At 38.2% G+C, this 57671-nt stretch carries 54 protein-coding genes (1 of these 54 running past the window's edge); 25 read left to right on the forward strand and 29 right to left on the reverse strand.

Annotated elements, in window-relative coordinates; translation table 11 throughout:
• The 3 genes from ACO1O5_RS19330 to ACO1O5_RS19340 form a co-directional block, all read right to left on the reverse strand.
• Positions 1-781 (reverse strand): hypothetical protein (locus tag ACO1O5_RS19330; RefSeq protein WP_486273180.1); only part of this gene is annotated, 781 nt, incomplete at its 3' end.
• A gap of 331 nt (positions 782-1112) precedes the next feature.
• Positions 1113-1520: a nuclear transport factor 2 family protein gene (locus ACO1O5_RS19335; RefSeq protein ID WP_486273182.1), complete on the reverse strand. Its 408-nt coding sequence runs from the start codon at positions 1518-1520 to the stop codon at positions 1113-1115.
• Between the two features lie 84 nt (positions 1521-1604).
• Entirely contained in the window at positions 1605-2189 is a 585-nt protein-coding gene (locus ACO1O5_RS19340; protein ID WP_486273184.1) for a Crp/Fnr family transcriptional regulator, read from the reverse strand.
• 276 nt (positions 2190-2465) lie between these two features.
• On the opposite strand from ACO1O5_RS19340, the gene ACO1O5_RS19345 reads away from it, so the two are divergent.
• Positions 2466-2912: a DinB family protein gene (locus ACO1O5_RS19345; protein ID WP_486273186.1), complete on the forward strand. Its 447-nt coding sequence runs from the start codon at positions 2466-2468 to the stop codon at positions 2910-2912.
• A gap of 83 nt (positions 2913-2995) precedes the next feature.
• A complete protein-coding gene (locus ACO1O5_RS19350; protein ID WP_486273188.1) occupies positions 2996-4150 on the forward strand; it encodes a Gfo/Idh/MocA family protein in 1155 nt (384 codons plus the stop codon).
• Between the two features lie 50 nt (positions 4151-4200).
• Here the strand turns inward: ACO1O5_RS19350 and ACO1O5_RS19355 are convergent, their stop codons facing one another.
• The 4 genes from ACO1O5_RS19355 to ACO1O5_RS19370 form a co-directional block, all read right to left on the reverse strand.
• Positions 4201-6363 (reverse strand): hypothetical protein, encoded by a 2163-nt coding sequence (locus ACO1O5_RS19355; RefSeq protein WP_486273189.1) that lies wholly within the window; start codon positions 6361-6363, stop codon positions 4201-4203.
• 292 nt (positions 6364-6655) lie between these two features.
• A complete protein-coding gene (locus ACO1O5_RS19360; protein WP_486273191.1) occupies positions 6656-7153 on the reverse strand; it encodes a glycosylhydrolase-like jelly roll fold domain-containing protein in 498 nt (165 codons plus the stop codon).
• 67 nt (positions 7154-7220) lie between these two features.
• Positions 7221-7970 carry a glycosyl hydrolase gene (locus tag ACO1O5_RS19365; protein WP_486273193.1) on the reverse strand — a complete coding sequence of 250 codons (750 nt, stop codon included), beginning with the start codon at positions 7968-7970 and terminating at the stop codon, positions 7221-7223.
• Positions 7931-8326, reverse strand: coding sequence for a glycosyl hydrolase (locus ACO1O5_RS19370; RefSeq protein WP_486273195.1), 396 nt, complete (start codon positions 8324-8326; stop codon positions 7931-7933). The genes ACO1O5_RS19365 and ACO1O5_RS19370 overlap by 40 nt, the downstream gene beginning before the upstream one ends.
• 47 nt (positions 8327-8373) lie before the next feature.
• Between ACO1O5_RS19370 and ACO1O5_RS19375 the strand changes: the two genes are divergently transcribed.
• A complete protein-coding gene (locus ACO1O5_RS19375; RefSeq protein WP_486273196.1) occupies positions 8374-9096 on the forward strand; it encodes an SDR family oxidoreductase in 723 nt (240 codons plus the stop codon).
• 158 nt (positions 9097-9254) lie between these two features.
• Here ACO1O5_RS19375 and ACO1O5_RS19380 read toward each other — a convergent pair whose 3' ends face one another.
• Positions 9255-9998: a hypothetical protein gene (locus ACO1O5_RS19380; RefSeq protein ID WP_486273198.1), complete on the reverse strand. Its 744-nt coding sequence runs from the start codon at positions 9996-9998 to the stop codon at positions 9255-9257.
• A gap of 381 nt (positions 9999-10379) precedes the next feature.
• Between ACO1O5_RS19380 and ACO1O5_RS19385 the strand changes: the two genes are divergently transcribed.
• From ACO1O5_RS19385 to ACO1O5_RS19395, 3 genes are read left to right on the forward strand one after another with little or no spacing between them, the layout of a single operon-like run.
• Positions 10380-11354: an ABC transporter substrate-binding protein gene (locus tag ACO1O5_RS19385; protein WP_486273199.1), complete on the forward strand. Its 975-nt coding sequence runs from the start codon at positions 10380-10382 to the stop codon at positions 11352-11354.
• Positions 11351-12226 (forward strand): ABC transporter permease, encoded by an 876-nt coding sequence (locus tag ACO1O5_RS19390; protein WP_486273201.1) that lies wholly within the window; start codon positions 11351-11353, stop codon positions 12224-12226. The genes ACO1O5_RS19385 and ACO1O5_RS19390 overlap by 4 nt, the downstream gene beginning before the upstream one ends.
• 60 nt (positions 12227-12286) lie before the next feature.
• Entirely contained in the window at positions 12287-13036 is a 750-nt protein-coding gene (locus ACO1O5_RS19395) for an ABC transporter ATP-binding protein (protein WP_486273203.1), read from the forward strand.
• Positions 13037-13109: 73 nt separating this feature from the next.
• Here ACO1O5_RS19395 and ACO1O5_RS19400 read toward each other — a convergent pair whose 3' ends face one another.
• From ACO1O5_RS19400 to ACO1O5_RS19410, 3 genes are all read right to left on the reverse strand, one after another.
• Positions 13110-13583 carry a GAF domain-containing protein gene (locus ACO1O5_RS19400; RefSeq protein WP_486273205.1) on the reverse strand — a complete coding sequence of 158 codons (474 nt, stop codon included), beginning with the start codon at positions 13581-13583 and terminating at the stop codon, positions 13110-13112.
• Between the two features lie 87 nt (positions 13584-13670).
• Positions 13671-14696, reverse strand: coding sequence for a rod shape-determining protein (locus ACO1O5_RS19405; protein ID WP_486273207.1), 1026 nt, complete (start codon positions 14694-14696; stop codon positions 13671-13673).
• A gap of 524 nt (positions 14697-15220) precedes the next feature.
• Positions 15221-15727 carry an OsmC family protein gene (locus tag ACO1O5_RS19410; RefSeq protein ID WP_486273209.1) on the reverse strand — a complete coding sequence of 169 codons (507 nt, stop codon included), beginning with the start codon at positions 15725-15727 and terminating at the stop codon, positions 15221-15223.
• A gap of 140 nt (positions 15728-15867) precedes the next feature.
• Between ACO1O5_RS19410 and ACO1O5_RS19415 the strand changes: the two genes are divergently transcribed.
• On the forward strand, positions 15868-16785 hold the full coding sequence (locus tag ACO1O5_RS19415; protein WP_486273211.1) for a sugar phosphate isomerase/epimerase family protein: 918 nt from the start codon (positions 15868-15870) through the stop codon (positions 16783-16785).
• A 26-nt stretch (positions 16786-16811) separates the two neighbouring features.
• Here ACO1O5_RS19415 and ACO1O5_RS19420 read toward each other — a convergent pair whose 3' ends face one another.
• Complete coding sequence (locus ACO1O5_RS19420) at positions 16812-17300, reverse strand: Hcp family type VI secretion system effector (protein ID WP_486273213.1); 489 nt, start codon at positions 17298-17300, stop codon at positions 16812-16814.
• Between the two features lie 180 nt (positions 17301-17480).
• Here ACO1O5_RS19420 and ACO1O5_RS19425 point away from each other — a divergent pair, with 180 nt between their 5' ends.
• Positions 17481-17765, forward strand: coding sequence for a hypothetical protein (locus ACO1O5_RS19425; protein ID WP_486273215.1), 285 nt, complete (start codon positions 17481-17483; stop codon positions 17763-17765).
• Between the two features lie 177 nt (positions 17766-17942).
• Entirely contained in the window at positions 17943-18548 is a 606-nt protein-coding gene (locus tag ACO1O5_RS19430) for a DUF1684 domain-containing protein (RefSeq protein ID WP_486273217.1), read from the forward strand.
• 73 nt (positions 18549-18621) lie between these two features.
• Here ACO1O5_RS19430 and ACO1O5_RS19435 read toward each other — a convergent pair whose 3' ends face one another.
• Positions 18622-19314 (reverse strand): sulfite oxidase-like oxidoreductase, encoded by a 693-nt coding sequence (locus ACO1O5_RS19435; protein WP_486273219.1) that lies wholly within the window; start codon positions 19312-19314, stop codon positions 18622-18624.
• An 87-nt stretch (positions 19315-19401) separates the two neighbouring features.
• Between ACO1O5_RS19435 and ACO1O5_RS19440 the strand changes: the two genes are divergently transcribed.
• Complete coding sequence (locus ACO1O5_RS19440) at positions 19402-20154, forward strand: phosphatase PAP2 family protein (protein WP_486273220.1); 753 nt, start codon at positions 19402-19404, stop codon at positions 20152-20154.
• A 48-nt stretch (positions 20155-20202) separates the two neighbouring features.
• Here the strand turns inward: ACO1O5_RS19440 and ACO1O5_RS19445 are convergent, their stop codons facing one another.
• Positions 20203-21030 (reverse strand): DUF6159 family protein, encoded by an 828-nt coding sequence (locus ACO1O5_RS19445; RefSeq protein ID WP_486273222.1) that lies wholly within the window; start codon positions 21028-21030, stop codon positions 20203-20205.
• 163 nt (positions 21031-21193) lie between these two features.
• Here ACO1O5_RS19445 and ACO1O5_RS19450 point away from each other — a divergent pair, with 163 nt between their 5' ends.
• A complete protein-coding gene (locus tag ACO1O5_RS19450; protein ID WP_486273224.1) occupies positions 21194-23032 on the forward strand; it encodes an AAA domain-containing protein in 1839 nt (612 codons plus the stop codon).
• Positions 23033-23101: 69 nt separating this feature from the next.
• On the opposite strand, the gene ACO1O5_RS19455 is transcribed toward ACO1O5_RS19450, so the two are convergent.
• The 3 genes from ACO1O5_RS19455 to ACO1O5_RS19465 all read right to left on the reverse strand — a co-directional run bounded on the left by ACO1O5_RS19455 (position 23102) and on the right by ACO1O5_RS19465 (position 28052).
• Positions 23102-24127 carry a hypothetical protein gene (locus tag ACO1O5_RS19455; protein ID WP_486273226.1) on the reverse strand — a complete coding sequence of 342 codons (1026 nt, stop codon included), beginning with the start codon at positions 24125-24127 and terminating at the stop codon, positions 23102-23104.
• A gap of 175 nt (positions 24128-24302) precedes the next feature.
• Positions 24303-25418, reverse strand: coding sequence for a Gfo/Idh/MocA family protein (locus ACO1O5_RS19460; RefSeq protein WP_486273228.1), 1116 nt, complete (start codon positions 25416-25418; stop codon positions 24303-24305).
• Positions 25419-25703: 285 nt separating this feature from the next.
• Entirely contained in the window at positions 25704-28052 is a 2349-nt protein-coding gene (locus tag ACO1O5_RS19465) for a mechanosensitive ion channel family protein (RefSeq protein WP_486273230.1), read from the reverse strand.
• A 368-nt stretch (positions 28053-28420) separates the two neighbouring features.
• On the opposite strand from ACO1O5_RS19465, the gene ACO1O5_RS19470 reads away from it, so the two are divergent.
• Complete coding sequence (locus ACO1O5_RS19470; protein ID WP_486273232.1) at positions 28421-29698, forward strand: APC family permease; 1278 nt, start codon at positions 28421-28423, stop codon at positions 29696-29698.
• Positions 29699-29739: 41 nt separating this feature from the next.
• On the opposite strand, the gene ACO1O5_RS19475 is transcribed toward ACO1O5_RS19470, so the two are convergent.
• Positions 29740-30774 carry a hypothetical protein gene (locus tag ACO1O5_RS19475; RefSeq protein WP_486273234.1) on the reverse strand — a complete coding sequence of 345 codons (1035 nt, stop codon included), beginning with the start codon at positions 30772-30774 and terminating at the stop codon, positions 29740-29742.
• 536 nt (positions 30775-31310) lie between these two features.
• Between ACO1O5_RS19475 and ACO1O5_RS19480 the strand changes: the two genes are divergently transcribed.
• Positions 31311-33932 (forward strand): MGH1-like glycoside hydrolase domain-containing protein, encoded by a 2622-nt coding sequence (locus ACO1O5_RS19480; RefSeq protein ID WP_486273236.1) that lies wholly within the window; start codon positions 31311-31313, stop codon positions 33930-33932.
• 119 nt (positions 33933-34051) lie between these two features.
• On the opposite strand, the gene ACO1O5_RS19485 is transcribed toward ACO1O5_RS19480, so the two are convergent.
• From ACO1O5_RS19485 to ACO1O5_RS19500, 4 genes are all read right to left on the reverse strand, one after another.
• Positions 34052-35323, reverse strand: coding sequence for a serine hydrolase domain-containing protein (locus ACO1O5_RS19485; protein WP_486273238.1), 1272 nt, complete (start codon positions 35321-35323; stop codon positions 34052-34054).
• A gap of 236 nt (positions 35324-35559) precedes the next feature.
• Positions 35560-36057 (reverse strand): DinB family protein, encoded by a 498-nt coding sequence (locus tag ACO1O5_RS19490; protein WP_486273240.1) that lies wholly within the window; start codon positions 36055-36057, stop codon positions 35560-35562.
• A 61-nt stretch (positions 36058-36118) separates the two neighbouring features.
• Positions 36119-38026: a T9SS type A sorting domain-containing protein gene (locus ACO1O5_RS19495; protein ID WP_486273242.1), complete on the reverse strand. Its 1908-nt coding sequence runs from the start codon at positions 38024-38026 to the stop codon at positions 36119-36121.
• Positions 38027-38365: 339 nt separating this feature from the next.
• A complete protein-coding gene (locus tag ACO1O5_RS19500; RefSeq protein WP_486273244.1) occupies positions 38366-40558 on the reverse strand; it encodes an outer membrane protein assembly factor BamB family protein in 2193 nt (730 codons plus the stop codon).
• Between the two features lie 34 nt (positions 40559-40592).
• On the opposite strand from ACO1O5_RS19500, the gene ACO1O5_RS19505 reads away from it, so the two are divergent.
• Positions 40593-40724: a hypothetical protein gene (locus tag ACO1O5_RS19505; protein WP_486273246.1), complete on the forward strand. Its 132-nt coding sequence runs from the start codon at positions 40593-40595 to the stop codon at positions 40722-40724.
• A 40-nt stretch (positions 40725-40764) separates the two neighbouring features.
• Positions 40765-41124, forward strand: a complete 360-nt coding sequence (locus ACO1O5_RS19510) for a SnoaL-like domain-containing protein (protein ID WP_486273247.1) — start codon at positions 40765-40767, stop codon at positions 41122-41124.
• Positions 41125-41243: 119 nt separating this feature from the next.
• Here the strand turns inward: ACO1O5_RS19510 and ACO1O5_RS19515 are convergent, their stop codons facing one another.
• Positions 41244-41477, reverse strand: a complete 234-nt coding sequence (locus ACO1O5_RS19515; RefSeq protein WP_486273249.1) for a YtxH domain-containing protein — start codon at positions 41475-41477, stop codon at positions 41244-41246.
• A 219-nt stretch (positions 41478-41696) separates the two neighbouring features.
• On the opposite strand from ACO1O5_RS19515, the gene ACO1O5_RS19520 reads away from it, so the two are divergent.
• Positions 41697-43313 carry an OmpA family protein gene (locus ACO1O5_RS19520; protein WP_486273251.1) on the forward strand — a complete coding sequence of 539 codons (1617 nt, stop codon included), beginning with the start codon at positions 41697-41699 and terminating at the stop codon, positions 43311-43313.
• 5 nt (positions 43314-43318) lie between these two features.
• Here the strand turns inward: ACO1O5_RS19520 and ACO1O5_RS19525 are convergent, their stop codons facing one another.
• Positions 43319-44110 (reverse strand): DUF6089 family protein, encoded by a 792-nt coding sequence (locus tag ACO1O5_RS19525; protein WP_486273253.1) that lies wholly within the window; start codon positions 44108-44110, stop codon positions 43319-43321.
• 777 nt (positions 44111-44887) lie between these two features.
• Between ACO1O5_RS19525 and ACO1O5_RS19530 the strand changes: the two genes are divergently transcribed.
• Positions 44888-45577 carry a hypothetical protein gene (locus ACO1O5_RS19530; protein WP_486273255.1) on the forward strand — a complete coding sequence of 230 codons (690 nt, stop codon included), beginning with the start codon at positions 44888-44890 and terminating at the stop codon, positions 45575-45577.
• Positions 45578-45600: 23 nt separating this feature from the next.
• Here the strand turns inward: ACO1O5_RS19530 and ACO1O5_RS19535 are convergent, their stop codons facing one another.
• A complete protein-coding gene (locus ACO1O5_RS19535) occupies positions 45601-46056 on the reverse strand; it encodes a cold-shock protein (RefSeq protein WP_486273257.1) in 456 nt (151 codons plus the stop codon).
• 207 nt (positions 46057-46263) lie between these two features.
• Here ACO1O5_RS19535 and ACO1O5_RS19540 point away from each other — a divergent pair, with 207 nt between their 5' ends.
• The 4 genes from ACO1O5_RS19540 (at position 46264) to ACO1O5_RS19555 (ending at position 49331) form a co-directional block, all read left to right on the forward strand.
• Positions 46264-46533 (forward strand): RNA recognition motif domain-containing protein, encoded by a 270-nt coding sequence (locus tag ACO1O5_RS19540; protein ID WP_486273259.1) that lies wholly within the window; start codon positions 46264-46266, stop codon positions 46531-46533.
• Positions 46534-46715: 182 nt separating this feature from the next.
• Positions 46716-47324, forward strand: a complete 609-nt coding sequence (locus ACO1O5_RS19545; protein WP_486273261.1) for an AAA family ATPase — start codon at positions 46716-46718, stop codon at positions 47322-47324.
• Positions 47325-47350: 26 nt separating this feature from the next.
• A complete protein-coding gene (locus tag ACO1O5_RS19550; RefSeq protein WP_486273263.1) occupies positions 47351-48769 on the forward strand; it encodes a phage tail sheath family protein in 1419 nt (472 codons plus the stop codon).
• Between the two features lie 46 nt (positions 48770-48815).
• Positions 48816-49331: a DinB family protein gene (locus ACO1O5_RS19555; protein ID WP_486273265.1), complete on the forward strand. Its 516-nt coding sequence runs from the start codon at positions 48816-48818 to the stop codon at positions 49329-49331.
• On the opposite strand, the gene folK is transcribed toward ACO1O5_RS19555, so the two are convergent.
• The gene (folK, locus tag ACO1O5_RS19560; protein WP_486273267.1) at positions 49328-49816 is read right to left on the reverse strand and encodes a 2-amino-4-hydroxy-6-hydroxymethyldihydropteridine diphosphokinase; all 489 of its coding nucleotides are present in this window, start codon (positions 49814-49816) and stop codon (positions 49328-49330) included. The genes ACO1O5_RS19555 and folK overlap by 4 nt on opposite strands.
• 380 nt (positions 49817-50196) lie before the next feature.
• The gene (locus ACO1O5_RS19565) at positions 50197-51171 is read right to left on the reverse strand and encodes a phytanoyl-CoA dioxygenase family protein (RefSeq protein WP_486273269.1); all 975 of its coding nucleotides are present in this window, start codon (positions 51169-51171) and stop codon (positions 50197-50199) included.
• Positions 51172-51317: 146 nt separating this feature from the next.
• On the opposite strand from ACO1O5_RS19565, the gene ACO1O5_RS19570 reads away from it, so the two are divergent.
• Positions 51318-52172: an AraC family transcriptional regulator gene (locus ACO1O5_RS19570; protein WP_486273271.1), complete on the forward strand. Its 855-nt coding sequence runs from the start codon at positions 51318-51320 to the stop codon at positions 52170-52172.
• A 103-nt stretch (positions 52173-52275) separates the two neighbouring features.
• Entirely contained in the window at positions 52276-53019 is a 744-nt protein-coding gene (locus ACO1O5_RS19575) for a class I SAM-dependent methyltransferase (protein ID WP_486273272.1), read from the forward strand.
• 239 nt (positions 53020-53258) lie between these two features.
• Here the strand turns inward: ACO1O5_RS19575 and ACO1O5_RS19580 are convergent, their stop codons facing one another.
• Both ACO1O5_RS19580 and ACO1O5_RS19585 read right to left on the reverse strand, forming a co-directional pair.
• On the reverse strand, positions 53259-54338 hold the full coding sequence (locus ACO1O5_RS19580; RefSeq protein ID WP_486273274.1) for a T9SS type A sorting domain-containing protein: 1080 nt from the start codon (positions 54336-54338) through the stop codon (positions 53259-53261).
• 241 nt (positions 54339-54579) lie between these two features.
• Positions 54580-55914, reverse strand: coding sequence for an alpha-amylase family glycosyl hydrolase (locus ACO1O5_RS19585; RefSeq protein WP_486273276.1), 1335 nt, complete (start codon positions 55912-55914; stop codon positions 54580-54582).
• Between the two features lie 44 nt (positions 55915-55958).
• Here ACO1O5_RS19585 and ACO1O5_RS19590 point away from each other — a divergent pair, with 44 nt between their 5' ends.
• Positions 55959-56303, forward strand: coding sequence for a hypothetical protein (locus ACO1O5_RS19590; RefSeq protein ID WP_486273278.1), 345 nt, complete (start codon positions 55959-55961; stop codon positions 56301-56303).
• Positions 56304-56648: 345 nt separating this feature from the next.
• On the forward strand, positions 56649-57671 hold the 5' portion of the coding sequence (locus ACO1O5_RS19595; RefSeq protein WP_486273280.1) for a baeRF3 domain-containing protein. Its footprint extends 102 nt past the window's final position; 1023 of the gene's 1125 nt are visible here — the first part of the coding sequence; it begins with the start codon at positions 56649-56651; its stop codon lies off the right edge, out of view.

Below are 57671 nucleotides of genomic sequence, written 5' to 3' on the forward strand. Positions count from 1 at the left end.
CTGAAAGGCGTAGTAGGAAGCGTGTTCCCCCGCATGGGGAACAGGATCGTCCCGACGCTGCCTGTCTCTGCAGCGATATAAAAGAAGGCTGCGTGGTCGTATTTACGGACCATGTTTCGGCCACATTATCTGTATAATTGAAATATGCTTTTACTACGCTGGTGTCATTATAAGTGCCTGGCCCTAAACCTGCCGGGTTACTAACACCAAAGTTAATTTTTGCCGTTGAATTAATAACAGTATCCCTTCCACTGATATCAAGCCCGGGTGCACCGGAACTTCCGGGAATGCTGCTATTGGTTGCGCCGGCGCTATCACCAAAATTTCTATAAACGCCGTCAAGAAAACAGGTAAGATAATAATTGGGTAACACACCCTGAACCGTACCGATAGAAAAGGTACAGCTATCGCCAAGGCCATTTAATGCCGTTAACTTAAAAGTAGAAGTGTCAATCGCCAAAGGTATTCCTGACCCAGTGAGCACCACCGTTTGACGCCCCGTATCTGCAAACGTACTTGCCTGGCTAAACGTCATTCCGTTGACTGTATTAGTACTGATCCAAAAAGGGCCCGCCACACTAACGTCTACCATTATTGTTACCGTGTTGTCGCCGGTAAGTGCTGTGTCGGCTACATATCGTCCTGAAACCGTTGCTCCTGTACATCCACTGCCGTTACCTAAGCTATAGACTGCCAAAGGAGTTGGCTTGTCTGTAACCGTTTTTGTACAAGCTGAAAAGATGATAAGAGAAATGGTAATAAGTGCGATTAGATTTTTCATAAAGGAGCGGCCTGAAGGTATTATTTTTTATATTATAATTTCCTGGTGCAGGTTTCAAATATAATTTACTTTTTAATTATTTATGGTGTGTAAATCTATAATAATAATTCAAATTCAACACAGTCATAATCATAAACGAATTGTCTTTTTATTTATTTGAAGTATTAAAAACAGAATGGTAAAACCGGAACAATTAATATTTTCTCAACCAATTCAAACTATAACCTTGTCGGGCACTACATGAAAGACCCGTTTCGTAAATTGGCCACTATGAAGGCATCATAATGCGGTAAACGAAACGGGTCTCGAATTTTTTGTAAATCAATTTTCATCATATAGAAGCCATTGCCTCACCGTATGAGTCATAATATTCTCTGTGTTCACATAATTTCCCTTCTCTGTAATAAAACACCATAGCCCAATCTCCGGAATAAGAGTTACCTGTTTTCCTGGACTTTGCATCCCAATGCCCCAGCGCAACTACCTTATCGCCTTCTTCGATGAGTTCCTTCACTTCGAATTTAGGGAAATCCTTATTCGCATAAATTAGTCTGAAAAACTCTTCCACTCCTTTTTTCCCGTTATAAACCTGTGCATAAGGGAGAATACTTGTAGGCCCCGGGCAGGTCCATTTAATGTCATCGGTAACAAGATCAAGAATTGCAGGTACATTACCCTGGCCAAAAAGATCATAGAGTGCCTGAACGGACTCCTTGTTTGTCATTACTACTGTTTCCATTTTAATTGTTTTAATTGTGATTGATTAATTATACAAAAGTGAACAACTAAATCCGCTAAAACTTTAACCCAGGTTAAAATCGTATTATTTGGTCATAATTCTTTTTCGAATACGGCTGAGAGAAGGACCAGCAATGCCGAGATAAGAAGAAATGTGGTATAGAGGGATGTTATCAACAATGTCAGGTTGCATTTGAATTAGTTCTAAATAACGTTGCTCTGCCGATTTAAAGATGAAGCTTTCGGCACGGTCAACAGCAATGTCAAAAGCCTTTTCAGCCATGAGCCTTCCAAAACGTTCCCATCCATGCGATTTGTTATACAGGCTTTGCAGATCATCAAGCGTAATGCAAATAGCACGTGCATCGGTCATTGCCACCGTATTAAATTCGCAGGGACTTCTGTGAATAAAACTTTTGTAAGTAACTACCACCTGGTGAGGCGGGAAAAGAAACAGGTTTACTTCTTCACCTTTTTTACTGGTCAGGTAAGCTCTGAAATAACCTTGCAAAGTAAACCCCAGATACCTGCAGATGCTTCCGACAGGGTTGTAGATGTCGCCCTTTTTGTAAGTCTTTATCGACCAACATTCCTGCGAAAGATTAAAATCATCTTCATCCAATTGGGCAAATTGTGCCAGCGCAGAGCGCAGTATTTCTATTTCAGTCATTTGGAAATATTTAATTGTATAGGCCTTTTATAATACTTGCTGGTGACTGTCGAAGGATAGCTTGTAATAGATTGTCTTTAGCGATTATTCATAGGCGTTATAGGCAGTAAAAACAGGGGAAAAAGAATAGTCATTGAATATCTGAATTTACCTATCAAATATTATTTGCATTATCAATTTTACGGACTTTCTAAATTTACTTATCTTTTTTAATATTACAATTAATATATTAACGGAAAGATCTATGACTGCAATACTCAAAATCGCATAGAATTCATGAAATCATTTTTTAAAGAACTTTTTGAATACAACAATACGATTAATCAAAAAGTGATCGCTGCTATCGTTGACCATCCTGGTAAAGTGTCTGAGAAGTGCCTGAACCTGCAAAGTCACATCATTAATGCGCATAAAATTTGGAATGCGAAAATAGTACCTGTTGAAAATATTTATGAACGATGGCAACTTCATCCTAGTAACAATCTTGCGGAACTTGATAATGAAAATTTCCATACATCAATGCGTATTCTCGAACGATTTGATATAAACGCACTAATCAAATATTCAAACAGCAAGGGACAAGTGTTTGACAACAGTGTGAGAGATATCTTATTTCAAATTATTAACCATTCTACTTATCACCGGGCGCAAGTGGCATCAGAATTCAGGCAAAGCGGCCTGGAACCCCTGATAACCGATTATATATTTTATAAATGGAAGTAAGTACTGCAACGCCGGCGGATAATTTATAAAATGTAACTTAGTTATTGAATTATAATTTGACATTTCATACTAACAAAAACATTATGCGATTGCTTTATCATCATCTTTTCGATATTAAATTTTTATTGACCAAATTAATCGGTTCTCCGTTGATGGCTCTTATTGCTTTTTCAACGTTTGGGCAGGCTAATAAAAATAATACTACAGTGAAACCATTGCGACTAGGCATTATCGGCCTCGTGCACGATCATGTGCATGGTGCGTTTCAAAATATGCACAATCCTGATATTGAGATTGTGGGCATTGCAGAGCCCGACATTGCTGTAGTTAATCGGTATGTGAAACAATATCACCTCGATCGTTCTATCATATATTCCAGCGCTGATGAGATGATTAAAAAAGTAAAGCCGGAGGCAGTGTCTGTTTTTACTCCCATAAGCGACCATATTAAAATGGTAAGGCTTTGTGCACCGCACCACATAGATGTGATGGTTGAAAAACCGCTTGCTATTACCTATGCACAGGCTAAGGAAATGCAGGCGCTTGCCAAAAAATGGGGCATACAGGTAATAACAAACTATGAAACTACGTGGTACCCTGTCACTAAAGATTCATATGAAAAAATTAATGATGAAAATCTTATTGGCGATATCAGGAAGATGGTAATACATGATGGCCACCAGGGGCCAATAGAAATCGGCTGCAGTAAAGATTTTTTAAAATGGCTTACTGATCCCGTTACTAACGGTGGCGGCGCTATCACCGATTTTGGTTGTTATGGAACCGACCTCATCACTTACCTGATGAAAGGGGAGCGGCCACTTTCAGTTACTGCCGTCTCTCAACAAATAAAGCCTGACCTGTATCCAAAAGTTGATGACCAGGCCACTATCATCGTTACTTATCCAAAGGCGCAGGCCATCCTCCAGGCTTCGTGGAACTGGCCCTTTGGCAGAAAGGATATGGAAGTTTATGGAAAGACGGGTTACATAATTACCCGAGATAATACTCACATGCGCATGAGGACTAACGATAGCCTACCCGAAGAAGCTCTAACGATTGATGCCGGCAAAGCCATTGCGCAAAATCCGTTTTCATTTCTAGCTTCGGTAGTAAGAGGTACTTACAAACTGCTTCCCGGCGATCCTTCATCTTTACCCATTAACCTTATTGCTATGGAAATACTTGATGCAGCAGTAAGATCTGCAAAGGAGGGAAAAACAATTTATTTAAAATAACTCCGGCAAGTGTATAAGCAAACTTGTGCATGCATAAACGCCATTGAATTCTATGGCAATCCTACGGTTTCTTTCATACCCGTAAATATAGTTTTCCAAATAAGATTGAAGAACGATTTATGAATATCACGATTGTACGAAGGGTCCTTTTCACGAAGATCACCGTTACCGGGATTATTGTTTTTTACAATCACATTTGCCAAAAGGCTCGTTAAACCTTTCTTCTTAATTTCCCTGGAGTCTTTATCTTTTTTTAATACATCTACTTTAAGATTTTCATACTTCATAACAAAGTCGCCATGAGCGCTGAAATCATTTCCCTTAAAATTAAAATCCATTCCATTGATAGTGCCGGTATTTACCCGCATTAAAGCCATAGGTACCGCTACTTTATTTAATGCAAGAGCATCAAAGCCTGGGATATGGCCATTCACAGCGAAGTTTCCGCCGTTGCCGGTAAGGTAAAAAATAAATTGTCCCTTAACGGGAATTTTGCCCAGGATGCTGCTATTGAACGCAACTGTAGTTGCATTGTTTTTGTGTATGGCGCTATCAACATTGGTAATGTTCGCAATGTGTAAATTGGAATTTTCAAAAGTTACCACGCCTGAACTGTCACTTATTTTTTCATACTCCGTATACTGTATGAAAACATTTGATAAAGTAGCATTGGAAATATTTACGGGTACATTTAATTTTTTAAGCATTTGAGATGGGTAATTGCCAACCTTGCTTTTACTACTTAATGGTTTTGTAAGATCACGATAAATTTTTAAAGAGGTACTAGCAACCGTGAGATCTGAAGCAAATATTTTTTTATCGAGAAGGTTTTTCATGTCGATATTTTTGAGCGCAATTGTTCTCAACAAAAGATCGTAGCGGTCTTTTTGAAAATGGTTTCTATTGGCGAAAGTTTTTTCACTTAACAATGGCTTCACGGCAATAGAGCCAATATCCAGCTGCTTTTGCAGTGAGTTGAGTGTAATATCATTTGCGACGTAATTATAAAAGCCATCGTCGGAATTTAGTGAAATTTTATCGCAGCTTATCTGCGCTTCTTTAGTGTAGTCTATGGGATGATCCTGCAATTCCATAATTTCATCGGCCTGTACTTCATTTATTTTAATGGAGATATTTCCCAGCTTATAATTACTTTTTTCTGCGGCAACAAAATTCACTTTAGGAAAACCGAGGTGTTTCATATCAGCGCTATAAACATGTCTGAAGCCGGTTGTATCGGTCCGGGCCGGTTTTTTATTGCTACCTGCTTTCGACTTTTTTATGGGTGGCTCGTAAAATGTTATTGAAGAACAATCAATAGAATCAACAGCAATATTCTTATTTTTTACAACCTCGTTAGTATTAAGTCCCATAAGGCTGAGGCCGGTTGCACGCAATAATTTAACACTATCGCCATTATCAGTTTCAAAGCGGTTTACAACAATACCACCAATAGTAAGCGCTTTACCTTTACCTGAATAATTTACATTGTTTACCCTTAGCTCTGGCCGGTTATTATTATAAGAAATAAATGAAGCAATATTTAAAATGGCCTGTTTGCAAAATAAAGTTCGGCTGGTATCGTAATTGCTGGCGCTGTCGATTAATACGTCAGCAAGATGAATATTGCTGCTCCCCAGGGTAAAATCTTTTTCTTTATCAAAATAATTAACTCCGCTTCCCTGGATGTTATTGATAAAAACATCGCCTACCTGTATACGCTTTAAATTTCCGAGTATGTCTTCGTACATTTTGGTAGCTTCTGCATTAATATTCGTTTGCTTTTGCAACGGTTTTAGAAAGTAAACCAGCACATCAGGGTTATTAATCACAACGGAATCTCCAATCATTTGCTCGCCAATAAGCGCCTTATCGGTTTGCACTCCTGTTACTTCTATAGAGCTGATTGTTATGTCCAGCAAAATATAAGGCAGGTCTTCAAGCCTGGTTTTTTTAATAATATTGGTATCAGGCTTAATATGAATATTTTTTAAATAAGCCCGCCCGGCTACTTCGTCAAAATTAAGTGAATCGTAAGTGATAATATAAAGGCTGTCGGTCTGTTGAGCAATTGTATCGGCAATCTTGTTATTGACAATGCTGTATTTATTATGTTGCCAGATAAAATAAAGAACAATAGCAACAACAATTATTCCCAGCATGATAAACAAGACCTTCTTAGATATCGATCTGATAATTTCTTTTAAAGACATACTAAAAGTTACAGTGGAAAAAAATATCTCTGTCGCATGACCCACACGCTGTCCCGGCTTTTACAATAGAGGTATTAATAGTATTATCATCTTTAATAACAATGAACATGCCATGAAATAATGCGCCGCCAAAAATTAAATAAATAGTTAATATAAGCGAACGCCCCGGTAGTAAAGAATTTACCGAATCAACTCACGGTACATATTAGACGAAAAAATTGACCGCGATGAGCCACGCAAGCATCTCAATAAAAATCCTTCGGTGGTTCAGGCAGGAAAATAACCCCTTTTTTTAAAAACCGGTCTGTTGAATTGTAACCGGTCCCATAAGCCCGGACTTTAACAACGGATCATTTTTTTGATAATGTTCAAATGTGGTAAATGTAAATCGGTGACCGGGCCTCGGTTCACCTTTTAAAAGCCATTGAGGCCATTGTCCGTCTTGTATTTCATCATCCGGCAGTTGTTCATCTCCTATTAACCTGTTTGGCCATAAATTGGCTATTTGAATTTCTAACTTGTTATCCTTTTGTTTAAGTTCTGAAGTAATATCCACTCTCCATGGCGCGGTCCAAATTACACCAAGGTCTTTACCATTTAGTTTGACCTTTGCTATGTTTTTAACCTCGCCCAGGTTTAGGTAGAATCTGTTGTGGTTATGCTTTTTTAAAGTGTCTATCGAAAAAGTTTGCTGGTATGTTGCTATCCCGGAATAATATTTTATTCCCGGCTCGTTCGCGTGGTCGAGTCTGTAAGCGTATGGAAAATTATTTTCGCGGGACCGCCCCATGTTGTATCAAAAGATACCTGCCATTGGGTATTCAGTACCGCAATATTTTTCCCGTTTGGAAAGTTGGTTATTCCACGCAACAGTTTTGCACTGCTATTCTTTGTAAAAACAATAAAGAAACTTTGGTAAGATTCAAACTGAAGGGGAATGCTTGTTTGCCCATTACTTTGTGAAAATTCAGGTAGCGGCCGGATATCGCCGGTGATAGGATCCCACAATTCCGAAAAATGCAAGTGGTCTTTAAGAAATGGTTCGATTTATTGGATACAAAATATATATCTCTTTCTGCAGTAGTACGGTGGGTATAGCGTAGCAAGCCTTCTGCTGTAAAGTCTTCAGCAACACCCATGCTCTTCAACAATTTTGCGGTGGCATCGTAAGTGGGGTACAATTCCTCCGTCTTTTCAGATATTTCACCACCCCAAATTATTTTTCCGTTTCCATATGGATGTGTGATTTCAATAGTGGGTATTTCAGTGGTTCCCCAAATCGCCTTTGCTAATGCTTTTACCTGATGGTCGCAAGTTGGATATCCGGCAAGGCATGGTGATTTTTCCGGCGGCATACCAACTACAATAGCCCCATCGTAAATAAGTGTCCTGATCTTTTCGAGTAATGAAGGAATCATTGTTTTAATAGCAGGCAACACCAATATTTTGTAATGGGCGCCGCTTGGAAATGCTACCTCATTATTTTGAACAGCGGCGCTAAGCAATTGACCCGGCGAGCAACCATCAAAGTTGTATGCTCTTCGGTCTCGGATCGGTTCATTACCAATTAATGCCGACGCCGGTGGGCAAACACATGCGGAGAACATTCCGGGGTGAGGTACAATATATAAGCTACCGGGCTCCCTTGCTGTAAAACAAACTGGCAGCGGGAAATATATTTATGGTACCCGGCTACCATTGGCCACCAGGTTTGGTTCCGGTCCCAATGCACTCCATAAGGCCCCATGGTCATTCCCGGTTTTAAATTATCCGGCAAGTATTGATTTTGAAAAGTATGGAAAACAAACCTGTTGATGCCGGTTGCAAAGGCCCAGTCTCCCTGCTCTTTCATTGACGTAGGGTATTGTTTCCAGCCCTCATTTCCTTCAGCCGTAAAAGCCTCTGCCGGCACTAATGAACTACCATTTATATGCGCCCGTTTTGAAATTAAAAGTACACTCAACCTGGTTTCATCATTTACTTTTGCACTATTAAATTAAAAAAGTAAAAATGAAATTAGCTGACAACAAAATTTTAATTACAGGCGGTGCAAGTGGTATTGGCCTGGGACTAACCGAAAGGTTCATTAAAGAAAATAATACCGTAATTATTTGCGGCAGGAGAGAAGAAGCGCTTAAAGAAGTTGCTGATAAATTTCCTTCTGTAATAACTAAAGTATGCGATCTGTCTGTAGAAGCTGACCGCATTGATTTATATAACTGGGTTTCAGAAAATCACAATGATTTGAATGTATTGGTGAACAATGCAGGAATTCAAAACTGGATGAATATCAGCGACACGGATTTTTATCAAAAAACAACGAAAGAAATTACAACGAACGTTATAGCACCGCTTCATTTAGTAACACTCTTTACAAGGCTCCCTTCGTTAAATACTATTATTAATGTTACCTCAGGGTTAGCTTTTGTACCTCTTTCAAAAGTCCCGGTATATTGTGCTACCAAAGCATTTTTCCGTTCCTTCACGTTGTCGTTGCGGCACATGTTGTTGCCCAAACACATTGAAGTGATTGAAATGATACCGCCGGCTTTAAACACTGACCTTGGCGGTAAAGGGATCCACGATGGATATCCTGCTGTAAGTGATTTTGTAGATTCGGTGTTTCAACAAATGAAAGAAGGAAAAAACGAATTGACATTCGGGTTTAGCGAGGCAAGGTTAAAAGCAAATACGGCATCTATTAGTGAATTGTTCAATAAAATGAATCCATAATACAAGCAGAATTTCGCATTATAAAAAGGCCCATAAAGTTATATGGCTTCACTAAATTCGAATATCGATTGGTTGGCTTTGCAGGATTTTTAAAATCAAGCGACTATTCCGTTTCTCATGAATTGGATGGTTTTAATGATACAGAGTAACCCTTGCCGTTAGTGTTTTAGTGACGGATTTTTTTCTAAGACTTTTTTAGCTTCCGACTTACCTTCATTCCAACCCTGTGCCCAAACTTTGTATCTCTGTGATGACCTTCTAAAAGGGTTACGACGATGGTCAAAATAGGCGCTAAATCCATCCGAAGAAATCGAATCCCTCTCGTCATCCGTGAGGGGCTTTTCTATTAACGCCTTATGAGGTATTGTCTTAACTTGTTTAGCGCTATCAGTTGAAGTTTCTTTCTTTTCTGGCGATTCTGACTTGGTCTGTAATATGGGTTGTGAAATTGCAGTTTTTTGTTTTGATGTCTCACTATTCGATGAATTTTCCTTTTTTGCCGGTAAAGATTTTTGTTCGGAGGGAGATTCGTTTACCGGTGCAGCCACCTTCGCAGGTGCGATGTTTGTGGCATTACTGGCGGAGTCGGCAACAACTTGCAAAGATGACAACGAAGATGGAATTTTTGCACGGCCGGGAATACGTGAATATGCCCAATAACCAGCCGGAATAGCGGCTGCTATAAGAACAAAAAATGCATATTTGTAAAACAGATTCTTGGGCCTGGCATTCTCATAGGCTTCGTGGTTCCTGGCGTCCTTTTGTTCACTTAATTGTTTCCACTCTTTGTAGAGCATGGCGTGTAGGGTCTTCTCTGTCTCCAGTTCTTTTTTTAATTGTAAATTTTCCGTACGTAACTGATCAAGGTCTTTATTGTTAATGAAACGTTGTTGTGTATCCAATGTTTTCTAATTTTTGCTTTTAGGGGTTAATCTTATAGTCTATTGCAATATTTATGCTGAAAATATTTTTTTGGGCGTCCCGGGGTGCTTCAAACTGATTAAATCGGGGTCTTCTGCTTTTGATTTAACATTTCAATAGATAATGGGTAACTGTGTTCAAGCATACCATTTGTAATTTATCTTTAATAAGATTTGCGTATTTTTTGGCCACTTATTTTACGCCCGGCGGGTTACATCCGCACCAGTTAAGGCCAGGTGCTTTCGATTACCATTTTCATTTGCATTTTATACTATTAAAGTAAAACAGAAAATATTGCCAGTGATATAATTGAGTATTTTTGGGCTGCTTCAACAGCATTATTAATCAACTATCTTTAAAAGATGATAAGAAAAATAAAACCATGGCTGATCATTTTCGGCATGTCGGCCTTTATCGCGGCGTGTAAACAAAGTGATTCAAAGGTTCCTGTAATTGGCTTCGCTGATGCCTTCCAGGATAATACTATTGAACAGGCGAAAACAGGTTTCATAGATGCCTTACAAAAAAATGGCTTCGATGAAAGGAAGAACACCCTTAAAATTATTTATAGGAATGCGCAAGGCAATATTCCAACACTTACGCAAATCATGAAATATTTTATAGCGCAGGATGTTACGCTCATTGCCACTAACCCTTCGCTGTCCACAATAACAGCAGTTCAAAATACAAAGGACATTCCCATATTTATGATGGTTTCCCCTACACCTGCATTAATGAAAGTGAATGATGCACAAGGCAACCCTCCAAAAAATTTATTTGGAGTAGGCGAAACGCTCGATTATATCGATACTTCTTTTTTACAGATTCCAAAACTCATTCAGCCAAAATCAGGTACACTAACGGTGGGTATGATCTTCAACCAATCGGAGCCACAATCCGTAGAAGCCATGGACCGTATAAAACAACTGGCTGCTTCAAATAATATTAACCTGGTAGCACTTCCGGTTAATTCAACTGCTGATGTACAATTGGTAACCGCATCGTTATTATCCAAAAATGTTGATGTGTTCTTTGCCAACCCTGATAACATTGTTTTTGAATCTTTTGAAACTATTGTTAAGGCCTGTAACGAAAAGAATATTCCCATTTTTACCAGCGAAGCAGGATTGGTAGAAAGGGGAGCAGTGGCTGCCTACGGTGCAGATATTTATCAATGGGGTTACCAGGCTGGTGAACAGGCCGCACAATACCTTAAAACAAAAAGCACCAAAAACATGCATTGGGAAATGGTAACCGTTAGAAAGCGGGTATATAATCCGGCAGTAGCTAAAAAGTACGGTTTAACCATTCCGGCAAATTTTCAACCAATTCAATGAGCCAGTTTTATTTAACGGCATTGCAGTTATCGTTGTGCCTGGCGCCAATGGCGATGGGTATTTTTATAACGATGAAAGTGTTTAACATCCCGGACATTACTACCGATGGAAGTTATACTTTAGGGGCCACGGTAACGGCCATATTGCTAATGCGACATTGGCCGGTAATGCTCACTTTACCAATTTGCGTGTCGGCAGGTGCGTTAGCGGGAGTTTGTACCGGTTTAATTCATACAAAACTCAAGATAGACGCACTTCTTGCGGGCATTCTGGTGATGACAGGTTTGTATTCAATCAACCTGATAATTCTTGGCCGGTCAAATGTGCCATTAATCAACATACCTACAATATTTTCTTATTTATCTTTTTTTGGAAATGATATTTACAACCAACTATCCATAGCGTTCATCCTTATTTTTATATTGGTGGTTGTACTCAATTATATATTAAGAACAGATTTTGGGATTGCTATGCGGGCAACAGGAAATAATCCCGCCATGACCAAAGCACTTGGAATTAATAACGACCGGATGAAGATTACGGGTTTGGCCATCGCCAATTCTTTCACGGGGTTAAGTGGTTTTTTAGTGGCGCAATATCAAAATTTCAGTGATATTAATATGGGCATTGGCATTGTTATTACCGGTTTGGGCACCGTACTGATTGCTGACGCTTTGCGAATATGGTTTAACGTTAGTAAGATCGGCGGTCAATTAATTTTAGTACTTGTGGGAAGTTTGCTTTTCCAGTTAGTGCTCGCATTTACATTGTCTTTGGGTATTGATCCCAATCTCTTAAAACTCGTGACAGCGCTTTTTGTTTTACTTATTGTAGCGTTGCCAAGAGTAAGCGCTCAGTTAAAAAGGAGTTGATGTTTGCATGCACGCAGGATACAATTCATAACCTGCATTTTAGAATTATTATTTAAAGAAATGATTTCACTCAATAATATAACAAAGACTTTTAATAAAGGAAAAGAGAACGAAGTAAAGGCGTTGCAGGATGTCTCATTAAAAATAAATGATGGCGAATTTGTTGTAATTATTGGCGTGAACGGAAGTGGCAAATCAACATTATTAAATATTATACAGGGTGCAGAGCTGCCAAACTCCGGAACCATTGAAATAAGCGGTACTGATGTTACGAAACTGCCAGGGTATAAACGAAGCCGCTGGGTGGCTCGTGTTTTTCAAAATCCAAATGACGGAACTGCGCCGGATTTAACGATAGTTGATAATTTCAGGCTGGCAGCTTTGCGCAGCCAATCGAAAAAATTAGTAGTCGGTTTAAATCCCGATTTTAAAAGAAGAGTACAGGATACAATTGCACAATTAGGAATGGGGCTTGAAAATAAGATTAACCGTCCAATGGGTAGCTTATCCGGCGGCCAGCGTCAGGCATTGACGTTATTGATGAGCGTGATGGACGAAGGCGACGTATTATTAATGGATGAGCCTACGGCAGCGCTTGATCCAAAATCTTCGCAGGTAGTATTGAACCTTGCAAATAAACTTAATAAAGAACATGGTAAAACGACTGTCTTCATTACACATAATTTAAAGGATGCCCATCAATACGGAAATCGGCTGGTTCAATTTCATGAAGGAAAAATTATGCGGGATCTTTCTTCAACAGAGAAAAATAAATTATCGCTCCAGGATATGTTGCTCTTGTTTATATAATGGAAATATTAGCAAGTGAATATCCGTAATGGTGTTGTTTAAGTTCGACCGAATGGAAACTGTTAGATGGTCTTTAAAAATTTATCAACCCAACAATTTCCCCGAGATATTTTTTATCCGTCCCGTCAAAGAAATCATATGAGTCACTATCCACATCTAATACCGCAACTACTTCACTGTCTTTTATTATCGGAACTACAATTTCGGATTTAGATAAACTACTGCATGCGATGTGCCCCGGAAATTTTTCAACATCAGGAACAATAAGTGTTGTAGCCTGTTGCCAGCAAGTCCCACAAACGCCTCGTCCTTTTCGTATTCTCGTGCACGCAACAGGCCCCTGGAAAGGAGCCAGCACGAGTTCATTACCTTTCACAACATAAAATCCAACCCAAAGCCAATGAAATTGTTCTTTAAGGGCAGCGGTTATATTTGCCATATTTGCGATAATGTCCTCTTCTCCTTCAAGCAAACCTCTTATTTGTGGCAGCAATGATTGATATTGTTCCACCTTGGTACCTGCAGCTATATTAAGGTCATCTGCCATAAAATATTTTTGACAAATTTAATGACTGTAATATTTACATTCCCGCATTTAAATGAATTTCCTTCCCGTGGATCTAAATGAAATAGATCACCTCATTACGAATGGGTAAGTGTTGTAATGTTTTAAGGCATAGCCAGTTCCTTTCACAACACTTGTAAGTGGGTCATCAGCTATATGTACCGGAAGCTTAATTTTTGCCTCGAGCCTTTTATCTAATCCCCTCAATAGGGCACCTCCGCCGGTTAAGTATATTCCACGGCGATAAATGTCGGATGCCAGTTCAGGTGGTGTTGTTTCCAGTGCTTTTAATATTCCTTCTTCTATCTTAAATATAGATTTGTCCATTGCCTCAGCTGTTTCCTGGTAACTTACAGTTATTTGCTTTGGAATACCGGTTACCAAATCCCTTCCATGAACGGCCATGTCTTCCGGCGGGTTATCGATATCTTTCATTGCTGCACCTATCTGAATTTTTATTTGTTCGGCAGTTCGCTCGCCTATAAGGAGGCTATGATACCGTCTTATTGCCTCCATAATATCAGCGGTAAATTCGTCGCCTGCAATTCGAATGGATTGGTCGCATACAATGCCGGCAAGTGCCACTACAGATATGCCTGTGGTGCCACCGCCAATGTCAATAATCATGTTGCCCACCGGCTCTTCCACATCTATTCCTATTCCTAATGCGGCAGCCATAGGTTCGTGAATAAGGTAAACTTCTTTTGCTCCTGCCTGTTCGGCGCTATCTCTTACAGCCCGCTTCTCAACTTCTGTAATGCTGCTGGGAATGCAAATCATCATCCGCCAGCCCGGCGCAAACATGGGCTTTTTGGTGTAGATTTTTTTTATCATTTCCCTGATCATTAATTCCGCCGCGTTAAAATCAGCTATTACGCCGTCTTTTAGCGGCCGGATTGTCTTGATACTTTCATGCGTTTTTTCATGCATCATCAATGCTTTCTTGCCTACGGCCAAAACATTTTTTGGATTATTACGGTCCAATGCAATAATAGAAGGTTCGTTAACAACAACAACGTCATTGTGTATAATGAGTATATTGGCTGTGCCAAGATCGATGGCGATTTCCTGTGTAAATAAATTAAAAAGACCCATGTTATATTAGTGGTGTTGAAAAATTAGCAATAAGTGTAAAGGTGTGGAAATTTATTTGATTTATAAATGTTAATTGATAGTGATTATGATGTCCAAAGAGTGTTAAGTCATATTTCCTATCCATTCTATTAATCAAAAATAATTCCACAAAGTTTTCATGGCAGGTTGTCCTGTACCATGCCATCCCGTTCCGCTATCTAAAATACGGGGATGTTTCAAGCACCTTAAAACTGTAACGTTGGCGGGAGTTTTGCGATTGATGTCTTTATTTCTTCTGAAAAAATGAAGTTTAGGTAAAGCATGCTGGCCGGTAGAAATTACTTGTCCTGCAATGTTTTTAACGAAAGGGGAGTTTAAATTTGGGGATACCAGCTAATGTTTCAGGTGATTAGATTTCTAATGGAAATTTCAACAAGATTATTCCCGCAACTGCATTGAATTTATTCGATTATTTAAACCAGCTGGCTAATCCCTGCCAAATGCGGTTTTAATTTTCAATTATTTTATGCGTCTATGGCGTACTGTTAGGTTGATTGATATTTTGTTTCAACCGGTACTCCGTTAGTGAGCGTTTGATATACCACGCAATATCTTTCGGTAAGCTTTTTAAGACTGGACATCTGTTCATCCGTGGCATCCGTATCAAGGTCAAATTGCAACCTTATATTTTTAAAACCTACCGGCGATTCCTTTGAAACGCCTAACGTTCCCTTGAAGTCAAGGTCACCTTCAGCTTTAACCGTTCCGTTTTTAATTTCAACGCCAATAGCGGTTGACACGGCTTGCAGCGTAACACCAGCACAAGCTACCAATGCTTCCAGCAACATGTCTCCCGAACATACAAGCATACCGGTTCCGCCCGTTGCAGGATGAAGGCCGGCTTCGGCTAATGCTCTCCCGGTTTCAATTTTACAGGATATTCCTTCGCCAATATTCCCCTGGGCCTTTAATGTAATAATTGCAGAATCCGGCTGATTCCGATATTTCTCTTTAAGTGGTGCCTGCAGGGCTTTAAGTTCATTAGTATTCATAGACACAAGTATAGGAAAAAAATTCATGGTTTACTAAAGACTTTGTTAGGTTCATTTTATCTAATTTTTGATATACTATCTTTATAGAAAGGTATCGCCCAAATTCCTTTTATTTTACCTCAATAAAAATAATATTCATTATGGTAGATTTTAGCCGGAGAAAATTTATGAAAGCGTCGTCGCTGTTAGCAGTATCGCCATTTCTTCCAGCTTTTGTTCTAAGGGAAAAAAATAAACCTCTTTTATCATTTTCCACCCTCGGCTGCCCCGAATGGAATTTTAAAAAGATTACAGATTTTGCCGTTCAGCATAATTTTGAAGGTATCGAATTGCGTGGCCTGCTTCATGAAATGGACCTTACCAAATGCCCCGGATTCAGTTCTTCAAAAAATGTAGCGGCGACCTTATCTCTAATGAAAGACAAGAATCTTGCCTTTGTCGATCTCGGTTCTTCCGCCAGCTTGCATATTGCTGATATTGCAGAAAGAAAGAAAAATTTAGATGAGGCAAAACGATTTATTGATTTAGCGCAGCATATTAACTGTCCATATATCAGGGTGTTCCCAAACACCTTTCCAAAAGCGCAGGATAAAAATCAAACAATGGATCTTATCACAAAAGGCTTAATTGAACTTGGTGACTATGCAAAGGGAAGTAATGTAGCCGTATTGATGGAAACGCATGGTGATCTCGTTTGGAAAGATGATATTAAAAAAGTGATGGTGTCTGCGTATACCGATCATACGGGTTTAGTGTGGGATGTAACAAACATGTGGTCGATTACAAAAGAACCACCTGTTGGTGTTTATAACGAACTAAAAAAGTACATTCGTCACACGCATATCAAAGATTTGAAAATGATAGATGGCAAAGAATATTATGAGTTGTTAGGTCGGGGCGAAGTTCCCATATTTAGTGCAATAGATACTCTGCGGAACGGAGGGTATGAAGGCTACTATAGTTTCGAATGGGAAAAGTTGTGGCATCCTGAAATTGATGAGCCGGAAGTTGCAATAGCTGATTACAGCAAAGTAATGCTCGCGTATTTTAAGAAATGAAAAGATTAATTGTAAAAATTTTTCAATCAGACTACCGGCGACTCCCAATCATCTGAAGATGTTATTCCTCCACTAACCCATGTCCATTGAATTTTCTGATATGTAAAACTCACTTCTTCCATCAATGGCATTTTAGCATTCTCAGGAATTCTATTATTAAGCATAGTACTAGTTATGTCAACGATCCTGGCATTCGTGAGCTTAACGGTATAAGTATTTACTTCCGCTCCCGTACTTTTAGCAGCGAAGCACTGCAATTCCCAAACAGTAAGGTTTTCGTTATTCACCAATGCCAAGTAGAGCAGGGGAGACGACATATCAATCTCTTTAGTGATGGTAAACGGGCGGTGCATTCTTCTTCCGGTTGGTAAGCCTGATGATGGGTCACGCGGTGTTTGCACTTCATGATCAAAAGCCATTACCAATATTTTTCCTTCGCGGCCTTTTTGGGTTACACCACCTTTTATATCACCTTGTTTCTGCCCCTTTAATTTAAGATACGAGTTAAGTGCCATCGTAATTTATTTTAGTTGTAACAAAATAATAAATGCCGATGAAGATTGCAAGACAGCAACAGAATTAATCGCAGACTAAAATTTATGCAAAAAAAATTCGTATAAATTACCTGGCTTTTTTTTGGCACCATTTTAGGTATCTATAGACATAAATTAATCTATAACCTAAAAACACAAATTATGAATTCTCCCAAATTGAAAGCAATTTTATTAGGCGTAAGCTGTTTTGCAGTTGCCTCTTGTTTTGCCCAGGATACTCCTAAGAGCCCTAAGCCAGACACCACCCAGATGCCAAAGCATGATTCAACCAGCATGAATTTAAATGCAATGCATAACAACGCAGTGAGCTTGAATATTAAAGCGCCTGTATCATTTATAGGGAAAAATGAAAGTTTTGTTGCTCTGAAGAATGAAGCTGAAGATGAAACATTAACAGAAAAATATCTGGCAAAAACATCAGCCTAATATCTTCAAATTTGTTTTGACTTAACTTATAAAAATCCGCAATTTTAGTTGCGGGTTTTTATTAGTCAATATCTGTCTTGTTAAAGCCGTTGCTGGCCTCATCATCGCAGGAATTTTTATTAGAATAATTTACAAGCAGTAGCAATTATTGTAGTGATATTCTTTTAATTTTATCCTATGACGATACAACTACCCAACCGAAGTATTGCGCTTATCCTTTTAATCCTCAGTTCTCAAAATATCCATGCGCAAACTTATAACGATTCCTTACTCTCGTACCAGCAGAATTATATTCGTAACCATGAGGTAGTTGGTAAAGAAGATAAAAAATTTATACACTTTTATCCAATTGATGAACGTTATCGCGTAACCGCGTCTTTTAAACGAATAATCGATACGAAGGGTTTCGAGATGAGTACTGCAACAGGAGTGAAACAACATTATTTTCGTTATGGCCTGTTAACTTTTAGCCTTCACAATTCATTAGTTCATCTATATACTTACCAGTCAGCATCATTAATAAAACAAAAAAAATATCAGGATTACTTATTCGTCCCATTTGGAGATGCCACTTCTGGTTTTGAAAGCTATGGCGGGGGGCGTTATCTCGATTTTACAATTTCTGACATAAAAAATAATCACCTCGTAATTGATTTTAACAAAGCCTATAATCCGTATTGTGCTTATACAACCGGCTACAATTGCCCGATTCCTCCAATGGAAAATTTACTAACGGTATCCATACCCGCAGGTGAGAAAAATTATGGTAAGCCGGTACACTAGTAATGCAGGCATAATTATATCATTTCATTTAATTGATTCGATTGCTTCACTTTCGAGATTGCTAGGGTTGGCGTTAACTATAACGATCGTTTCTCCATGGGTAAGCCGTGTTCGAGTATCCCCTTTCTTCCCAAAATCCCAGCCGGTTTGCATCCAGAAATTCAATCCTGCTTATCCATTTGCTGCCCTTCCAGGCATACAATTGTGGTGTTATCATTCGTACCGGGCCGCCGTGTTCTTTCGGTAAAGGTTTCCCTTCAACTGTATGTACCAATAATACGTCCGGCTTCAAGGCTTCTTCCAATGATACGTTAGTAGTATAGTCGTCGTAGCCATAGCACATGATGTGCGTTGCACTTTCCCGTGGTTGTACCAATGCTGCAATATCAAGCATACGAACGCCTTTCCAATTAACATTCAATTTAGACCAGGTGGTTACGCAATGAAAATCTGAAGTATCATCTGATTGTGGCAAAGCCATAAAATCTTCCCATGTTAATGTCGTTGGATATTCAACCGAGCCATCTACCGTTAATCTCCAATCTTTCAGAGAGATTGATGGTTGTATGCCGAGATCAAGTACCGGCCATTTATTTGTGATCGTTTGCCCAATCGGTATTACGGGCATTCCATGACGATTTAGGTTTCCCTTTCCCATTGGCTTATCGTCAGCCACCGATGGCGTTTGCAGCATCTTCTCTTCAAAGCGTGCTTTTAGTTTCATTCGTGCTTCCACTACTCGTTCCAGTTTTCCGGGAGATTCCATTATCAATAATTTAGAAAATAAAATAATAAACGAAACTACAAACAAAACAATTTAAAGAGTTATTTAGAGGAATTCTTAGTTTCGCGAATGCATAAAATTGATAGAAATTACCTGGCCGGAAACTTCAAATTCGAGACAAAATGGGCTTTTATTTTATTGATTTTCATTATTTATGGAAAAGTAATATCCGCCCAAAGCATTACCGCAACAAACCACGGCGGTAGTGACAGCAGCGCCCGCGAGAAGGAAATAAACTCTCACTATTTAAAACCAACTGCGTTAATTGTTCCGGGCACATTTTTAGTTTATGCGGGTCTAAAACCAATTATACACGGAATTAAAAAACTTGATGATACCATATATGCAAATGTCAAAGCAAATCATCCTGGCTTTCATACTAACGCAGAGGATTACCTGATGTGGGCCCCCTCCGCTTCTATATATATGTTAGACGCATTCAACGAAAAGACGCCACATACTTTTAAGGAACATCTCCTATTAGATGCCGGTTCGATCGTAATTACCGGTGGCATTGGATATGCCATGAGGTTGGTTAGCCGTCACATCGAGGTGTACCAAACTCACGGCACTAATTTTCCTTCAGGGCATACCGCAAATGCGTTCCGTGGTGCCGAACTGCTTCACCAGGAACTGAAAGACAATAATAAATTACTAAGTTACAGCGGCTATGTAGCAGCATCAGCTGTTGGTGTTCTCAGGATTCTAAATAAAGATCATCTTCTCACAGAAGTATTGGCTGGTGCAGGATTGGGTATCTTGTCAACCAAACTCACGTATTGGATTTTTGTCAAAGCAAAATACGCGAAGAAACAAAAATGACCCGGTAATACCGGGCCATCTTTTCATCATTTCAAGCGTTATGAGTTGTTATGATTTTTTTTCAAAAAGATTGTCGATAAATTGCTGGTTATAATGTTCAACGGGATCGCCACTGATGTTGTGATAAACTGCACTTATAAAAATTGACTGAGTAGCGCTTATAATAGCAAAAAGTAAAGATATACCTAATACGCCAATTATGATACCAACGATTGGATGAATAAGAGCCCCGAGAAAAGCAATCATTGCTATTATTATAATTCCCAAAAATTGTATCAATCCAAAACTAAATCCGGCAGATAAGCTTTCACCCCATTTTTCTTTCATTAATTGCAAAGAACGTTTAAATGCGCCTATTGGCCCTAAATTTTCGTAGGCAACTACAGGCACCGCAAAGAAGGTTGCAATACTCCAGGCCACCCCAACGAGGCCAATTACAAATTTTCCCAGGCTTCCAAGATTATCCTGAACAATTTTAAGAATGGTTCCAACCGTACCGGCGAATAAAGCCCATGAAAAAATAGCACCTATACGGCTAAAACTAAAATCAAGCCCTTTGCGCACAGTTACTTCTTCGCCTTTAAAGTATAAAGTGGTGCAATGTATCAGCGCCGTATTGAAATAAACCACGATAAAATAATTCACGATATAAAAAAGAAAAATGACTGCATAGTTTTCAAAGCTATTTGGCCTGCTAACATTAGTAAAATTCCAATCTGCTGCCACCAGCGTTATTACTACAAAAGATCCTATTATCATTAAAAGCGATAACCCGGATAAAATAGGAAAAATAATGAGTTGCTTATTTTCTTTTAAAACTTTAAAACTATTCATGGAAATTCGCCACCCGTTGGATAGCCGGTCGAAGAAACTCATAAGCGTATGTTGGTTTTAAAACGCCGTAAATATAGGTAGCAGGTTTTATATTTAATAATAATATTGAAAATATTTTTGACCCGCGAACAAGCCGAAAGTAAATTTTCTGAATTCAGTCAAAGGGAGTGGTATTTATTAAAAATCATAGCTGTATTTTCACAACATGTCTGCAACGCATCCGTATATAAAGAAGTTACTGGCAGCTATTTCACAGGAAGAAAAAGAAGAAACAAAGCGCTATAGCCTCGGGCACGAACATAGTTTAAAGTCATTGAAGGCGGAAGGACTTGCCTTACATCCAATAAAAGTTACAAGAAAAAATTTTGGATATGCCGATTACCCGGAGATCACTTTCAGGCTTCCCTTTCCTGCAGATACGAGCCAATTCCGGGATGGAGCCGCTATTGAATGCTTCTGTGCTGGTGAAGAACCTGTGAAGGGCGTTTTACTCAATGTTGATGGTAAGACAGGCGAGTTCAGGCTTTTTGCACCAGATTTTCCAGACTGGATAGAAGATGATAATGTGGGCATTAAACTAGCTCCTGACCAGCGGACGATTACTATAATGAAATCAGTAATGAATTCGTTAGAAAGTAATAAAAAGCTGTACCGGCTATTCGAAGAATTACATGATAGCAAAATACAATATAACGCCGATCGGATAGACGAAATAGATATTAAGTTCATCAATGGTAAATTAAATAAAAGCCAGCAACGGGCAGTTGCTGCTATATTGCAAAATGAGAATATAACTATTGTGCATGGCCCGCCAGGAACGGGAAAGACAACTACTCTAACAGAAGCAGTTGAACAAATGGTATTGGCCGGTGAAAAAGTATTGGTGTCCGCGCCCAGCAATACTGCAGTAGATAATATTTCAAAGGCACTAATCAGGAAGGGAGTGAAATTGTTAAGAGTAGGAAATGCCAGCAAAGCCGATGAAGAAATATTTTCGCATACGCCTGAGGGTAAGCTTGCCAACGCTAAACAACAAAAGGAAATTAAAGAGTTAAAAAAAAGGGCGGAAGAATTTCGAAGGATGGCTTTGAAATATAAACGCAGTTTCGGCAAGGCAGAAAGGGAGCAACGTAATCTTTTATTTAAAGAAGTAAAAAATATCCGTACGGAAATACGAAAACTTCAGCTCTATAACGAAGAAAAATTATACGAGGAGGCACAGGTAATTGCCGGAACGCCTATAGGCCTTTACGATGCAAAAATAAAACACAATTCGTTTCAAACATTGGTTATTGATGAAGCAGGCCAGTGCATTGAACCGCTTGCCTGGTGTATATTTCCACTTGCTGAAAAATATGTGCTGGCGGGCGGTCATTTTCAACTACCACCTACGGTTCTTAGTTACGAAGCCGGGCAAATGGGATTAAATTTATCTATTTTAGAAATTGGTATAGATGCGGTTAAGAACATATTCCTTCTCAACACCCAATACCGGATGCGGGAATCAATTGCCGGATTTTCCGGCAATTATTTTTATAAAGGATTATTATTAACGGCTCCTTTCTTATCCAATAAAAATATACATATCACTTTTGTCGACACAGCAGGTTCTGGCAATAACGAGACCAGAGGCGCTAATGGCATCAGTTTACAAAATGAAGGAGAGTTAGCAATAGCTCAAAGACTTCTGGAAACGGAATCTCTGGATGTTTCACAAACAGCTTTCATTTCACCTTATTCAGGGCAGGTTGCAGCAGCCAAAGAATTGCTGCCGAAACAAATGCGTATAAGCACGATCGATAGTTTCCAGGGACAGGAAAAAGAAAATATTATTCTGTCTCTTGTAAGAAGTAATGATGATGGAGATATTGGTTTTTTGAAAGATTACCGGCGCATGAATGTTGCCATTACGAGAGCCAAAGAACAATTATTTGTAATAGGGGATAGTGCAACAATAGGCGCGGATTCATTTTATAATGCATTTTTAAATTATATCGAAAAGAATGGAAGTTACCGTTCGGTTTGGGAGTTTGAATTGTTCTAAAAACAAAAATTTTTTATTAAAAATTGATTAAGTATTTGTTTCATGTCAAGATAAGGACGATCTTAAAATTCATGGATAAATAATTATATCAAACACCTTCAGAGGGAGTCTTGCCTTCACGATATCAAGAGCACTTATGTCAGCCTGGTCAAATATAATGTTATCGGAACAATCCCTGCAATTAAACATAAGGGCAGTTTTCTTAAAATTGATTTTCCCGCTATTGTCCGGATTAACCATAAATGCAAAATCTGATTTATTGCCATATATATCAAAATCCGCCTCATTAAGCCTGAGAACATCCTTGAGCTCCATGCCATGGTGAATACCATTCTGAAATTTCCAGGCATTATTTTCATTGACAATACTGTTTTGTTTCCCATCTTTTGTAGGCAACAAATTCGAGACAATGATATAAGAAAGATTATTGAGGTTATTTTCATCACCCCAAACAAATGCAGCCTGGTAAAGGGTTCCATTAAATAATACCGAACATTTTTTTAATTCTTTTTCTGAAAAATAGTAAAGGTCTTTCGTCACATTTTTTTCTCCGAAGTAGCTCTCAAGAAATTCATTCGAATCAAATTGGAGCAAGTCTTCAGCGTAAAGAACAGAATCGGGGATTTTTCTCTGCTTTAATTTGAAAGTATATTTTGCAACACTATCCTCTACCTCTATTGACGCAAGGATAGAAATATTCTTTCTCTGAAAAAGGATTAAGGAATCTTTATATATATTTTTCTTCTTATCATAGATGTAATCAGATTTTATTAGTCGTCGCTCTCCATTTTGATAGTCATCTAAATCTAAACTGTGGAATACAAAATATCTTGAACCATTCTTTTGGTAAAAATCAACACCCTGTCTTATTTGAACAGGCTTTCTCCTGATCTTGACTCTCGGGATGAAACCTACTTCTATTGAATCATTTTGAAGATCATGATTGCTAACAAATCCTTTTTTTAACATGTAATTTTTTATGCCGTTCGATGGCAAATTAGTAAGTTCAAGCAAGTCGCGAACTGAAAATGATTGGCAGGATACTTCTCCATAATTAAAGCTGAGCAACAGGATCAAAAACAATATTCTGTTCATTAATTATACCCTTTAAACTTTATAATTATTGCAGGTTATTATGTTCAGTATTAGGATGAAATTTAAAATTGTTTACAAAACTTCTCAAAATAATTGAAATTTTAAATTTCTGGTTACATAGATCGCCCCGTGAATGATGGCTATGCAAATTAATAATCTTCGGGTATCTTAATAACTATAAATTCAAAGTTATTTTCTTACCTGTTTTTGTTGCTTCGTAGATAGCATCAATAATTTTTAAGTCTTTCACGGCTTCTTCGCCATCTACGGGAACTTCAGCTTGCTTACCTTGTAAAATGATGCCAGCCATTGCATCCATTTGTACGGTTTGATGTGTAACATGTGGGAAATTCAATTCTCCTTTGTTGGTGCGTCCCATTATGGGTCCGTAACCTGTGGCAGGATTTAATTCGCCGAATCCCCGCAATCCGTCAAGAAAGAATCTATCGAGATTATTCATACTGTAACTGGAAAGGCAGGAGGATACCGCACCCCCGGGAAATCCCAGTTGGAACTGTATAGTTTCGTCTACCCCTTCCTTAAATTTTATCGGATCATTTTTTGTTTCCTCTGCAGTGACCCAAACAGGATCTTCACCAACCATATAACGGGAACCGTTAATCGAATATATTCCTATGTCCATTAAAGACCCACCACCTGAAAGTTTCTTGTTAAGTCTCCATTGGTTTGGATCGCCTATCACGAAACCGCTTAACCCCTGGAAGAATGTGATCTTGCCAAAATCGCCCGCTTTCCTCATACGAATAATCTCCAGCGTTTTAGGCTCAAAATGCATGCGATAGCCTACAAGTAATTTTACATTTGCCTTTTTGCAGGCATCAACCATTTCCTGCCCTTCCTTTGCATTTACGGCCATGGGCTTCTCGCAAATTACGTGCTTGCCTGCCTTGGCCACACGAATTACTTCATCATGATGAAGGCCGTTTGGCGTTATCACATACACAGCATCAATATCCGGGTTATTTTTAATGTTATCAAAACTCTCGTAGTTATAACAATTCTTTGTAGGGATGTTATGCTTGCTTTGCCAATCAATAATTTTAGACGGGGTACCACTGATAACACCAACCAGTTTAGCCATGGTGCAGTCCTTCATGGCTTCAGCGACACGGGTTCCATAACTACCGAGCCCCATTATAGCGACACGTAACACCGGTCCATCATAAGGTTTCCGATTGACAGATTTATTAGCAGCAGCTGCCTGTTTAAGAAATGGGAACGCGATAGTGGCGGCTGTAATCTTTTGCAAAAAATCACGACGGGAATTCATAACTGTGTTTTTAGTTTATTAAAAAAGTATGATGCTTAATTAATTATAAAATGCGTATAATCCTGGACGTTATTGCCCTGCACCATATTGTACGCAAGGCGTTTCATAAATGATGACTGTTTAATACCGTAAATATAATTGAATTGTAATTTAATTCAGAAGACTAAAATTGACATCTGTCAGGTATATTAACCAATACCATCTCAAATCACACAATTTTTCAACAAATGCTGACTTGAAAAAGCGCTCACTGCATTGTTTATCCTAAATTAGCGGCGTTGTGTTTTACAATATTTTTATTCCTCTTTCCTGAAGTTTTTTATAAAAAGAAGAGTAAACCTCGCTTCGTGCGAGTTCAGTTTTGGTAACGTCTTTACACCAAAAATATATCTTTAACTGTGTGGATTGAGACGTAATGTTATTGATGAATATTTCAGGTTCTTTTTGAGCAAGTACTTCGGGAAAAGATTTTAATATTCCGTTAATATCCGGGCGAATTTCTTCCGCCAATATTAGTTTATCGACGGTAAATGAAATTTCGATTCTTATATTATTATTGCTAAGCGTCCAGTTAACAATGTTATGAGAAAGGATATCACCATTAGGTATAATTACTTCTGCGCCATCAGGTGTAAGCAATGTGCTGGAGCGCACACTTATCTCTTTCACGCGACCTTTTTTATCGCCTATTTCAACAGTGTCGCCTATACGCAGTGTGCGGTCAAAAATTAAAATGATCCCTGACACAAAGTTATTCACGATACTTTGTAAACCGAGGCCAATACCCACACCCAGGGCACCCAGTATTACGGTTATTCTGTCAACAGGAAGCCCCGACGCGGCAATTGCAAGCAAGAAACCGCCAATCAGCAAAACAAGCCGTGTAATCAGTAACCTGGAGCGGTGGCTTTTATTATCAAAAGACGCATCATCGCCCAAGTCCCCAAAAAAGACCGGTATGTATTTTTGTAAATAGTTTGCAAACCAGATGATACCCAGGAATAAGATCAATCCACCGAATGTAAAAGAAAAGCTTCCAATAATGCGCGGGGTAGACAACAAATCATTGAGCTTAATGGATAGAACATTGAATAAATTAAGATTGGTTACAAATACAACCAGCCATATGAGTACCGAACAAAAAATGACCATTGGTGACATGTTTTTTATGATAGCATTGGTATCAAAGCTTTGAGGATAGTGCTTTCGAATACGGCTACTCTGAATTTGTAACAGAAAGGACTCAATAACAGACTGTTTAAAAATCACAAGGGCGGCTGTTTGTATAACTGCATAGGTTGCAGTTGAACTAAATATTTGCATAAGGGTTACCCGCCCAAATAGATTGCTCAGAATAGCCATAAGGCTAAATATGGTATATAAAGCTCCAGCCCAAACAAGGATTTTGGGTTTACTATATTTTTTTATAACCCGTGCAATAACATACCATCCCAGCAAAAACGAGATGCAGTTAAGTATAAATGAAAGCCATCGTGTAAAATAAAATGGTAACCCGAAGTATCTTGAAAAGGACAATAAAAACAAAAAAATAAAGACTAGCCACAAGAAGAATATTTTTTTAGGGAGCTTTCGGCTGAACGAAAAGGTGAGAACAACCATTAATAAAAATTCGATAAAGTCAATATAAACCACCGGCGCATTCAGATCGAATAATGGCGCCAGGTTAAGTATGAATACGAGCGAAGCAAAAAAAGGTAGCTTGTTTATATACTTAAACCGGAATGGTTGTAATGCAGCAAGTTTATCCGCCTTTCTAAGCGTTCGGAAATTGAAAAATATCCAACAGAAAAATACGATTCCGATAAACAACAAAAAATTCAATTGATAGTTAGTATGTGTAAAATAATATCGGGTGATTTTCTTTTCAGAGTTTAACGTTTTTCGGAATTGTCCTCCAAATGATTGTGATTGTTTTGCAGCCGTAACCTCCCATAAGTATTTTCTTTCTTTACTAAACGCACGGGCGCCGGTACTGGCTTCCATATTTTGGGTCTGCAATTGAAGTTCATCGGTTGCAATTATATTGGAAGAAGTATGTGCCAATGTATTATCAATGAGCACATTTACATACCTGATAAGGCTGTCAGCATGAAAATATTTTGTCCGTAAGTCTTTTAACTGTGGTCTAAAGGACGATCTCAAAGCGGAATCCCTGAAGATATGCCGGATGACGGTATCTTTCCTCAAGTCAAAGATGTCTTTTTTAGTGGCATCTAATATGCTGTCATACCTGTTGAGTTCCTTTGCATATGCTTTCGTGTTACTTTTTATAAGGCTTAATATTATATCAAAGGTTTGAAGGCTACGAACATTTAATGCTCTCTCATTATTGGTTAGCCGGTCTTTGATTATGCTTATTACCGAGTCATCCTCTTCCAGCCTATTAACCATCAAATTTATAGCCGGCACCGGTTGAAATAGAGAATTGGCTTTATTTAGAAGTTGGAAGACTTTTGAAATACTTTGCAGGTAGTCGTTACGAGTGAGTGTGTCATCATCTGCAAACATCGCTCTGTCAAATGATCTTTTGGCTGGTTTGGCAGTATCGGTAACCTGCGCTGATAATGTAATACCGCAGAAAATAAAGATGACGACAAAAAAATAAGATTTCATAAAAAAGGATCAAGGAAAAATAAAAATACTCTATTAATTGTTCCCGATATAACTATCTAAAACGCCGGCTTCAGTTGTTTCCGTATATTTCTTAAAATTATTAAGTATAGCCTGCCAGCCTCCTTGCTGCATTTCGATAGATTTAGTCGTTTCTGCCTTAAGTTTTTAGTCACATTAGCTTTGTCCCCAGCGACAATTAAAGATATAATTTGCAACAAAGAAATTAAAGGCGAATTTTATTTACTTAATATTATTACTTTGTTTGCCTTATTTTGTAATGTTGTTCACTAAACATTTATTTTCATTCTGCAATAATTAATTTTTAGTTTCTGATCAAAAAAATTCCAATTCGCAAGAGGCTACGCGTCGTGCAACTGGCGGCAATAATTTTTTTTACTGTATCAGGCGGACCATACGGACTGGAGCCCTTGCTGGGGTATGCAGGCAGTAATGGAGCTTTACTACTCCTATTAATAACTCCTTTGCTTTGGGATGTACCCGCTATACTAACGGTGTTGGAACTAAACAGTATGATGCCCGTTACTGGAGGTTATTATCAATGGGTTAAAAAAACTCTTGGACTGCGCTTTGGTTTTTACGAAGGCTGGTGGACATGGCTGTACACGTTTGTTGACCTCGCCATTTATCCCGTTCTTTTTGTGGGCTATGCCTCCTTTTTTTATCCGGAAATCGCACACTATAAAATTCCTGTATGTCTCTTCATTATATGGTCGGGTGCTATCTTAAATATTCTCGGCATTTCGCCTGTGGGCAAAACAGCCACGATGCTGAGCCTGCTGGTGCTTGCTCCTTTTCTTGCCATGTTTGTTATGGCAATAAAGGATGCCGGTCATCTATCCTTCCCTGCACCCTCGTTAAAAGGTATCTCATTTCCATTTTTAGGTATGGCACTATATACCGTTATGTGGAATTTTTTTGGATGGGATAATACTACCACATATGCAGAAGAAGTTGACAGGCCGGTAAGTACTTACCTTAAATCGGTGAGCATTGCCTTTATAACGGTGGCCGCTGTATATGTGATGGTTTTATTTGCAACGCTGCATTATCACGTAAACGCAGAAACGCTAAATGAGCAGGGTTATCCTGTGTTGGGTGTTTTGGCTGGTGGTGAGTGGCTCGGTGCTGCAATTTCTGTCGGTGGCATGGCAAGTGCCCTGGGTTTATTTTCAGCCGTGTTACTTTCCGTATCTCGTGTGCCCCAGGTAATGGCGGAAGACGGTTTGTTACCTGCTAAAATTCATGCCCTTCACCCAAAGTTTAAAACACCTTATATCTCTATCGTTATTTGCGCAGCGGTTGTAAGCTTCATGATAGTTTGGAGCTTCCAGGAATTGATTGTTATTGACGTGACGCTGTACGGCGCAGGTTTATTTTTAGAATTTGCAACACTGATAGTACTTAGAATTAAACAACCATTTGCGCACAGGCCGTTTAAAATACCTCTTTCTACAAAAGGATTGAGTTTAATGCTACTATTCCCTGTTACTGTTTTTGCAATTGCCCTGTCAGGTGCATTTAACAACCAGGGGAAAATGTTTATGCCGGCGTTATTCGCTGTGTGCGCTTTAGCGAGTGCAGAGGCTTTGTGGCAAATAATCAAAAGAATCAGGATGAAAATGTGATCCAAATATTAATAAACTTATTACAAACGATTTCGCTTTTATTATTTTAAAGGATATAATATTACATCATTTATATACATAGGCAGTTCTTTCTTAACTACAGCAATAGCACTAACTTCCGGCTGATTGAGCATCTTGATATCATCACAACTATTGCAACCAAGCATCACCGCTGTTCTTTTAAAGTCAATTTTTCCGCTTTCAGCCGGCTTAACCATAAAGGCCAACTCAGATGCATTTCCATAAATATTAAAATCCTTTTGATTTAACCGTAACAATTCTTTTATATCCATACCGGGATAAATTCCATTTTGAAATTGCCATTCGCTGTTTCCGGTTACCGGATTGTTTGCCTCGGCTCCTTTTGTTGGAAGCACATGCGGAACAAGTATATATAAAAGATTATCAAGATTTTTTTCATCTCCCCAAACAAAAACAACCTGGTATTTAGTTCCGCTGAATAGGACAGAACATTTTTTTAGTTCCTTTTCCGAAAAATAGTACATATCTCGTTTTACATTCTGCGATCCAAAAAAACTTGCAAGAAATTCATGAGAGTCGAATTGGAGAAGATCTTCAGCATATTTTATCCTTTCCGGTATTTTTTTCACTGTTAATTCGAAAGTGTATTGCGAAGCAGTATCGGTTTTTTGAGATGAGGCTAGTACTACAATGTTTCCTTTTTGAAAAAGAATTGATGAGTCTCTGTTAACATCAGCCGTTTCGTCGTAGAAAAAACCTGATTTTATTAATTGTCGTTGACCGTCAACATATTCATTTGCCAGCGAGGTTTGTAAACTGTACGATCGATAATTGTCAGCAAGTGATATGTATATGTGTTTCGGGTTGGTGAAAATTTCCTTGTGCGCTTTTATCCTTGTTTTGAACGCAGCCTCGGTTGAAAGGCTATCTGTTTTGGTACTTGAAAGATAAAATCCTTTTTTATACAGGTAATGGTCAATCTCCTTTGTGGGTAAATAAGATAATTTGATAAGGTCACTAATATCAAATGACTGTGCATAGGCAAAGCCTGTTGTTAAACCTTGCAGAAAGAGTATCAGTAATACTTTCTTCATCTTGATTCTTGTTGGAATTCGAAATATGCAATGTCAGTTTTAATAAGGATGAGCAGGAAGAAAAAAGCTGAAATATCGGTTTAACCGGAATTGAAGGCCTAAAATAATGTGGTTTTATTTAAAATCAAAGCATCTGATAAAATTTTTTTTCGAAAAGTGGCGGGCCAACTTATCATGCAGCGTATTGCCGTTTAAGCATGGCCGTTATAAAATGTATGGTGATATAGCAACAATAATGGTTAATCCTTTTTATAGTATTTGCCAATGATTGGACGCATTTTGAATATGAAGGCAAATTAGAAAGACCAGGCGAAAAAGCATGCCTTTAATATTTGAGTCACGGCATTCAATACATGCAAGTATTTAATTATTATAAGGTGCCCATAATTAAATATTTTTGCTCCGGCTTTTTATTATTAACAGAATAACAATTACTATAGTCGATAACCTTAGCGCATCGTTTATAAATTTTTTGTATCAGGCAGAAACAGAAAATTTTTTGTGCAAAGAACTTTATTCCAATCCCAAAGATTAATATGACAGCAGAACATCAGCGACTCGAAAATAATTCACCTAAAAGAGTACCTCTTGAGCAATGGGGACCCTACCTCAGTGAACGCCAATGGGGTACCGTTCGCGAAGATTATGGGCAATTTGGCGATGCATGGAATTATTTCCCTTTTGACCAATCGCATTATAGAACTTACCTGTGGGGCGAAGACGGGATTGCAGGTATTTCAGACCTGTTTCAAAATCTTTGTTTTGCCGTTACATTGTGGAACCGTAAAGATCATATATTAAAAGAACGATTATTTGGTCTTGGTAATAACGACGGTAATCACGGTGAAGACGTAAAGGAATTATATTATTACCTGGATAATATTCCTACGCATTATTATATGGAATATTTGTATAAATATCCTCAAAAGGAATTTCCTTATGAAGATATAAAAGTTCAGAACCGAAACCGGTCAAAAAACGAGCCCGAATACGAGATTCTTGATACGGGAATTTTCAATAACGACGAATATTTTGATGTAACGGTAACTTATGCAAAACAGGATTCGCAGGATATTTTTATCAAAATAAATATTTGCAATCGCAATACCCAAAGGGCCGGTATAACGGTATTGCCTACACTATGGTTTTACAATCGTTCCAGCAACCACAGGCTTAAAGAAAAACCAGTTATCACTGACTATAATAAGACAACGGTAAAAGCTACCCATCAAAGACTGGGCACGTACTATCTATATTTCCAGAAGACCAGGGCTACTTTTTATACTGAGAATATTAGCAATACTGAAAAGGTTCTCAAGATTCCTAACGAAACCCCATTCGTAAAAGACGCTTTTCACGACGGTATCATCCGAAAAAAAAATGTAAAGTCCCTGCGGAGAAGCACGTCAGGTACCAAGTTCGCTCCCATATACGATCTTACTATTGAAGGTGGCGCATCAAAAACTATTTACCTGCGACTCGCCAATAAAGAACTCGCTAATGGGTTTGAAGAGGGTTTTGAAAATATTTTTGCAATGCGAAAGGCTGAAGCTGATGATTTTTACAATACAATACTTCCGGCAAATATTTCGCCTGAATTGAGAAATATACAGAGGCAGGCGCTTTCAGGAATGCTTTGGAGCAAACAGTTTTATCATTACGATGTCGAAAGATGGCTGACTACAAGCGACGGAATTACGCCAGTAAATGATAGCAAACTTAATGGCCGCAACCATGAATGGAGACACCTAAAAAATCAAAACATTATTTTAATGCCGGATAAATGGGAATACCCATGGTATGCGGCCTGGGATCTCGCCTTTCACTGCATTGCAATGGCAATGCTTGATCCGGGATTTGCCAAGCATCAGTTGCTCCTGATTATGCGTGAATGGTATATGAAACCCGATGGGCAGTTGCCCGCATATGAATGGCATTTTAGTGATGTAAATCCGCCGGTACATGCATGGGCTGCCTTGCAGGTTTTCAGGATTGAAAAAAACACGACAGGAAAAGGGGATATCAATTTTTTAAAAAGAATATTTCATAAACTCCTTATCAACTTTACCTGGTGGATTAACCGGAAAGACGCGAGTGGTAACAACATTTTCCAGGGTGGATTTCTTGGCCTGGACAACATAGGTGTTTTTAACAGGAGCATTGAAATGCCGGGAAACCACCGGCTGGAGCAGGCAGACGGCACAAGCTGGATGGGCATGTATGCCTTAAATATGATGGATATGGCTTTGGAGATCGCCATGGTAGATGAAACGTTTGAAGATACGGCGACAAAATTTTTCGAACACTTTATACTGATCTCTGAAGCGCTGAATCAATATGGATTGTGGAATGACACGGATAAATTCTTTTACGACATACTATCAAAAGATGGCGCTAATCCTATTCACTTGCGTATTCAGTCAATTGTAGGGATAACCACATTATTTGCAGTTTCAATTGTTGATAAAAAAGTGCGTGATAAACTTGGTGACTTTAGAAAAAGAACCGCCTGGTTTGAAAAATACAGAAAGAAAAACAACCGATTTTGGCCCAACGAGGAACATACGGGAGGTGAAAAATTATTATTATCTCTTGTTCAGCGGGACAGATTAAAAGACATTTTACAACATCTGCTAAACGAAGAAGAATTTCTTTCTCCGGGCGGTATAAGAGCATTATCTAAATATCACGAAAAGAATCCCTATGCCGTAAATATTGATAATATTGAATACAGTATACAATACGATCCAGGAGATTCAACTTCAAATTTTTTCGGCGGCAACTCTAATTGGCGAGGCCCGGTTTGGGTTCCCATAAACTATATACTGATTCAATCCATTCGAAAATATGGAGAATTTTATGGCGACGACTTGCTGGTTGAGTGCCCCACCGGCTCCGGCATACAAATGAATTTAAAACAAGTTGCCGATGAATTGACAAAACGGGTTATCAGTTTATTTGAAAAAGATGCAGAAGGTAATCGCAGAATTTACGGGAAGGAAAATTGGTTTTACAACAGGCCAGGTAATGAACACCTTGTTTTATTTTACGAATATTTTCATGGCGACAATGGTAACGGTCTCGGCGCAAGCCATCAAACCGGGTGGACAGCTCTTGTGGCAAGTTTGATAAGTGAGCTGGAAGGAAATAAGACTTGACAGTACATCATAAGATGGAACGTAACGGATACGTGTACACGCCTTATTAAACACTTAAAAAATAAAAGCCGCTTTCCTTTAAATTGAAATTCCCTTAAATCAATAAATATCAACAGCTGTTATTTAAGACTCGAATAAACCATCGCTTCAAATTTCCGCTCAATATCTCCATGACTGTTTGGATTTTGTTGTGTCATGAACAAACATACAAGGTGAGCTTTTGGATCCGCCCAATAAGTGGTTCCATAATAGCCTCCCCACGCAAATGAACCAGTATATCGCGGTCCTCTTGCAGCTGATTTTTCGGAAGTAATTTCAAAGCCCAATCCAAAATTATCATCGCCGAACAGGCCAGGAGCCAATTGCCCGCTCGTCATCATTTCTACTGTTCTTTTTGCGAGTATGCGATGACCGTTATAAATGCCGCCGTTCAACAACATTTGCATAAAAACAGCATAGTCAAACGCAGTGGAAGTTAACCCGGCACCGCCCGAAAAATAATGTTTATCCATTAACGGGTAGTCAGGATCTATATGGCGAAACGAATGACTCCATTTAATTATATGATGCAAAGAGTCTTCAGTATAAACCGTTGCCAGCCTGTTTGCTTTTGATGCGGGCACATTAAAGTAAGTATCTTTCATACCCAGCGGTTCAAAAATATTCTTAGTTAAGAAATCTTGCTGATTAGTTCCACTAATCACTTCAATTAAACAACCAAGCAAATCACTGTTTAAACCATATTGCCATTTTTCACCCGGTTGAAAGGAGAGGGGCATTTTGCCAAGCGCTTTCATTCGATCCAGTAAGTTCGCATCAAAATAACCCAGCCCCGATGGTATATTATTTTTGGAATAAATCGCCATCACTTTTGAGCTTCCAATATCAGTATAATCCAAACCGGAGGTATGTGTCAGAAGATCACGAAATGTAATCTCTCTTTTTGCAGGAACCGTGGTATACGTTGTATCTGCATCATTAAATTTGTCCAGTACTACCGGGTGTTTAAACTCTGGAATAAAGTCTGATATAGGTTCGTCCAGCATTAGTTTCCCCTGTTCGTATAAAATCATAATACCTGCGCTGGTAATGGCTTTTGTTTGCGACATAATTCGAAACATCGCATTGTTTTTCATGGGTTTTTTTGCTGACACATCTGCATAACCATACCCGTTGTATTGTACAAGCCGGTTATCCTTAACCACAATCGAAACAGCTCCAGTTAACCAGTTCTTAGCTATATAATCATTTACCAAACTATCGATCATGGCCAATTTTGTATAGTCAACAGCATTACTTTTGGCATTGGTCTGAATTTGCTGTGCCCGGGTAAGCGCTGGAATTAAAATAAGTGCGAACAAAAATGCCCGGGAAATTAGAAGTTTTCTCATATCATATATCATTTTAAGACAGAAAGTTAATCCAAAAAACTTTAGCGCCTTCGATGAAATCGGGAGCACTACCTACTTTGCTTTTGACACATTTAGAAATGAAGAATTGAATGAGTTGAGAGACCTCACAACGGAAGTTGCCGATGCATTGACCAATCGTAAATTTGCCTGTTATAAGAAAATGCTGGAAGCTCAGTTACAATTTATTTAGGGATAGAAATTCAAACCAACATTCTTTACATTGTTTCGTCCGCAGAAGGCCCATACATTCCTGGTACGGGAATGTCGAGCAAACGAAGGTAAACACTTAGTTGGCCGCGATGATGATATACATGATTATAGCAAAAATTTCTAAGAACCGTTTTCCTTGGCAGTTGAAAAAATATATGGTTACCGCGGCGGAAAGTGCACGATGCATTTAGCGTTTCATCGGACGTCGAGTGAAGAAGGTCAACAGCATCCTGAAGCCTCTTATCAAACAATTCTAATATTTCCTCAGTATTACCTTTCACATCCCGATTAAATACTGCCGTGGCAAAATCAAAATCTTCCGCGTTGATTGTTCTGCCAAACCAAATAGGTATGTCGGCGATATGTGTAGCCAACCTTCCTATCGTCATAGATTTTTCATGCGGCCGCCAGTCCAGTTTATCGGTTGGTACACGTTCAATCATCTTTCTTGAATTACCGGCTTCATGTTGTAATTCAGCAAGCAATGCGATATTAATTGGCATAAAATAATGTGTAATGAAAGCTAAATTATGAAAATATCTGGCAATGCTGATTTTGATTTCATTACTTATGCAGGACGACAACTTTTTGGGTTGTTATCGTTCCGTTACCCTTGATTTTTAAAACATAAGTGCCATCTGGAAATGAGTTGGTATTGATTGTTTCGGTAGTTGCCGACAATATCGAAGAGGTCATTATTTTTCCCACCGCATCATACAAAATTATTTGCGTTTTACCGAGTACGTTAGCTGGCGCCGCAACGGTAAAATAATTATTTGCCGGGTTCGGAAAGATAATAACAGCGCCGGAAATATTATTACGCAAAACAACAACATCACTATATACATATTCACCGTCAATATCAGTTTCCCTAATACGGTAATACAGATTCCCTCCGGGTATACCGGAATGTAAAAACTGGTAATTACTTTGGTTGGTATTCTCAATTTTTAAGTTGCCGATTGCATCAAAGTTTTTTCCATCAGAGCTGAACTCAACATCAAATTTGTCTGAGTTAAGAGTAGGCGTGGCGACTACCCACCTTACTAACGCAGAAGTCTTATCAATAAGAGATGCGTTTACACTAATGAATTTTACAGGTAAAGTTCCAAAGTTAAAAGGAGTGGGATTGTTTTCCCCGGGTTCGGTAGCATTGCCGTCGTTATTTGGGTCCACAGCGCTTTCCGGGCCATTGTTGGAAGAGTCAGCTACGTTACTAAAACTTGAAGTTCCGATGCTGCCAATCGTAGCCGTTCCTATCGCTGAGTTTTCATAAATAATTGCAGGATTGAGGTTACTAACACGGAAGCTTAATCGAATTTTGAAAAAATAGTCAGTGTTTACTGATGTCTGGTTCTTTAAGTTTTGGCCAGCCATTAATAAAACACTATCGCTATTCCCATTGTAAGAGGGGTTTAATAAAAGGTTTGCTGTATTTTCACCGGGAACAAAAGACACACTTATGTTAGATACATTACCCTGTCCATACACGCCGGCAAGGTTGTCACTTACATTAATATTATTCAGGGCGACATTCCCTAAATTCCTGGCGTAGATGTCATAGGTTAGGTCCGCGGTATTATTATTTATCTTAATCATATTCACTAGTTGCTTGGTAACGCCAACAGACGGCGTGATGCTGGTATTATCAATAGGTAATTGACCGGCCTGAAAGCTTTGTATTGAATCGAGAAAATTAGTGGCGATGTCATATGTATAATAATAACAAGTTCCCAAAAAGTCAGTGCCGGTGATTTCTAATTTTCCATTGAGGTAAGCGATTCCATAACAGCTTTGTGGTAATGAGTCTAAAAATATTGCCATGGCATTCGTGCTGGTATTATAGTTCTTAATTTCATACAACTTCGAAGGAAAGCTGCCCAGCGTAGCAAACATACGTCCATTGGGTAATATAGTAATGTCTCCGCTGGAAATGCTGGTAGGAAAATAACCTTCAGGAAATTGCACAGTTCGGGTATTAAGCACCTTTCCGGTTGTCACATCAAATTTATCGATGTTACATTGCCCAAGTGTATCGTTATAAGCCGAGAACGACCATAGATCACCGTTGTTATCAAACTCGAAATTGTTAGAAACATAGCTATAGGTATAATCTGGCGTGGCGCTTAGATTCAACGGGCAGTTGATATTTGCGGGCAACCCAATATCGAGCACCCATATTTTAGTATTACCCTCCCTTATATCCGCCGCATAAAGTTTATTATCTTTTGGATTGTAAGCTACAAACACAGCAAAAATATCCGGGACCTGGTTTGCCAGACTACAGGTGAGTAAGTTTGAAGCAGTATCGCTCAGAGGATCTTTAATTAGTGAAAATGCGGGTTGGCCGGAGCCATTACATGAACCAGATCCAAAATTAACCAACAATGAATTTTGCGCCACCGAAGTATTGCTCAAGACAGCCCCTAAGATTATTAAGAAAAATGATTGACTGATAATTTTTTTTATCATCCTAAAGATTTTAAAGAATACTTAAAGCTTGTTTAAGAAAATTCGGTCTTATCTGATGAAATGTTGGATTGGTAAAGTTTACCGCAGTTGGGGGCAAAAACTACAGATTATTTTGAGGAGATAAATATAATAAGAAGGTTCCACAATTTATAGTAAAAGGATATTTTTTTAAGAAGGGCGACATACAATACAAATCTCTTATGAGATCACATGTTGTTCAGGTTTTGTCGAAACCTATAATAGATTTATGAATACACCAGACTGAAATTCTTCTTCATCTTCTTCATTTAAATAAGATGTGAATCTTTGCACATAGTTAAATCGAAAAGAATTTTTCACTTATTTATTACCAGGTAATGCAAAGGCGACATATGCGTCTCCCGACTTTGTTTTCAATTTACCGCCACCACAAGCAATTACCAGGTATTGTTTCCCGTCAACGTTATACACTGCCGGAGTTGCGAAGCCAGAGGCGGGAAGGTTCGCTTCCCATAGTAGTTGGCCCGTTCTTTTGTTGAAAGCCCGTATTTTACTGTCGCTTGTCGCTGCTATAAACAACAGTCCGCCGGCTGTAACAACTGGTCCTCCATAATTTTCGGTGCCTGAATGTATTCCGCGGGCTTTTAATTCCGGGTAGTCTCCTAAGGTATCTTTCCAAACAACCTTCGTTGTATTTAGGTCGATGGCCGTTAATGTTCCCCACGGCGGCTTCACAGCTGGATAACCTTCTTTTGTAAGAAATTTATTATACCCTGTATTAGTATAAGGAAGTTGCAGGTACGGATCTTTTGTTTCAGGCGGGGGAATAAATTTTTTATGCTGAATATTTTTCATGTCAAGAATAAATGATGCGATTGCATTTTTTTCTTCACCTGATAAAGTATTCAAAGCAGGCATCATTTTACGCCCGTTAGAAATAAGCTCATTGAAAGTAGCTGTATTATATTTTTTATTTACATCAACCAGGGATGGATAATTTCCGCCACCTTTCCTTTCGGGCCCATGACAAGCAACGCAATGTTGCATGTATAAGCGCTGCCCCGCCTGTAAATAAGTTTCGTTATTTTTTTTATCATTCTTTACATCAATCATCGTTAGTATCCACGGCATTTCGTTGGCATTCACATATAATATGCCTGCAGAAGGATCAAAAGCGGGACCTCCCCATTCGCCGCCGCCATCAAAGCCAGGAAATATAACTGTGCCCTCCTTTGATGGAGAATTGAACATGTTCCGGGTTTTGTAAGATGCTAGTTTTTTTTTAAGATCATCATATGAAGAATCAGGGACAAGGTTATTTAAATCATCCTCATTTAGAACCTGCCTGGCAAATGGTTTTGGTGATGTCGGAATCGGTTGCGTAGGCGAGAGTTTTTCACCTATAAGTTCTGATTCAGTCGGGACAGGTTTTTCTTCAACCGGATAAATAGGTGTGCCCGTTTCGCGGTCAAATAAAAAAATAAATCCTGATTTGGTTGTTTGAATAACGGCATCGATTTTCTTTCCATCTTTCATAATGGAAGCTAATACCGGAATGGTTGGAAGATCTCTGTCCCAGACATCATGATGCACTGTTTGAAAATGCCAGATACGTTTACCGGTTGCAGCATCCAATGCCAAAACACAATTCGCAAAAAGATCATCACCCAATCTCTTCCCACCATAAAAGTCGGCTGCTACTGAACCTGTTGGAACAAAAATAATTCCTCTTTGCTCGTCAACACTCATTCCGGCCCAGTTATTGGCTGAGCCAAGATGCTGCCATGCATTTTTATCGTCGTAAGAATCATATCCAAATTCGCCGGGCTGCGGTATTGTGTGAAAGATCCATTCCTGTTTGCCGGTGATTACATTGTAAGCCCTTAAGTGCCCGGGCGCAGCAGTTGCATCCTCAGCAACCCGCGTACCCAAAATCAACAAATCTTTGTATATAACCCCTGGCGTATTCGAAGTTATATAACGGTCTTTAACGTCACGGCCAAGGCCATCATGCAAATCAATTCGCCCATTGTTCCCGAATGTATTTATAGCCTTTCCAGTAGCAGCGTTTACGCAAATGAGGTAGGGACCTGCCGTATAGAAAATTCTTTTATCATTTTTACCATCGGCCCAATAAGTAACACCACGGCCCGTATTGGTAAATTGCATTGATAACATTTTCTGTACATTCGTATCATCCGGTATATAAGTTTTGGGATCAAAAACCCATAATTGTTTACCCGTTGCTGCATCAACTGCAAACATTTTCATTTTTGGAGTAAGTGCATAAAGAATACCATCAATAACAATAGGATTGCATTGAATTTGTGAATGAGATATCGTATCGGCATCACCGGTATGATAGGTCCATGCAACCGTGAGTTGGCTTACGTTATTGGTGTCAACTTCAGTTAACGAGGAATAGTGCATCGCATCCTTTGTTCCACCGTAGACTTCCCAGTTTTTATAAGATTCTTTAACGGGTGCTTTACAAGACGCAGCAACAATTACAACCAGGGAAAAAGTTAGTGAGTTAAAGATTTGTATCCGCATATTCTTCAGAATTCTAAATATTTAATAATAATTTTTGGCGCTACTCATCGAATTGAAGATAATTGGCGCTACTCATCGAATTGAAGATAAAGTAATAACTGCAAAAATTCCGGCAAAGAAATTGTTTAAAGAAACTACGTCGAGATTTAATCACAAGTCTCCTTAGAGAAGTCAATAATCTTTTATCAACAATTAAAACTTTAAGTATGACAACAAACGACATAGCTAACCAGTTAGTTGCAATTTGCCGTACAGGTGATTTTGAAAAAGCACAGAAAGAACTATTTTCAAACGATGCCGTTAGTATAGAACCTCACGCAACTCCCGATTTTGATAAAGAAACAAAAGGGCTGCATGCCATATTTGAAAAAGGCAAAAAATTTGCTGCTATGGTGGATAAGACCCATACCGTTACAATTTCTGATCCTTTAATTGCATCAAACTCGTTCGCATGCTTATTGAATATGGATGTAACAATGAAAGGACAGGGGCGTATGGCTATGAAAGAACTTTGCGTTTACGAAGTAAATAATGGAAAAATAGTTTCAGAACGTTTCTTTATGTAGGAAAAGTAACAATTTACCGGGGAACCCATGACCCGGATCACCTGTCCATTATGTTATATAAAAATGGCAATTCTCCCGGTGGGAAAGAATTGCCACAATTGAAGAATCGGTTTCGACGATTAACTGAATCTTTTTTTAACATCATTAACGGCACCTTCAATATCGTCCTTAAAACCTGCCGCTTTGCTTTTGTACTCAGAAGCCTTGTCCGCTAAGTCCTTTTTATATTTTTTTGCCTTTTTCATCAGTTTCTTGCGGGTTTGAGCGCCTTCATCAGGTGCCATTAAAAGGCCAGCAAGGGCGCCTAAAGCGATACCTGAAAGGAATAAAATGGTGGCGTTTTTGAATTTCATATTGTATATATTTTTTTATTTGAAAAGATACACATTCATCTTTCAAAAACATTGCCAGTAATTTAAATACCGCCCCGATTATCTTAATTATAACGTTACAAATGACTACAGCGCTAAATTATTGAACAGGTTTTTGGAAATATTATCTTTTAAAATTTGATTCGAGGCATATTAGTCAATTACTTTTTTACGTTATGAAGTTGGTCAAATCAACCTGTTTTGAAAAAAATTATACTCTTTTTTGTTTTTTTTGCCGGCGTGAAATATGGGTTAACACAACCACCCAACGATAATTTTAGTGATACTGTAAAATTAATACCTCAAAAGGAAAATATCATCACGGCCGGGACGATCGTCAAATCCGAGAATATTGGGGCAAAAATAAATACTCAATACGATGAGTTAAGGCCAACTATATCGGCAGACGGCAATTTGCTGTTTTTTATCAGGCAAAACGATCCGCACAACACGCAGGTAAATGTTGTTCCCAATTCGCAGGATATATGGTTTTCAGAAAGAGATAGTTCGGGTAACTGGAGTAAAGCAGTTCATCTCGGACGCCCTTTAAATACATCAGAATACAATGCAGTTTTTTGGATCTCGCCTGATAACAACCGAATTCTCATCCGCAACGCATACATTGATGGAGATTATTTCGGTGACGGCGTAAGCATGTGTTATCTCACCAAATATGGAAACTGGAGCAAGCCGCAAATGCTCCAGATAAAAAATTATGAAAAGTATAACCGGGGTAATCAATACGGGGCAACGATGGCTAGTGATGGACAAACCTTATTGCTGTACATGTCAGAGAAAGACGGGAGTTTTAACAATGATATTTATGTTTGTTTTCAACAAAAAGATGGCACATGGAGCGAGCCGAAAAGCCTTGGTAAAAAAATAAATCTTGCGAAGTACAATGAAATGACACCTTACCTGGCATCGGATGGGGTTACCCTGTATTTCAGCAGTGACCGACCGGGCGGTTTAGGTGATAATGACATTTGGACCAGTAAACGATTGGATAACTCATGGCAGAAATGGAGTGACCCGGTGAACCTGGGAGCTCCTATTAATACTCCCGATTGGGATGCATTTTTTACACTGGATGCCGGCGGAGAATATGCCTATATGACGACAGACCAGGACAGCTATGGCGCAAGCGACATCGTGCGTATTAAGTTATTAGAAAAAGAAAAACCCAACCCCGTTGTATTAGTAAGTGGCAATGTTTATGATTCAAAAACAAAGCTTCCGTTGAGTGCTTCTCTTGTATACGAGACATTGCCTGATGGGGAAGAAGCCGGGAACGGAATTTCAAACCCCTCGGATGGTTCATTTAAGATTGTACTGCCTTATGATAAGAATTATAGCATAAGAGCAACGGCAGACCATTATTTTGCTATATCAGAAAATTTAAATCTTGACTCTTTGATTAAGGCCGGGTATAAAGAGATACACAAAGATCTCTACCTGGTTCCTATAGAAGTAGGGAGCGTAGTGCGTTTAAATAATGTATTTTTTGATTTTGATAAGTGGGAGCTTCGGCCGGAATCGTATATTGAGTTAAACAGGGTTGTAAAATTGCTCAACGAAAATCCTTCTATTGAAATTGAAATGAGCGCCCATACAGACAGCCGCGGTTCTGATGAATACAATTTTAAGTTAAGTGATAACAGGGCAAAATCTGTTATGGAATATATTATTTCAAAAGGAATCGATCCCTCCAGGATTACTTCTCACGGTTATGGTGAAACGAAACCCGTTGCAACCAATGACACGGATGAAGGAAGACAGTTAAACAGGAGAGTAGAGTTCAAAATAATGAAAAATTAATTTTTCTACCGCCTGCCAAAAAGATTACTGAGGTTAGTTGTAAATTTAATTCCGCCAAAATAATAGACATCTTTTATTGAAGGGTTGCCCCTGACATCGGCAATGGAGAGAGGAGTTGACTGCCTGTATGAAAGTTCCGCAGCCGTTGGGCCTTTTTCAGCCGCGAGGATACCGAGGTCTACATAATTTTTACTAACATCATCAAGATAATCTGTAAAGGTAAAACGGTAACCACCTTCTATACTCATGTCCCATTTTTCGTTTAGCGGTATTTTCCAACCTATGCCTACGGGAAGGCAAACTTGTATAAGCGAATATTTTTTCCTGCCGGGGTATTCCTTCAGTCCTTCGCCTTCGGTGCTTAATGGGTGCAGATAGGTCTTTTTATTATTATTATCGTAAGTAAAAGGATTAAAATAAAATACACCGACTCCGCCAAAAATATAAGGGTAGGAGGTATAACTTTCAGGGTCAAATAAATTAATTTCAGTGATAAGATTCAATTCTACTATATCACTTTTGAAATTAAGATTGCGATTCTTCAGGAGAGGATCAGTATTATTTTTATCATCCGCACCAATTCTACCGTAAGCCAGGCCTATGCGAAAGTTTATGAAATCTCCAGAGTTATATTTTAAATTCAAGTTGACAGCCGGCCGTAACGCTTTAATCGGAATTCTTTGCTGAGTGAGGTCCCCATTGTATCCGGAAACGCCCGCCATTATTTCCGCCTGCCACTCCTGGGCTTTACAACAGGTGACAGATAGAGCCAAAAGAAAAGATAAGAAAATCTTCATGTGGTTGCATTATTGGTAAGTAAATTAAGTTCTCATCTGACGATTAATCCACGCTAACAAGAATAGTTCAGAATTAAAATTAATATTTTTCCTATAAGTATATCAATTTCAGGTGAAAAGGAAAACATGCAGCATTTAACTTCGTCGAATTTTAGTCACCTTGATTAGTGACCTAACAATACTAATATGTTACCTGTTGAAATAGACCTTTATTTAAAACCAGGGTGTAAAATATTTATCTACAACTAATACTATATTGATTAAAGTGGTAATAATACGAATACATACTATAGTTGATTTACCTTATGCGACAGTAATTATAATATCTTCAAAAATAAGTACAACTCCTGTTGTTAAGTGTATCTGTTACACTTATCTTTGTTTTAGAAGTTGATTGATGTTCAACAAACATTAATCAGAAATCCAAATCCATTGACAAGACTATTCCCAATCCAGGAAAAACCAAAAACAGATCCGATATCAGTCAACTTCTTTTTTTTAAATTCCAATACCTGTAAATACCTAATTATCCCAATGAAAACCGGCCTCTTGCCAGGCACACTCGATTTATCCTGAAAGACCAAAGGAACCCCAGGAATAAATTATTTAAAGGCTTCCGCTTAATCCGCGGAAGTTTTTTTATGTACGATTATTGAGTTAAGAATTAAATAAACATCCGCTCATCCATATCATTTCCATTTTCTGTAAACAATACCTCAATTTTGTAAAAGGATTTGAGTTGCGTCCCAGGATTCAATAATTAATTAAAGAGCCATCATGAGATTATTTTTGATAAGCTTGATGTCATTGTTTTTTTACTGTCATCTTTTTGCTCAGAACAGTCCAGAGGCAAATGTGGGATCAGATGAAAATTTAAAAGAGCTTACGCACAATATTTTTGAATACCCCGGTTTTGTTGAAGGAATCATTATTTTAAAAGACAGCTCGAAATATGTTGCCAAACTTAACTATAACCGCATACTTGGGAAATTTTTAGTTATCGATCGAATAGGCAATACCAGGCCATTTGCTAATCCGGACAACATTGATAAAATAATAGTGAAGGCCGATACCTTTTATTATTCAAAAAACAGTTTCATGCAAAAGGTTACTCATTTTGCCAACGTAAATTTGTATGTGAAGCAAACAATAAGTTATATTGAAAAACAGAAGGGTGATAATGGTATAGCGCCGGTAATAATTACGAATGGTTCAAAATCGTCATATAGTTTTGAAGAGCCTAAATCGGAAAATGTTTCTATCGAAAAGAATTCTTTATTTAGATTCATAAATGAATATTTTATAGCCGATAAATCCATGATTTTCTATGCAGCGGAAAAAAAGAATTTGTATGATCAGTACCCCATGTATAAAGAGAAATTAAAATCGTTTATGCGGGAACATACTGTAAACTTCAATAATGTGGGTCAAATGGAAAAATTACTTCAATTTATAAATGAATTGTAAGTGGTTTCGCCAATTACTTTATCTCAACTTTCCAGTTTCACTTTTACTGCACCAGGCCCTTTTGGCCCCATTTCAATTTCAAAAGTTACTTTGCTGTTTTCCTTTATTTGGTTAAGTAATCCATTAGCATGAACAAAAATACTTTCCTGTGTTTGCAAATCTTTTATAAATCCATAGCCTTTCGATTCATTAAAAAAGGTAACCTTGCCTCTTCTAATTAAATCGGCAGGATCAGGAGCTATATGTTTTGGAACGCCAATTTGAATATCTTCCAATTTAATTTTTTTCATTTTACCGGGATCTGGCGGCGTGGACGAAAGATTGCCGTTTTCATCAATATATGCAAGCATATCATTGAAACTCTTGCCTTCTTTTGCATTTTCCTTTCTTTCCTGCTTCTTTTCCAGTTTGTCTTGCCTACTCTTTTGCTTTTTCTTTTCTCTCTCTTTTTTATTCCAGGTTTCTTGCGATTTACTCATAACTCTTTTGCCTTTTAATATTTTAATTTTAAACTTCTAATAGCAATGAAGGTACAATATTTCCCAGGCATATTATTGCAAACAATTTTTACTCATACGAAATAGACGTCATAGCAAAATATTCCCCATTTAAATAGGCGAAACGATTATTATAATTTCGCTATGCAATTGACAGTATAAGTTATGTACTTTTACAAAAAATAATTTATGAAACTATTTGTAGCAGGCTTGCCATATGATCTCGATGATGCTGAACTGGAAGAGATTTTTGAAAAATTTGGCAAAGTTGCTACTGCCAGGGTTGCGATGGACAGAGAAACCGGAAAAAGTAAGGGTTTTGGATTTGTAGAAATGCCCAATGATTCGGACGCTAAAAATGCGATAGAAAATTTAAAGGATATCTCTCTTGGCAAAAAACCTCTAATAGTAAAACAGGCCGAAGAAAAACCACCATCCAAGCCAGGAAAGAGATGGTAAATTAAATATATTTATACGCCAGCCGCGTTCAATTCACAATCGCATTTGCAGGAAAAATTTATTCTTTTCTAAGAATAAAATAAATGTAATTATTTTGCTGTACCGATTGTTTGTAGAATTACAAAAAATACTGTGTTCATTTACAGTTTGAATTTACGATTGCTTAACATTAATTGTTTGATATGAAATCAAAAACAAAAGTTGTTTCCCCCGGCAACGTGAAAGTCCATGCGTTAAAGATTAAAAAAATGTCAAAGCGCATGACTACCAAAAAAACCTGGAAAAATCTTGATGTAGATCGCGTTGTAAAGCTCCAACTCAATAGTATAAATTACGCATCCGCAAAACCTGCTGCTCTTCAGATTATTGCTGAAGGAAAAAATGACACAAAAGCAGGACATAAAATCTTATTTACAGGTTCAATAAAAGGCAAAAAGCTTGCGGCGAAATTAATAGCTAAGCAAAACTCACTTGATATGCATAGGGTAGATGTTCCCCGCATAGTTTCTAATTATATTGGCGAAACGGAAAAAAATCTTAACAAGTTCTTTCAAACAGCGGCCGAAAAAAACTGGATACTTTTTTTTGATGAAGCTGATGCTTTATTCGGAAAGAGAACAAGTGTACACGATTCGCATGACAAATATGCCAACCAAGGCACCTCGTACCTGATTGAGAAAATCAACCAATATCCCGGGTTGATAATTTTAAGCTCAAGCAATGATGATGATTCTGGTACCGAATATCCCATCCATCTTGACTCGGTAATTCTTTTTAAAAAGCCTTCTTAATTGCAGATACTATTAAAATTGCATTCATGCATCCGGTAGAAATTCCAAAGCTACTCACCTCCGTCACCGCTGTTCCTACTGCTGTTCCTGCGTTTATAGGGTATACTCAAAAAGCATGGAAAGATAGCCCCGGTGACCTGAATTTCATCCCAACATATATCAATTCGCTGCTGGAATATGAACAATATTTTGGTACCATGGATGATGAACTTATCACTATTCATATCTCTGACCAGTTCAATAAGACCGGTAAAGTAATAAACCTTACTTCTCGTGACATCAACGTTCAGGTTCATCCCTCAAAGAACATTATGTATTATCAAATGCAATTATTTTTTGCGAATGGAGGATACGAATGTTACATAATATCGTTAGGAACACCGAAAGCAAGCATAAGTAAAAGGGCGTTAAAAAAGGGATTAGATTCAATTGACAACTTTAGCGGGCCGACGCTAATTATTTTTCCTGAAGGAGCTAACCTGACAAAGGCGGAAGACTTATATAACTTATTTAATGAAGCCTTGACCCAGGCATATAAGTTAAAAGATCGGTTTGTTATAATGGATATTAGTAAGAATTTACCCGCTGGTCAAAATGAGATAGACTTTTTTAGGGAAAATATAACGGGGGGAACAGCGACCGCCGGGTTAAAATATGGAGCGGCATATTACCCATGGCTAATTACAAGTATGCTTTATCGTTATATTGATAGTTCAGTAACAATAGTTCACAAAACAATTACAAAGAAGACGGGAAGGAATGACGTAAAAGGTAATGGTGAATTCAACAAGCTAACCTTAAACGAAATTTTGGTAAAAAATATCCTTGTTTATACGCAGTTAAAAACGGAGTTGGCGAAGTATACAGTAATTATGCCTCCATCGGCGGCTATGGCAGGAATTTATGCAGCGATTGATTCCAGTAAAGGAGTGTGGAAGGCGCCGTGTGCAAGTTTAACGAATATTAATGCTCCTTCTGTTTCGATTAACGATATTGACCAGGAGTCTCTAAATGTAGACGTGAAATCCGGTATATCTATAAATGCTATCAGGGAATTTAGCGGAAAAGGAACGCTGGCCTGGGGATCGAGAACCTTGGCCGGGAATGATAACGAATGGCGATACATTTCAGTATGCAGATTTTTTATGATGATAGAGAATTCGATAAAAATTACCCTGAAGAATTTTGGATCTGAACCAAATGATATTAAGACGTGGATAACTATAAAATCGATAATTAATAACTTTTTGATTTTAAAGTGGCGACAGGGAGCCTTACAAGGGATAAAGCCGGAAGAAGCTTTTTTTGTGCACGTCGGAATTGGTGAAACTATGACGCCACAAGATATTCTTAATGGCAGAATGATTGTAGAAATCGGTATGGCACCGGTACGCCCGGCTGAATTTATTATCTTAAATGTCATTCAACAAATGACAATAAACTGATATTAGCCAGGATGGACCTTATAAACAATTGCAAGTAATATGCATTATGAACGATAAGTTGGAAGTATGGCAACGTGGGCCATTAGAAAATTTTCCAGTCATCTTACAACCGGTTGCTCATGCGTTGTTGCAGGCACGGGAGGAAGTAAATAAAGTGATGCAAGACTTCCCTGAAGATCTTTTGTGGAAAAGACCCGCTAACGTTGCTTCCCCGGGATTTCATTTACAACATCTTACCGGAGTGCTCGATCGTCTTTTTACTTATGCAAGAAAACAACAACTAACTCCGGCCCAACTACATTCGCTTTCTATTGAAGGAAAAGAGAAAGAAACGTCTTCTTCGGTAACAGAAATGGTTGAGTTATTAAATAAGCAGGTCGAGCTTTCTATCAATGAATTAAAAAATGTGGACAATGACACGTTAACGGAAGCAAGAACAGTTGGAAGAAAATTAATCTCCACAACCTTAATCGGTTTATATGTTCACGCCGCAGAACATACCATGCGACATTTAGGTCAATTATTGGTGACTGTGAAAATAATAAAAGACCTTAGTAATTAATGTACCTTATTTACTTTGGAAGAATCGTTGTTCAATTCATGCAGTTCTTTAATTGATTTTTTTAATACGGGATGTATGAAGCCGGGCGCTATTTCCATGAGCGGCGTTAGTACGAAGTTTCTTAAGTGTAATCTTGGATGAGGAACTTCAAGGTCAGTCTCATCAATGATTTCCTCACCGTAAAAAAGCATATCAATATCAATAGATCGTGGTGCAAACTGATTATCTTTATTCCTATTCCTTCCCATCATTTTTTCGATCGACAAAATACTTTCTAAAACACCGGCAGCGGTTTGTTTCGTCTCAACTTCAACTACTTGATTTAAAAAGTCATCCTGGTTTTTATTGCCCCAAGGTTCTGTCTTGTACAAAGAAGATTGTTTAATAATGGGTCCTATCAATCCACTGATTTTTTCAATTGCTATATTAAAATTCTCCGAAACATTGCCTACGTTTCCACCCAATGCTATAAATACTTTTTCCATGTCGAACTGTAAAATACGCTTAAAAATGATGCAGGTAAAAGTATCAAGATATGAAGATGAGATTAAAACTTTTTTTGCAGTCGTGATCATTTCATCTCTTATCCCGATTCTTCAGAGAAATAAAATTTAAAATGATCCCCAACAATAGAATAGTTGGTAGATATTTTTGGAAATATTATACGATGACAAAAAAAATAAAGGCAGGGAGATATATTTACAAGATAAGTTTTGCCCCTTAAAAGCATTGACCTTCCAGATAGCACTAATTTTTGTTCATAAGGGGCCAACTGTTAGATAATAATTTCCCAAAGAAGACATTTTTATCCCCGCTCCTTAAAAAGTTTGATCAAAAATAACGCCTGACGGCACCTGCAATTATCTCACCATTTCTCCAGGCCAAGAAGCTTTTTTCCGAGCGCCGATAATTCTGCTGTAGCATATTTCGTTTGTTCCCAATTTCGGGGATCTCCGGGGAATGCATATCCTTCAGGCGCTTTTCTTTCCTTCCATGAGGTAATTCTCCATTGACGTAATTCTTTATTATCTTCTTCTGCCGGCATCATGGATATATATTGAGCTATCCGAACTTTGTCCTTAGTCATGTTAGGTCTTATTCCGTGTGGTTCCAGGCTATTAAATATCAGCAAATCTCCTGCATTCATCTTAACCTTTACAATTTCAAAACCCGTTACATCAGGCTTGAAATGATCGCGATCTGCCGGTTGCGTTAACTTCCATTTTTCATAGGTTCTGAACAATTCTGGCACACATTGAAAACCTCCCATATTTTCATCATCCTGGTCGGCAAGTGCTAAGACTCCCTGCACATTTTGTGGCTTGGTTTCAGGATCGTAATCCCAATGAATAAACCCCTTTTGTTCATATCCTTCACGCACAGGCAGATTTAAATTTGCCCTGTCAATGGTGACCCACAACTTTTCTGTTCCCCAGATATCTGCAAACGCGTCATGAACTTTTGGATACTGACGGTTATCCCATAGGAGTTGATGATTATAAACCTCCACCATCCCTGTGTTTGTAAGCTCCTTCATTTTCATTTCTGCGCGTGGAGGGGCATACCATGTTGATGGGTTATTCGGGTCCTTTTCTTCAAATTCCCATAAGAAATCGGCCAGCCGTTTAACCTGTTCTTTTGGAACTGCATTTTTTACAACGATGTAACCGTTATTAATCCAGAATTGCCAGTCATCTTCGCTTAACACCTTTAGTGGTTGACCCTTTGATCTGTCACTTAAATTGATTTTACTGCTTTTAGCTGTGGATGGATTTCCAGGAATGTCCTTATGAGCATTCATCGAAGGAGCCATTGTGGGAGCCATTGTCTTTTGTTCCATAAAATTAGTTTGAACATGATTAGATATGGCAAAGTTGATTAATGATAAAGAGATAATTAATGCCTGTAATGATTATTTTTTGCTCGCTATTGACACTTTTCAACAGATTTATCTGGAAATTGTAACTTAACTGGAAAATTGGGCGAGTGAAAATTAAAAAAGAAATTGTAGTTACTAATCCTGGCCAATCATTTAAATTATTTACACCCCGTTTAAAGAACTATTTTTTCTGGCACTATCACCCGGAATATGAGCTCGTGTACGTAGAAGCAACTACGGGTATCCGTCATGTTGGGCAACACGTTTCCAGTTTTATGGGAAGTGACCTGGTACTCATCGGATCAAACATTCCGCATTTGAATTTTGATTACGGGTTAAAAACTGAATATCATCAAATAGTTGTTCAATTAAAAGAAAACTTCCTTGCGGATGCATTTTATGAGACACCGGAATTAAAAGAAATCCGGCAACTTTTTGATCAGGCAACCCTTGGATTATCTTTTTATGGCAATACCAAAGCAATTGTCGCAAAAAAATTGCATAAGATGCATCAATTTAATTACTTTGACCAACTGTTATGCCTACTCGAAATACTACAAACACTTGCAACATCAAAAGAAATAATTGAATTAAATGACAAGGATACCAGTATAAAATTATTTCTTAATGATAAAATACGCATGGGAGCAATTTACAAATATATACATGCCAATTATAATGAATGCCCTGATGTGAATACCGTAGCTGCCAGCGTACATTTAAGTACTTCCGCCTTTTGTCGTTACTTCAAAAAACAGACAAAAATGACGTTTACTGAATTCGTAAATCAATATAGAATAACCCAGGCCAAAACCTTGTTGCTACAGGATAAAAATATTTCAGAAGTTTGTTACGAAGTTGGTTTTGAAAGTCTCTCGTATTTTAATAAACTATTTAAAAAAATGACTGGAGAAAATCCATCCGTGTTTAAAAGAAATATACTTAATCTTAAAAAAAATTAACTCCATTCTATCTTCAACATTAAATTGCAATTAAGAATTTAATTTGGCTGAATGGACGACTTCTCATTTTACGAGGAAAAATAAAATTCTGATTAAAAATAAAATGAAAACAAACACAACAAGATTTTCCGATAGGGTAGACGATTATGTTAAATACCGGCCAGGCTATCCGAAACAAATTATCACCATACTCTCCCATAAAATTGGATTAAATCAAAATTCTGTGGTTGCCGATATAGGTTCAGGAACAGGTATTTCAAGCAATCTTTTTCTAACGAATGGTAATAAGGTTTTTGGCGTTGAGCCTAATAAAGAAATGAGAGAGGCAGCGGAATTAATTTTTTCAACCAATTCAAATTTCATTAGTGTGAATGGTACTGCTGAAAAAACAAATTTGAAAGAACTCAGTGTTGATATTATTTTCAGTGCACAGGCATTTCATTGGTTCAGGTCAATTGAATCAAAGAAAGAATTCAATCGGATACTGAGGCCCCATGGCCACATTATATTGGTCTGGAATGTGAGAAAAGAGAATGATGGATTTCAAAAAAATTACGAAATGATCTTAAAGTCGATACCAGGATACAATGATGTAACACACAGAAATATTACGGATAAGGAAATCCAAGATTTTTTTGCACCTAAACCAATGCAAAAATTAAGTTTGCCAAATTACCAGGTGTTTAATCTTGATGGATTGAAAGGAAGATTAAAATCAGCATCTTATTGCCCAAAAGAGGGGAGCGAAAATGAAAGAATTATGCGGCAAATTGAACTCTTATTTTATAAATTTGAAAAAGAAGGTGTTATAAAATTTGAGTACGAAACAAATGTATTCTGGAATTGATAATCGTTTTTGGAGTTTATCAACAAAAAAAATTATATCCGATATACAATAAACTTATAGATTAATAGTTATATATCCGTGTTATAGTTGTAGTTAATTTTCGCCACTCTGAAAGGAGTGGCTTTTTTTTGCTTTCACGGTTGGCGCTCCCCGGTGAAAACTCCTTTTGATCAGTCTTGAAAATAGAAAAGGCAATCACAATAAGCAGATAGCCTCTTCTATTAAAATCCTGGTATCGGTTATTTTACAATCTTGATATTCTTTGTTTCTGAAGTGTTCTTTAAATTAAGCAAATAAACACCGCTTGAATATTTTGACATGTCTATTGAATTTATTCCATTTTGAAAAGTAGCGGAATAAACCAATTTGCCACCACTACTGTATAAACGTGCAATGGTTAATCCATTTGGCGAGCCGGGAATATTAACGGTCAATATGCCGTGAACAGGATTTGGATAGATTAGGACACCACTGCTGTTACAGGTACTGTTGAGGGAGATAACCTTGCTGTAGGCAACTTTTCCATCTGCATCTGTCATTTTCAATCGGTAATAATTATTTCCATTTTTGGCATTCAAATCCTGGTAAAAGAACTTCTGATTCGTTCCCTCGGTTTTGCCGCCAATTACGGTAACAGTCTGAAATTGCAAGCCATCAGTGCTGGTTTGGACTTCATAATCTTTGAAATTAGATTGCGCTTGAGCCACCCAATTCAAATTGACGAGACAATTTTTTACATCACCCGTAAACGACGAAAGATTTACCGGTAAAACTCCCGGACAATTTCCTGCGTCAAGATCAACACCTGCCAGCTGTGGAGTACTTAGATCAAATGTATAGGATGAATCATCACCGTTACTAATTCCCTGCCAATTTATTATGGCGAGAGCATAGTAATGCCCACTTGTAGTGGTAGCCGTTACTCCGAATAACCCTGGCCCTGACGGTTGGTTTGGATGATCAATTATATCGCATGCTAATTGGATCCAGGTTGAAGCATCGACGGGGCAATCAACTGATGATGGAGCCGCAGTTCCTTCATCGAAAATAACATAATTTAATGCCAGGTCAGTCCCGCTTGTGGGTGCAAATGTTTGGGTAAAATCACCGCCGGAAGGTGAAAAGAAAAATTCCCAGAAGATCTGTTTTAAAGCAAAGCCATTGTAACAACCCAAATCGGAAACGATAACTGAATCAGATATGGCGCCATCTGTAGCTATTCCTGTATGTTGTCTCGCACATCCAAGCGATATACATCTTTGTGAAAATACTTGTGCGGATAAAAACGTAAGGAGAAGTAGGAGGTAAATTTTTTTCATGATGCATTTGAAGTTTGATTAATGGAGTGGTAATTATAATCACAAGCTGCTTTTAATGTTAACACCAAATTGTGTGCCCGAGCTATATGATAAAAAAAGCCCAAAATACTGGCCAAAATCCTGTGTTTTTTTAGTTAAAGAATTCCCATGAGATTACTATGTATTTTTCACTTCTAAGAAAAACACAAGGCCGCGGAAAACAAATCAACGCGGGCTGCTTCTCAATTGCTTCTTTAATCGATCAGGCCGGGCCATAGGCAACGTAACCTCTCGGTGGCGCCCAAAATTCCGAGACGCCAAGACCGTCTGTCCATTTTTCTTCAGGAATATCCGCGTTGTCCTTTCCACACCATGCCAAGGGAATGAACCTGGTACTTGCCCATTGAGTCGTCACCAGGCGCCCATTCCAGCGTGCTGTATTATTCAACACAAATACTAATCCTTTTTGGCTATCACTTCCGCGACGCTGCATTATATAAAGATCGTCGTCGCAATAAAGAATATCAGTAATTCCTCCGGCATAGTGTTCATGCACCGTTATCAAAGCGGCAATACCATTTTTAGTTCCCTCCTGCGCCATGTTCCAGTTAAAATAATCCTGCCAGAACACACAAGGATACCCCTCATGAGTTAGGATGTAAGAATATGCCATCATCTTATCATTAGCGATCGGGTTTGTACGAACGATGTCATGATTCTCCACGAAAGTTACCGCCCACATGTCGAGACTATCGGTTAGCAAAGTTCCCCTTTGGGTTAAAGTTGTCAAACTGAATCCATAAGTATCGCAAAGATCTTTTAAACGTGCACGAAGAGGGAAATCGAAAGCTGTAACCGGGTTCGTGGAAAAAGAATTTGTTTCTTTCAGCCATTGAGTAATAAACACGTCCGAATCCCAATATTCTCCAACTCCAAAAGGCGAGAATGTTGTGGAACCATTTTTATTGTACAATCTTTCCAATATTGCTGTAATAATCCATGTGCCGTAGCCTTTTACAAAATCGTATCTAAGACCATCAAATCCGATGTCTTCAATAAGCCATCTTGCATACTCCATCAATTCGGAATATACATAGGGATTGCGATGACAAAGATCAGGCATGCCTTCAAAACATTCATCATCTAACCTTTCAAAATATGAAGGATGATAACAGGTCCAATCACGGTTGAAACGCTTACTTCCAGGATTATATTTTGTCCATCGTGATACACCGTCTATGGGATTTATTTCCTGCTCATCGGCGCCATTTGTATGATTTAAAACCATATCGGCATAGACTTGCATATTATTTAAGTGGGCCTCTCTTATAAGTTCCTGTAATTGCAACTTCGTACCAAACCATGTCGGAACAGAATCTTTCTGATCAATTTCTCCGAGATCATAATAGTCGTAAGGATCATAACCCATTGACATACCTCCAAAATTGGCGGCCTTGCATGCAGGCGGAAGCCAAAGTGCAGTAAATCCGACCTCACTAAGAGATTTTAATTTCTCTTTCAAAAAGTTCCACCATTCGAATTGCTGATTTTCCAGTTTCGGGCAATCCCAGTAAAAAGCCTGCATGATTACGCCCATAAGAATTGTATTATTGGAGGTGATAGTTTACACCTTAAAGGTAAATGGTTTTTCGAAATGGTTACCAAAGTTGCAATCCGGCGGTAATAAATAAAAGACTAACTATAAACAATAGACGCAGTTGTCCGGGTATCTACCATAGTGATTTTCTAAAACTCAATCATTGCAGTCTTCAGTTTATGACTTTTCTTAATCCAGCCAGGCCCGTCTTGGCTTTTAGAGTTAAACCGGAACACACGGGGAGAATTGATTTTAAGAAAACTGCCGTTAGTTTTAGTTGCGATAATTGTTCTGAAAACGGAATTTTTAACCAGGATCAAGTAAGTGCTTTTGACATTGCAAAAGCACATCTTCCCTATCATATCTTCGATATTATTTTGTATCCTTAGGAGCGTTTTGGATGCTGATTTTCTTACAGACTGTTTTGCCTGGTATTTACTTTATTAACTTACCGGCAACAATGGCGGTTTCAACCCATTACAGTAATTTCCGAAAATTGAACGTAGACATACTATCATTTTTCTCGTAAAAAAATCTTTGTTTTTATGGTAGGTTTACTTTTGAATTCATATTTATCTTTTTTAGTTTTAAATCAAGACCTGACAATAACATTTTCTAATGTTCTTTACCCCTGAGAAATTAATGTATTATCCCCGGGGTTGAAATTCACTAATTTAATAATTACGGATACTTGCTGCTTTCCTGGTAACAATGCCTGTAAAAAATTGATTTCTATGAATCTCCTTACGTCTACCCCCAAACGTGAGACAATAGCAAGAGTCCAATTCCTGCCTGCTGTTTCCATCATTGTGCCGTTTGCACCTGTTATAACACCAAAGAAAACCCTGGAATGCAGGTTAAAAAACATAATGGGCAAAGTAGAAGCAATTTTGACTGCTGGTTATACTGTGGAAAAAGCTTTACCCGTAATTATTAAATTAAGGAATGTTATTGCCGGCCTTAACTACAATACTCATAAAAAAAGTGTTGCAATTTTTGCATCTCCTATAACAGAAAATGTATATTATTTAGAGGCAGAGATGGAAGAAAAGATAGTGATTGATCCAGCCTTCAAAATTAGCGAGCTTGTTTTTTACAAAAAGGAAAAGCAGGAATACCTCATTTTCTTATTAAGCGATAATTATTCTAAAATGTTTTTGGGTGATGGAACTCGCATAAAATTGATCAAGTCAAATACTCTGGCCGAAACCCAATTCAATGAAAATAACCGTGCAAATGCTAAATCTTACTTTTCTAATACAACAAAAGAAAATGTTTGTATTAAGGAAAAGTTTTTATTACAAATGGATACTGGTCTTTCTATCATTCTGAGATCATATCCACTGCCGGTATTTGTAATAGGCGACGAGAAAGTATTCAAAGACTTTAAGGCGATTACAGTTAATGACGAAAACTTAGTGGAGTTCATTCATGGCATGTGCCTCGAATCCCCGGAAAGCGAAATGGATGAATTTATAAAATATATTCTTTCATTCTGGAACAGACTAAAACAAAAGCATTTAATAAACCAAATCGAAAAGGCCGGGAGACAAAATAAACTCAGAACGGGCATTTCAGAAATATCCAGCGCATCAATCCGATCAAATGGAAAGCTATTGGTTGTTGAAAAGCAAATGCTTCGAAACCTTCATGCATCAAAAGTCAATAGTGTGCATATAGAAACCAGTTCAGTGCTTAACGAAGTTTTCTTTGTTAGAGATGAAGCGGATGATATAATAAAGAATCTTCTTGAAAAT

Source organism: Ginsengibacter sp. (genome assembly GCF_057362405.1).

What these genes read in the sequence shown, in the direction of transcription:
- ACO1O5_RS19335 (WP_486273182.1), bottom strand. Translation starts at nt 1,520, where the DNA reads ATGGAAACAGTAGTAATGACAAACAAGGAGTCCGTTCAGGCACTCTAT.
- ACO1O5_RS19340 (WP_486273184.1), bottom strand. Translation starts at nt 2,189, where the DNA reads ATGACTGAAATAGAAATACTGCGCTCTGCGCTGGCACAATTTGCCCAA.
- ACO1O5_RS19345 (WP_486273186.1), top strand. Translation starts at nt 2,466, where the DNA reads ATGAAATCATTTTTTAAAGAACTTTTTGAATACAACAATACGATTAAT.
- ACO1O5_RS19350 (WP_486273188.1), top strand. Translation starts at nt 2,996, where the DNA reads ATGCGATTGCTTTATCATCATCTTTTCGATATTAAATTTTTATTGACC.
- ACO1O5_RS19355 (WP_486273189.1), bottom strand. Translation starts at nt 6,363, where the DNA reads ATGTCTTTAAAAGAAATTATCAGATCGATATCTAAGAAGGTCTTGTTT.
- ACO1O5_RS19360 (WP_486273191.1), bottom strand. Translation starts at nt 7,153, where the DNA reads ATGGGGCGGTCCCGCGAAAATAATTTTCCATACGCTTACAGACTCGAC.
- ACO1O5_RS19365 (WP_486273193.1), bottom strand. Translation starts at nt 7,970, where the DNA reads ATGTTCTCCGCATGTGTTTGCCCACCGGCGTCGGCATTAATTGGTAAT.
- ACO1O5_RS19375 (WP_486273196.1), top strand. Translation starts at nt 8,374, where the DNA reads ATGAAATTAGCTGACAACAAAATTTTAATTACAGGCGGTGCAAGTGGT.
- ACO1O5_RS19385 (WP_486273199.1), top strand. Translation starts at nt 10,380, where the DNA reads ATGATAAGAAAAATAAAACCATGGCTGATCATTTTCGGCATGTCGGCC.
- ACO1O5_RS19390 (WP_486273201.1), top strand. Translation starts at nt 11,351, where the DNA reads ATGAGCCAGTTTTATTTAACGGCATTGCAGTTATCGTTGTGCCTGGCG.
- ACO1O5_RS19395 (WP_486273203.1), top strand. Translation starts at nt 12,287, where the DNA reads ATGATTTCACTCAATAATATAACAAAGACTTTTAATAAAGGAAAAGAG.
- ACO1O5_RS19400 (WP_486273205.1), bottom strand. Translation starts at nt 13,583, where the DNA reads ATGGCAGATGACCTTAATATAGCTGCAGGTACCAAGGTGGAACAATAT.
- ACO1O5_RS19405 (WP_486273207.1), bottom strand. Translation starts at nt 14,696, where the DNA reads ATGGGTCTTTTTAATTTATTTACACAGGAAATCGCCATCGATCTTGGC.
- ACO1O5_RS19410 (WP_486273209.1), bottom strand. Translation starts at nt 15,727, where the DNA reads ATGAATACTAATGAACTTAAAGCCCTGCAGGCACCACTTAAAGAGAAA.
- ACO1O5_RS19415 (WP_486273211.1), top strand. Translation starts at nt 15,868, where the DNA reads ATGGTAGATTTTAGCCGGAGAAAATTTATGAAAGCGTCGTCGCTGTTA.
- ACO1O5_RS19420 (WP_486273213.1), bottom strand. Translation starts at nt 17,300, where the DNA reads ATGGCACTTAACTCGTATCTTAAATTAAAGGGGCAGAAACAAGGTGAT.
- ACO1O5_RS19425 (WP_486273215.1), top strand. Translation starts at nt 17,481, where the DNA reads ATGAATTCTCCCAAATTGAAAGCAATTTTATTAGGCGTAAGCTGTTTT.
- ACO1O5_RS19430 (WP_486273217.1), top strand. Translation starts at nt 17,943, where the DNA reads ATGACGATACAACTACCCAACCGAAGTATTGCGCTTATCCTTTTAATC.
- ACO1O5_RS19435 (WP_486273219.1), bottom strand. Translation starts at nt 19,314, where the DNA reads ATGGAATCTCCCGGAAAACTGGAACGAGTAGTGGAAGCACGAATGAAA.
- ACO1O5_RS19440 (WP_486273220.1), top strand. Translation starts at nt 19,402, where the DNA reads ATGCATAAAATTGATAGAAATTACCTGGCCGGAAACTTCAAATTCGAG.
- ACO1O5_RS19445 (WP_486273222.1), bottom strand. Translation starts at nt 21,030, where the DNA reads ATGAGTTTCTTCGACCGGCTATCCAACGGGTGGCGAATTTCCATGAAT.
- ACO1O5_RS19450 (WP_486273224.1), top strand. Translation starts at nt 21,194, where the DNA reads ATGTCTGCAACGCATCCGTATATAAAGAAGTTACTGGCAGCTATTTCA.
- ACO1O5_RS19455 (WP_486273226.1), bottom strand. Translation starts at nt 24,127, where the DNA reads ATGAACAGAATATTGTTTTTGATCCTGTTGCTCAGCTTTAATTATGGA.
- ACO1O5_RS19460 (WP_486273228.1), bottom strand. Translation starts at nt 25,418, where the DNA reads ATGAATTCCCGTCGTGATTTTTTGCAAAAGATTACAGCCGCCACTATC.
- ACO1O5_RS19465 (WP_486273230.1), bottom strand. Translation starts at nt 28,052, where the DNA reads ATGAAATCTTATTTTTTTGTCGTCATCTTTATTTTCTGCGGTATTACA.
- ACO1O5_RS19475 (WP_486273234.1), bottom strand. Translation starts at nt 30,774, where the DNA reads ATGAAGAAAGTATTACTGATACTCTTTCTGCAAGGTTTAACAACAGGC.
- ACO1O5_RS19480 (WP_486273236.1), top strand. Translation starts at nt 31,311, where the DNA reads ATGACAGCAGAACATCAGCGACTCGAAAATAATTCACCTAAAAGAGTA.
- ACO1O5_RS19485 (WP_486273238.1), bottom strand. Translation starts at nt 35,323, where the DNA reads ATGAGAAAACTTCTAATTTCCCGGGCATTTTTGTTCGCACTTATTTTA.
- ACO1O5_RS19490 (WP_486273240.1), bottom strand. Translation starts at nt 36,057, where the DNA reads ATGCCAATTAATATCGCATTGCTTGCTGAATTACAACATGAAGCCGGT.
- ACO1O5_RS19495 (WP_486273242.1), bottom strand. Translation starts at nt 38,026, where the DNA reads ATGATAAAAAAAATTATCAGTCAATCATTTTTCTTAATAATCTTAGGG.
- ACO1O5_RS19500 (WP_486273244.1), bottom strand. Translation starts at nt 40,558, where the DNA reads ATGCGGATACAAATCTTTAACTCACTAACTTTTTCCCTGGTTGTAATT.
- ACO1O5_RS19510 (WP_486273247.1), top strand. Translation starts at nt 40,765, where the DNA reads ATGACAACAAACGACATAGCTAACCAGTTAGTTGCAATTTGCCGTACA.
- ACO1O5_RS19515 (WP_486273249.1), bottom strand. Translation starts at nt 41,477, where the DNA reads ATGAAATTCAAAAACGCCACCATTTTATTCCTTTCAGGTATCGCTTTA.
- ACO1O5_RS19525 (WP_486273253.1), bottom strand. Translation starts at nt 44,110, where the DNA reads ATGAAGATTTTCTTATCTTTTCTTTTGGCTCTATCTGTCACCTGTTGT.
- ACO1O5_RS19530 (WP_486273255.1), top strand. Translation starts at nt 44,888, where the DNA reads ATGAGATTATTTTTGATAAGCTTGATGTCATTGTTTTTTTACTGTCAT.
- ACO1O5_RS19535 (WP_486273257.1), bottom strand. Translation starts at nt 46,056, where the DNA reads ATGAGTAAATCGCAAGAAACCTGGAATAAAAAAGAGAGAGAAAAGAAA.
- ACO1O5_RS19540 (WP_486273259.1), top strand. Translation starts at nt 46,264, where the DNA reads ATGAAACTATTTGTAGCAGGCTTGCCATATGATCTCGATGATGCTGAA.
- ACO1O5_RS19545 (WP_486273261.1), top strand. Translation starts at nt 46,716, where the DNA reads ATGAAATCAAAAACAAAAGTTGTTTCCCCCGGCAACGTGAAAGTCCAT.
- ACO1O5_RS19550 (WP_486273263.1), top strand. Translation starts at nt 47,351, where the DNA reads ATGCATCCGGTAGAAATTCCAAAGCTACTCACCTCCGTCACCGCTGTT.
- ACO1O5_RS19555 (WP_486273265.1), top strand. Translation starts at nt 48,816, where the DNA reads ATGAACGATAAGTTGGAAGTATGGCAACGTGGGCCATTAGAAAATTTT.
- folK (WP_486273267.1), bottom strand. Translation starts at nt 49,816, where the DNA reads ATGGAAAAAGTATTTATAGCATTGGGTGGAAACGTAGGCAATGTTTCG.
- ACO1O5_RS19565 (WP_486273269.1), bottom strand. Translation starts at nt 51,171, where the DNA reads ATGGAACAAAAGACAATGGCTCCCACAATGGCTCCTTCGATGAATGCT.
- ACO1O5_RS19575 (WP_486273272.1), top strand. Translation starts at nt 52,276, where the DNA reads ATGAAAACAAACACAACAAGATTTTCCGATAGGGTAGACGATTATGTT.
- ACO1O5_RS19580 (WP_486273274.1), bottom strand. Translation starts at nt 54,338, where the DNA reads ATGAAAAAAATTTACCTCCTACTTCTCCTTACGTTTTTATCCGCACAA.
- ACO1O5_RS19585 (WP_486273276.1), bottom strand. Translation starts at nt 55,914, where the DNA reads ATGGGCGTAATCATGCAGGCTTTTTACTGGGATTGCCCGAAACTGGAA.
- ACO1O5_RS19590 (WP_486273278.1), top strand. Translation starts at nt 55,959, where the DNA reads ATGGTTTTTCGAAATGGTTACCAAAGTTGCAATCCGGCGGTAATAAAT.